Genomic DNA, 54,740 nt, shown 5'->3' on the forward strand with positions numbered 1-54,740 from the left:
GTCAGTCCAGCATCGGCAAGCGCTGCTTCGGCTGCCTTTGTGGCCATGTCGGATGTGGTCTCGCCCTCGGCTGCGAAATGGCGGCGTTCGATGCCGGACCGCGTCTTGATCCACTCATCGGACGTATCAAGCGACTTTTCGAACTCGGAATTCGGCACAATTCGCTCTGGCAAATAATGTCCGACACCTACAACAACTGAACGGCCTGCCATGTTGGGGTACTGCCTTTTTTGTTATTCGCCCGCCTTGGACGGAGCTTGGGCGGCATCTTGTGCAAGCTCGACTGTCGATGCAACCCGTGCCGCCAATTTTTCAGAGAACCCGGACTGTGCCAAGGTAAAGGCCAGTTTCACGGCGGCCGAAACTCCGGTGGCATCTGCGCCGCCATGAGATTTCACCACAGTCCCATTGAGGCCCAGGAAAACCCCGCCATTTACACGGCGTGGGTCGATACGTTTCTTCAACCGGTTTAGTGAGGTGATGGCCAGAACCGACGCCAGCCGAGACAGGGGCGAGTATTTGAACGCCTCACGCAGAAGGTCCCCGATCAGGCTGGCCGTGCCTTCGCCGGTCTTGATCGCGACATTGCCGGTAAACCCATCGGTTACAATGACATCTGCCTTGTCACCGGGGATATCACTGCCTTCGACAAAGCCCACGAAATCAAAGCTCGCCTGATCCGCAAAGTCCGTGATCATGGCATGCGCTTCTTTCAATTCAGCGCGCCCCTTGTGTTCTTCGGTGCCTACGTTCAGCAAGCCGATCCGGGGGCGTTCCAGCGCCATGCCGTTGCGCGCGTACGAGGCGCCCATCAGCGCGTATTGCAGCAGATCCTTCGCGTCGGCGCGTACATCGGCGCCCACATCCAACATCACGTTGAACCCCTGCGGGTTGCGCGATGGCCACAGAATCGCGATGGCCGGGCGGTTTACACCCGGCAATTTACGCAGCCGCATCATCGACAGCGCCATCAACGCGCCAGTATTGCCGCAGGACACCGCACCATGGGCTTCGCCCTGGCGCACCGATTCCAGTGTCGACCACATTGAGGTCTGCTTGCCGTGGCGTACAACCTGGCTGGGCTTGTCCTCCATCGTGACCACGTCGGTGCAATCACGAAAAACGACGCGCCCATTCAGGACACGCCGTTTCGCAACAAGTTTGCGCAACTCAGCCTCAGGCCCGTGCAGGATAAACGCGATGTCGGGGTTCTTGTCCGCCGATTTGGCGATCCCCGCCACAACTGCGGCGGGACCCGAATCTCCGCCCATAGCGTCAACCGAGATGGTGATCCGTCCGGTTTGCGTGGGCTGTTCCGTCATGCCTTGGCCTGCGCTTTGAAAGGCTTAGGCCGCGTCTTCGTCCAGGTCGATTTCGTCGGCCTGAGCGACGACTTCACGGTCATCATAGTGGCCGCAGGACGCACATACGTGGTGCGGGCGCTTCAGCTCGCCGCAGTTTGCGCATTCGTTCGGGTTTGCAGCAACCAGAGCGTCGTGTGCGCGGCGGTTGTTGCGACGCGACTTGGAAACTTTGTTCTGTTGGACGGCCATGGTCTCAACCTTTGTCTACTGAGGGTCCGCAGATTCGCTGCCGACCGGGTTTCATTCTTCGTTTTTTACGTGGTTTGACGCGCGTTTAGGGGACGAGCCCCGCAATGTCCAACCCAAATTCCGATGAGCGCGCGAAAATACTGCGATTCTCGACATGTTCAAGCGATTTTTCTGAGGGCGTGCTATGACAGGAAATCAGACCCGTGTCACTCGTCTTTTTTTAGTGCATCGCGCAGGCTGGCAAGTCCGGCAAAGGGTTTTGCATCTTCATCTGTCATCGCCTGTTTGCCCGGCTCTGTATAGTCGGCCTGTTCCAGTTCCGCACCATCTTTGCGCGGGTATTGGGGCAGGGACAGCGACAGCGCCTCGATCATTACAATGGCTGGGTCGATCTCGGACCCCAAGGGCTCCGACTCGTCGCCTTCTGGGATTTCGAACTCTTCCTCATCGGGGTCGGTCCAATCGGCCAGAAATACCCGCGTGACGGGCACGTCGATCCGGGTCGTCACCGGCTCTAGCGTGACGACGCAGGGCTGGATCACTGTTGCGCCCAGCTTACCTGCGAGTGCCCAGTCGCGTTTTCCTTGCGCGCGGACGTCTCCGACAAAGCTGAGCTTTCGCAGACCCAGCAGGCCCAGGTCATCGCGGATCGCCTCAAGCGCTTTGGTGTCGGGGCGCAGATCGAACGAGGTTGGCGCGTTTTGCGGCAGGTCGGCCACCCGCAGAGATGTCTGGTTGCTCATTCGTTACCCTTTCCTGTGTTGAACCGGGGCTGCGGTTTGATGTAAGCGGATAGGGTCCGCAAGGGACCAAGGCAAGAGGGTGTGCATGTTAAAGGTTGTGAACAGGTTGAAACCGGCGTCCAGAACGCTAGTGCTTGCAGCCTGTGTGGCAGGTATCAGCGCGTGCTCACCTGTGTTCGAGAATCACGGGTACATCCCGCCCCCCGAAGACCTGGCCGAGATTCAGGTGGGCGTGGACACACGCGAAAGCGTCCTCGACTCGGTCGGTGCGCCGTCCTCGTCCGGCGTAGTGCGGGATTCTGGGTTCTACTATGTGCGGTCTCGGGTGCGTCACTACGGTCCGAAACGACCCGAAGTGGTCGAGCGTGAGCTTGTCGCCATCAGCTTTGATCAGGGTGGTGTGGTGCGGAACATCGAACGGTTCGGCCTTGAAGACGGGATCGTGGTCCCTCTGGAGCGGCGGGTAACCGAATCGAGCATTCAGAACCGCGGATTCCTGCGCCAGCTGTTCGGCAATATCGGCAACTTCAACCCGGCCAATATTCCGGGCGCGACCAACTAATCAGCCTTCGCCTCTTGTCCGCGTCACAGGATGGTCACACATAATGTGATAGGCACCGAGACGGGATGAAACGGGTCGGTGATCGCCGAATAGAGGACGACCATGGCTGTACTGCTTGGCAAAGGCCGGTATCGCGCCCGGTTGGCATTGACTGGGGCGGACATCGTGGCGGCACAGAAGTTGCGCACTCTGGCCTTTGGAACAGATCAGACGGATCGGGATGATTTTGATCGCCTCTGTGCGCATGTTCTTGTCGAAGATATGCGTTCCAGTGGCGAACTCGTCTGCTGTTTCCGCATGTTGACGATGGAGCGTGGGGACGAAATCGGCCTCAGCTATTCAGCGCAATTTTACGATCTGTCCGCTTTGGAGGATTTTCAGGGGCGTATGGTCGAGATGGGGCGGTTCTGCATTCATCCCGACTGGACCGATCCTGACATACTGCGCGTCGCATGGGGCGCGATGACGGCTTATGTGGATCAGAACAACGTTGAGATGCTGTTTGGCTGTTCGTCCTTTGCCGGGACAGAAACGGCCGAGTATCTGGATGCTTTTGCAATGCTAAAACACCGTCATCTGGCGCCCAAGCGCTGGTTGCCACGGGTCAAGGCACCGGATGTCTTTCGTTTTGCCGCACGGTTGCGGCGTCGGCCCGACGTCAAAAAAGCGATGTTGCGGATGCCGCCCTTGCTGCGCACCTATCTGTTGATGGGCGGCTGGGTCAGTGATCATGCAGTGGTCGATCGGCATATGAACACGCTGCACGTGTTTACCGGGCTCGAGATCGGGGCGATTCCGCCAGCCCGGAAACGTCTGTTGCGGGTGGTGGCTGGGTAGATTCCGTATTTTTGACGAGAACAAGGGCTGGGCGTTGACGCGCCGACCCTGCCGGTTTAGCTGGCGGGCATGGCGAGAATTCCTTTGTTGCAGATGTCCGGCATTTCCCTGACCTTCGGGCGCGATCCGGTGTTTTCCGAGCTTGATCTGGTGGTTCAACCCGGCGACCGCGTGGCGCTGGTGGGGCGCAACGGGTCCGGCAAATCGACCCTGATGAAAGTGATGGCCGGACTGGTTGAGGCCGATCAGGGCGACATCGTGGTGCCTCCGGGCAAGTCGGTCGGTTATATGGAGCAAGACCCGGGCATGGAGGGCTTTGCCACACTGGGCGACTATGCCTCCAGCGGGCTAGAGCCGGGCGAACTGTACAAAGTCGAGCGCGCAGGCGAGGGGCTGAAGTTCGATCCAGCGCGCCTGGTCGAAACGGCCTCGGGCGGGGAGCGTCGCCGCGCGGCATTGGCAAAACTGATGGCCGAAGCGCCAGACCTGATGCTGCTGGACGAACCGACCAACCATCTGGACATCGAAGCGATTGCTTGGCTGGAACGTGAGCTGGGCTCGACCCGCGCGGCTTATGTCCTGATCTCGCACGACCGCGCTTTTCTGCGCGCTTTGACCCGTGCGACCCTTTGGATCGACCGGGGTGCGGTGCGGCGGCAGGAACAGGGGTTTGATGCGTTCGAGGCATGGCGCGACAAGATCTGGGAAGAAGAGGATCAGCAGCGCCACAAGCTGAACCGCCTGATCAAATCCGAGGCGAAATGGGCCGTTGAAGGCATCAGCGCTCGCCGCAAACGCAATCAGGGCCGAGTGCGCGCCTTGCAGGCGTTGCGGGCTGAGAAGGCAGCGCAGATCAAACGTCAGGGCTCGGCGGCCATGACGTTGGAGGCAGGGCCTAAATCGGGGCGCAAGGTGATCGAAGCCAAAGGGTTGGCCAAGGCTTTTGATTCAATACCCATCGTGCGGAATTTTGACCTGCTGGTGCAGCGCGGTGATCGTGTGGCCTTTGTTGGCCCCAACGGTGTGGGCAAGACGACGCTACTGAAAATGCTGCTAGGTCAGGAAACCCCGGATGAGGGCGCAGTCACGCTGGGCACCAATCTTGAGGTTGCGGTCTTCGACCAGACCCGTGCCCAGTTAGACCCCGAGATGACCCTGTGGGACAGCCTGACCGGCGATCCCGAAATGCGGGTTTCGGGCAAGGCCGATCAAGTCATGGTGGGCGGACAGCCCAAACATGTGGTCGGCTACCTCAAGGAATTCCTGTTCGATGAACGGCAGGCGCGGGCTGCGGTCAAATCCCTCTCGGGCGGTGAGAAAGCGCGGCTGTTGTTGGCCAAGTTGATGGCCAAGACGTCCAACTTGCTGGTGTTGGACGAACCGACCAATGATCTTGACGTGGAAACGCTAGACCTGCTGCAAGAGCTGTTGGACGATTATGACGGCACCGTCCTGCTGGTCAGCCACGACCGCGATTTTCTGGACCGTGTCGCTACTACGACCATCGCGATGGAAGGCAATGGCCGCGCCACTGTCTATGCGGGTGGTTGGTCGGATTACATAGCTCAGCGCGGCGATCTCCTGCCTAAGAAGGAAGAGAAATCAAAACCTTCCAAGCCGAAGGTCAAGCAAGAGGCGCAGCCGAAGGCGGGTCTGTCCTTCTCGGAAAAACATCGCCTTGAAAAACTGCCTGCCGAGATGGAACGGCTTGAGGCCGAGATCGGCAAGCTGGAAGAGCTGATGTCCGACCCCGAGCTGTTTACCCGCGAGCCGGTGAAATTCCAGAAAGCGACCGAGGCTTTGGTCGAGCGGCAGGAAAAACTCGCCGCTGCTGAAGAGGAATGGCTGATGCTGGAAGAAAAGGCCGAGGGCGCTTAGGCTGGCAGTACGCGGGCTGGGTTTCCAACCACGGTCTGCCCGGCGACGACATCCTTTGTGACTACGCTGCCCGCGCCGATGGTGGCATTGTCGCCGATGGTGATACCGGGCAACAGGATTGCTCCGCCACCGACCCAGACATGTTTGCCGATTGTGACAGGCAAACCAACCTCCAGCCCCTGCGCGCGATCTGCCGGATCTTTGGCATGTTGGGCGCAATAAATCTGAACATGGGGCCCGAACATCGTATCGTCGCCGATCCGGACCGGGGCCGTATCCAGAACGACGCAACCGGCGTTGAAATACACTCTGTCACCCAGATAAATGTTCATCCCATAGGCACAGTGAAACGGTGCTTCTAGCAAACAGTCTGCGCCCACATGACCCAAGAGGGCGCGGAGTTCCGGCGCCATGTCGGTGCGCCGGTCCGGCGGGCTGGTGTTATGGGCATGAACAGCGCGTCTGGCCTGATCGCGCAAGGCGTTCAGTTCCGGGTCCAGGCAGCAATACCACTGCCCGGCCTCCATTTTCTCGCGCTCTGTCATGGCGCAGGCCTACCGCATCCTGAGCGCACCGTCGATGCGGATGACCTCTCCGTTCAGATAGCCCATTTCCACGATGAACCCGGCCAGCCGCCCGTATTCGTGCGGGTCGCCAAGGCGGGCAGGGTTAGGCACGTCCGCGGCGAGTTGTTGTTGCACCTCTTCCGGCAGTCCGGCCAGCATCGGCGTCATGAAGATGCCCGGTGCAATCGCCATCACGCGGATACCGGTCGAGGCCAGGTCACGCGCCATGGGAAGGGTCATTCCCACGATCCCACCTTTTGAGGCCGCATAGGCCGTCTGCCCCTTTTGCCCGTCGAACGCCGCGATAGAGGCGGTGTTGATGATCACGCCGCGTGCTCCATCGGGGTCGGGGTCATTCTTGGCCATCTCAGCCGCTGCAAGGCGCGAGACGTTGAACGAGCCGACAAGATTGATGTCGATGGTCCGCTGAAACGCGTCCAGAGGGTGCGGGCCGTCGCGTCCAACGGTCTTGATGCCCAAGGCGATGCCTGCGCAATTCACAGCTACCGTGACACGCCCCATTTTACTTGTCGCAAATGCAACGGCTTCGGTCACCGATGCCTCGTTGGTCACATCGGTCTGGACAAAGTGACCACCGATTTCGTTGGCGACATTTGGGCCTCGGTCGGCATCGCGGTCCAGAATCGTGACCTGCGCACCCTGATCAGCGAAGTGGCGCGCGGTTGCCTCGCCCAGACCCGACGCTCCGCCGGTGATGAGTGCGGCTGTGTTGGACAGGTGCATTGCGGGCTCCTTTGCAAAATATGAACACCTGTTCAATAACGTGTCGCCACCCTGTCTGTCCAGTGACTGGTTGCAGGGAAGGGGCAGTGCCACGAGCAAATATAAAGGCGTCTTCATGTTTGGCTCATGTGGGGATCACGTCCAATCGCCACTTCGTGACCGAAGAAACTTTGCAATTCGCGTGTTTGGTGAATGGAGGTGCTGTGATGCGTAATGTTTTGAAAGGTGCGGCCGGAGGGCTTTTAGTTGTCCCCTTGGCGAGTGTGATGTTTGTGGGTGAAGCCTCGGCCGCGCCTGAAGTGTGCAATTGGAAAACCGCGCGCGATGTGACCAAAAGCGGGGACTACGCGGCCTTGTGCGACTGTGCGCAAGTGACGCCCAGCTTTTTGGAGCGGTTGCAAAAACAGAGTGATTTTCTGACCACTTTGCAGGTAACGGGCGAACAATGTCCGGGGCTTGCAGGTTTGCTAACAGATGTGCCGACTGCCTCGATCGGATCCAACGCTCCGCTTGGGGAAGATCGTGACAACGAGCAGTCGGCCGATGCAGGGCCGGGTGTCGGCGGTCCGGGCGGTGGCGGAAACCCTGGTGATGGGCCGGGTGACGGTGGCGGCGGCGATGGGCCCGGTGATGGTGGCCCCGGTGACGGGCCTGGTGACGGCGGAGATGGGCCGGGTGATGGTGGTGGCGGCGACGGACCAGGTGATGGTGGCGGTGGCCCCGGCAATGGTGGTGGACCCGGCAATGGCGGCGGTGGTAACGGCGGAAATAATGGCGGTGGCAACGGCGGCGGCAATGGCAACGGCGGAAATAATGGCGGTGCCAACGGTGGCGGAAACGGCAACGGTGGGAACAATGGCGGCCCCGGAAACGGGAACGGCAATGGTGGCAACCCTGGTAACGGCGGTGGCAACAATGGCGGCTCCGGTCCCGGCACCGGTAATGGCGGCGGCTCAGGCAACGGCGGCGGCGGCAACAATGGCGGTGGCAACGGCGGCGGCAATGGCAACGGTGGGAACAATGGCGGCCCCGGAAACGGTAACGGCAACAACGGCAACCCCGGTAACGGTGGCGGCAACACTGGCGGGTCCGGCCCAGGCACCGGTAATGGCGGCGGCAACAATGGTCAGGGCGGCGGCTCGGGCAACGGTGGCGGCGGAAACGGTAACGGCGGGAACAATGGCAACCGTGGGAACCGCTGAGACAGGCCAAACCTGAAACGACGACGGCCACCCATTTGGGTGGCCGTTTTTCTTAGCGTAGAACTGAGCTTAGCCCAGTTGCACCAGCGCGTGGCGCTTTTTACCCGCGCTCAGTTTGATAGGAGACGACAGCGCACCGGCGTCGATCATCAACCCTGCGTTAGTCAGCGGCGCGTCATCCAGTTTGGCTCCGTTTTCGGCGATCAGGCGCTTGGCCTCTTTGCCGGTTTTGGCCAGGCCTGATTTCACGATCAACTGCACGATCGAAGTAGGTAGATCATCTGCGCGCAGCGTCAGCGTTGGAAGATCATCGCCCACGCCGCCTTTTTCAAACACTTCGCGGGCGGTCGCCGCGGCGGTTGCGGCGGCATCGGCCCCGTGCAGCAGAGCAGTGACTTCGTTGGCGAGGCGGATTTTGGCCTCGTTGATCTCAGATCCTTGCAACGCGGCCAGACGGTCGCATTCATCCACCGGAAGTTCGGTGAAGATCTTCAGGAACCGGCCAACATCCGCATCGGTGGTGTTGCGCCAGAACTGCCAGAACTCATAGGCTGACAGCATGTCACCGTTCAGCCAAACCGCACCGCCCTGCGACTTGCCCATCTTGCGGCCGTCGCTGGTGGTCAGCAGCGGTGTGGTCAGGCCGTATATCTCGTGATCCAATACGCGGCGGGTTAGGTCGATACCGTTGACGATGTTGCCCCATTGGTCCGAACCGCCCATCTGCAGAACGCAGCTATAGCGGCGGTTCAGCTCAAGGAAGTCATAGGCCTGCAGGATCATGTAGTTGAATTCGAGAAAGCTCAGCGATTGTTCGCGGTCCAGCCGCGATTTTACGGACTCGAACGACAGCATCCGATTGACCGAGAAGTGCCGCCCGATATCGCGCAGGAAATCGAGGTAGTTCAGGCTGTCCAGCCATTCCGCATTGTTCAGCATCAGCGCGCCGGTCTCGCTGTCATCATACGACAGGTACTTGGCGAAGACCTTCTGCATCCCTGCGATGTTGGCGTCGATCTGTTCGGGCCCCAGCAGGGGGCGTTCATCCGACCGGAACGAGGGGTCGCCCACCTTGGTCGTACCGCCGCCCATCAGAGTGATCGGCTTGTGGCCGGTCTTTTGCAGCCAGCGTAGCACCATGATGTTCATCAGGTGGCCCACATGCAGCGACTGCGCGGTGGCGTCATAACCGATATAGGCTGTTTGCACCCCACTGATCAGCGCTTCGTCAAGGCCCTGATAATCGGTGCAGTCGGCGAGAAAGCCGCGCTCGATCATCGTGGCGATGAAATCCGATTTGGGGTGGTAGGTCATATCCGTGCCCTTTGGGTTTATGTTGCGGGGCAGTGTATAGGCGGTGGGGGTGGCAAGGAAAAGGCACCTTTTGCACGAAAAGCGCGGGCCGGGCCCGATGTGGCTTGCACTGTCTTCGCGTTACCGTGCAGGCTGAGGCCAAAGCGCCGGATCAACGGGCGTGACGAACACGAGGGCAAACATGGGTCGGGCGATCAGCAAAACAGGCGCAGTCAGGGCATTGGGCGCCATGTCGGGCACGTCTCTGGACGGTGTTGATACGGCTGTGGTCGAAACCGATGGTGTGCGCATTCTGGGCTTTGGTCCCAGCGGATACCGGGCCTATTCAGATGCCGAGCGCGCCGTTTTACGGGCCGCGCTGGGCCAGTGGCACGGGCCCGACGTCGATGCCGCTGCCGAGCTGGTGACGGTTGCCCATGCCGAGGCGCTGTCCGAGTTCGACGAGATCGACCTGATCGGCTTTCACGGTCAGACCCTGGCGCATGAGCCGCGCGGGCGTGGGACGTTGCAAGTGGGCGACGGCGACGGTCTGACCCAGGCGCTGGGTGTTCCGGTCGTGTGGGATTTCCGCAGTGACGACGTGGCGATGGGGGGAGAGGGTGCTCCGCTGGCGCCGTTCTTCCATTTTGCCTGCGCCAAGTGGATCGGCGCGACCGAACCTCTGTGCTTCCTGAACTTGGGCGGAGTGGGGAACCTGACCTATGTGGACCCCAGCTTTGACGGCCCCGAGGCTCCCGGTGCGTTGCTGGCCTTTGACACCGGCCCGGCCAATGCGCCCGTGGATGACCTGATGCAGGCGCGGCTGGGCCTGCCGATGGACCGGGACGGCGCGCTGGCCCGCCAAGGGTCGGTCGAGGCAGGCGCGCTGGAGCTGTTCCTGTCCGAGCCGTTCTTTCGCAAGATGCCCCCCAAATCGCTGGACCGGAACGACTTTGCCGAGATGATCCGTCTGGTGCAGGAACTATCGGACGCCGACGCCGTGGCGACCCTGACCGGCATGTGCGCCGCAGGCGTGATGCAGGGGATGGAGCATTGCCCCAAACCCCCCGCGCGCGTGCTGGTCACGGGTGGAGGCCGCCGCAACCCGGTGCTGATGGACATGCTGCGCGCGGGCCTCGATTGCGCAGTCGAGCCGGTCGAGGCCGTGGGTCTGGACGGGGACATGCTGGAAGCCCAAGCCTTCGCCTACCTCGCCGTCCGTGTGGCGCGGGGCCTGCCGACCTCATGCCCCGGAACCACAGGCGTCAGCGCGCTTGTGGGAGGAGGCGTAGTGAGTAGTGTCGAGCGTATTGAGGACTCGATTAAGCGTTTTTAGGTCACTCTATGTGTCACACCAATAACTATCATCTAGTGTGCTTTATGCAAACAAAGCCTAGATTTATTGGTCTATTGTTGTGAAATGAGTGCGCTAAATTCGCGTCAAGTCACATTTTAGTCATTTTCTTTTGTTTGGATTAGATCCTCGAAAATAAACTGGGTGGCGGTATTCGACTAGGCTCGAGGGAGAAGGGTATGCCATCTGAAAACAGTGGAAATTTCCTTGACTACGTGAAGTCATCAGGCGCGGGAGCTTCGCGTCTGCATGAATCCGAAAATAACAAACAATCCATCGGAACTTTGAGCGGTGATCTGCTGATGATCGATGAGTCAGCGGCCGCCAGGGGCAGCAAAGGGCCGCCAGCAGGCATAGGCGGCGGGGGTGAAACCGAAACAGAGGTTGTCACGGACACGTACATCACCGGTCAAGGCGACGGAATCGACGACAGCCTTCAATACAATATTGAAGTCCGGTTTGTAGGTGACTGGCCTGAAGATCTGAAGTCAGTGTTCATTGCGTCCGCAGACTATTTGGCTTCGCTTGTTGATGGCGATATCGAAGACGCTGTCGATGGAGAAGGGAACCTCTACGACGACCTCGTCATCATGGCGGATTTGGATGCAATAGACGGAGAAGGCGGCGTGCTGGGGCAGGCGGGTCCGACCGCAATACGCTCTGATACTGGTTTGCCAGCTTTGGGAGAAATGACGTTCGACGAAGCGGACGCTCTGGCGTATCATGATGCCGGGCAATTCGATGATATTGTTCTGCATGAAATGATGCATGTCATGGGTCTTGGTACGCTTTGGGACTACTACGGTCTGGTATCGACTGTGGTGGACGACAATGGCACCAGACGGCCGACTGATGACATAGTGACCAGCGTTTATACCGGTGATGCAGCGAACTCAGCTTATGTCGGCTACTTCACTGAAGACGATTTCTTGTTTGTAGAGACTGACGGTGGGTCGGGCACAGCAGGAGGACACTGGGACGAAGAAGAGTATCAGGATGAGCTGATGACCGGGTATATCGGGTATGTGGCAGATGATGGCTCGTATGATGCCACCAACTATTTGTCAGATTGGTCAGTCGCGTCCCTAGAGGATCTTGGTTATGTCCTTGCGGAAGGTGCGGCTGGCATCGAAAACGAAATCGCACTGGCCTAATATTCTGGTCACAAGCTGTTTGATGACGTCTGGTTGCTAGCCATCCAGAGCAACCGCCGGTGTTGTTAGCTCCTTACTTTGCGGATGTACGCGCTTGTAAAGTTAGAATACCCGTCTGACGTCGATTTCAAATGCGCTCTGGTCCATTCGTGCAACGCCGGAAGCTGATGGAAGGGGACATTCGGAAAAGCGTGGTGCTCGGCGTGGTAGGGCATGTTCCAGGCCAGAAAGCGGATCAGGCGGTTGGTGAAGGTGGTGCGGGAATTCTCGAGCATATTTGCGACCGGCGGGCAGAGTCCGTGTTCGGCCAGAAGGTACAGCCTTAGAAAGGGCTGGCCGACCAGAACGGGGAGCAGCCACAGCCACCACAGCACGGGTGATATAAACAGGCTGACAAGCGCTAGGGCGTAGAGGCCCAGTAGCACCCGCGCCTCCAGCCGCATGGCTTTGTGCTGACGCGCCGGTAGATAGGGCGCGTGGATCCGACCGCAGGCATTTTGCACCAGAACCTGCGCCATGGCACGCCAATAGGGCCAGCCGCTGAGGTAAATCAGCAGGCTGGACCAATTGTCGGGCTTGGGTTTGCCGCCCAGTTCGGGATCATTCTCGGGGTGGTTGGTCCATTTGTGATGGGCCAGGTGAAAATACCGAAACCAGACAAAGGGCAGGGCAATCGGAATCGCCACCAGATGGCCCACGACCTCATTCAGCCAAGGGGATTTGAACGGCGTCTTGTGCGTGCATTCATGGCTGAGGGTGAACAGGAACACCAGCAGGATACCCTGAGGCAGGATCAGCAAAGGCCATAAAGGCACCTGCGCAATGATGCCGATACTGGTGACAGACAACGCCAGTAGATACAGCGCCAGATGCCGCAGCCCGGCCGTGTTGGACCGCTCTTGCAGTTTGTCTTTCGCCTCGGGCGGGATCGACGCGATGAGGGCGCGGTGATCCATGGCTTAGCCCTTGGGGATGTCGAAACCGGGCGCGGCCAGCTCAAACCCGTCGAACTCGAATCCCGGGGAAACCGTGCAGCTGACTAGCGTATAGGCGCCGGTGCTGCGCGCGGCCTGCCAATGACTCTTGGGGACGATCAGTTGCGGCGCGCCTTGTGTCAGGTCGGGGGACAAGAGGTGCTCGGTCGCCGGGCCGTCATCCGAGGCGCTGAGCGACAGGATTAGCGGATCGCCCGCGTGGTACAGCCAGATCTCAGTCGCATCGACGCGGTGCCAGTGGCTGCGCTCCCCTTCGGCCAGAAGGAAGTAGATACAGGTGCCGGTGGCGCGTCCCGCATTGTCGGCGCGCCATGTCTCGCGGAACCAGCCGCCTTCGGGGTGGCGTTGCAGGTTTAGGTGGTCGATAATCTCTTGTGCGGTCATGGTGCCCTCGGGGTATTTGAGGCGATTATGCACGGGATTGCGTGATCCGCTATGGTATTCGCGTGGATGAGGAATATCTTTGTCGCATGACCCTGACGATCCCGTTTGACAACAGCTACGCCCGCCTGCCCAACAGTTTCTACGCCCGGCAGGCCCCAGTGCCTGTGCGTGCGCCACAACTGATCGCCTTTAACACCGATCTGGCGAAGGTCCTGCGGATCACGCCAGGCGAGGTGCAGGACATGGCCGAGGCTTTTGCCGGCAATACGCTGCCCGAGGGGGCCGAACCCATCGCGCAGCTTTATTCGGGGCATCAGTTCGGCAACTACAATCCCCAATTGGGGGACGGGCGTGCGGTTTTGCTGGGTGAGACCGTTGGAACAGACGGTCTGCGCCGGGACATTCAGCTGAAAGGGTCTGGCCCCACGCCCTTTAGCCGTCAAGGGGATGGGCGCGCTTGGTCGGGGCCTGTTTTGCGCGAATACGTGGTGTCCGAGGCGATGCACGCGCTGGGCATCCCCACGACGCGGGCCTTGGCTGCTGTCGAGACGGGCGAGGTTGTTTTCCGCGAAGAACCCATGCCGGGCGCGGTTCTGACGCGCGTCGCGCGTAGCCATTTGCGCGTGGGTACGTTTCAGGTCTTTGCCGCGCGGGGGCAGTTGGACAGCCTGCGCCGACTGACCGACTATGCCATCCAACGCCACTATTCGCAGGCAGAGGGGCCTTTGGGTCTGTTGCGCGCCGTGGCGCAGGCGCAATCTGAACTGATTGCCGGGTGGATGAGCGTGGGCTTCATCCATGGGGTGATGAACACCGACAATTGCTCGATTGCCGGTGAGACTATTGATTACGGCCCCTGCGCCTTCATGGACAGCTATCATCCGAATACGGTCTACAGCTCGATCGACCGGATGGGGCGCTATGCCTATTCGAACCAACCCGGCATCGCGGTGTGGAATTTGGCGCAACTGGCGACGGCCCTGATCCAGCAGATAGACGACAAAGAGGCCGCTGTGGAAGAAGCGACCGAGATCGTTCACGCCATGCCCGATCTGATGGAACAGCATTGGCTAACGCGGTTCCGGGCCAAGATCGGGCTTGTGACCGAGGAGGACGGGGATCGGCAACTGGTTTCGGACCTTTTGGCGCGAATGGCGCAGAACCAGGCCGACTTTACAAATACCTTCCGCGCGCTGGGCGGTGATACTGCGCGCGATCAGTTCACAGACCCGCAAGCCTTCGATCAATGGGCCGATGCTTGGCAGGCGCGGCTGCAGCGGGAAAACGATCCGCGTGCCACGATGATGTCGGCGAACCCGGTGTTCATCCCGCGCAATCACCGTGTCGAGCAGATGATACAAGCAGCCTTACGGGGCGATTATGCCCCGTTCCACCGTTTGAATGATGTGCTGTCGCGCCCCTATGAGGATCAGCCTGACGCGATCGACCTGACGCGCCCGCCCTCAGAAGGCGAAGTGGTTCACGCCACGTTTTGCGGCACCTGACGACGGCCTAGGATCTCGAATTCTAAACAGGCCTCGGAATGTTCGAGGGGCAATGTGGGAGAGATCAGGCCGCTATCCGCCAGCATGACAGTTTCACGCTTAAGCTGGATTTCCCGCCCGCCTTCGGATTTGACATAGGTGCCTGATGTGCTGCGATCCGACAGGATCAGCCTGCCGTCTTTCATGGTGATCACCATATGCAGACGGGACACCCAAGGCTGGCTGAGCACCACGTCGCATCCCGGCGATCGACCAACCGTCAGCTCGCCATTGTCGGGGTAGCTCCAGCTTTGGCCCTCGTGTCGCAACACCAGCGTCAGGTGCTCGGGCGCGGCAAGATTGTCTTCGGTGCGGCCATAGGATTGGGGCAGGCGGGTTTGGGTGAAGGAATTTGCCGTAGGGCTGATCAGCGAATGCGCCGCGAATTGTTCGGTCAAACCCTTGAGGTTGAGCTGACCCAGCGGGGTCAGCATCTGGCGCGCGCCGTTGTGCAGCAATGCGGCGGCCTCGTCACTGACGCAGGCCTCGCCGGGATTGGCCACAGAGGCAAGACGGGCGGTTACGTTCACGGCCTCGCCATAGACACCCTTTTCCGCAATGACGATCGGCCCACAGTGAACGCCGACATGGACCGACAGCGAGGTTTCGGGCGATCCTTCGATCAGGGTCAGAACGGCGTTGATTGCCGCATTCGCATCCTGAAAATAGCTAAGAACATCGTCCCCCTTCTGACCGACCTGCACCCCACCATGCTCAAACAGGACGCGCCGAAGGCGATCCAGTTCCAACTGGATCAGCCTTTGTGCCTCGGCATCGCCTACAGCCTTGTACAAAGGCGTGCTGCCGGAAATATCAGCAATGACCAGGGTCGCGAAGGTGGTGCTCACGTGGAGTCCTCGGTTTGGGCTGGCGGTGTTTGGACTGTTATGCCAAAGGGTATACAAGGCGAAAACCCTCTTGCACATCCGATCCTTACAACACGCGCGGAAATTTAATGTTGCGCTGGGCGCAGGGCGTGGCACTGTTGCGGGCAGATATTTGACCCGAGCGCTATGACATCCACGCCAACACTTCGCATTGCCAGCTACAACATCCAAAAATGCGTCGGGCTTGATTTCCGCCGCCAACCGCAGCGCATCATGCAGGTCATCGACAATATGAAGGCCGATATCGTGGTGTTGCAGGAGGCCGACAAACGCCTGCCACCGCGCCCCGCAGCCCTGCCGCATTTCATGCTGGACGAGGCCGGATGGCAGATTGTCGATCTGGGCGGGGCAGGCAGTCTGGGTTGGCATGGAAATGCGGTGATCTGGAAGGGTGACACGATCCAAGTGCGACAGACCGGACATCACGACCTTCCGGGGCTGGAGCCTCGGGGGGCGGTGCGGGTTGAATTCGACACTCCCATCGGGCCGCTGCGTGTGATGGGAATGCATCTGGGCCTACTGCCCGCATCGCGCCGTCAGCAGATCACCCATATCCGCCGCTGTGACGTTGTCCTGGCGCAGATGCCTACAGTCTGGGCCGGGGATTTCAACGAATGGTCACGTCAGCCGGTGCTGGACCATCTGGCGCCTGACATGCGGTTTCTGCCTCCGGTTCCCAGCTTTCCCGCAGCGCAGCCTTTGGGCGCGCTGGATCGCATCGCGTTGGGCGCGGGGCTTGAGGCAGTGGTGCATGGCGTTCACGATGCGCGACCTGCGCATATCGCCTCGGACCATTTGCCGATCTGGGCCGACCTGCGGCGCGTTGCCTAAGATACAATTCCCCTGTGGCGCAGAGTGCGCAGACGTATTAAGACAGAGAACCGAATACACCCCGAGGGTCACTCATGTCCGACACGATCATCGCCCGTTGCGAGGCCAAGGGCCTGCGCATGACAGGTCAGCGCCGCACCATCGCCCAGGTGCTGCAACAAAGCGAGGATCACCCGGATGTAGAAGAACTGTATGCCCGCGCTTCAAAGGTCGATGCAGGGATCTCCATCGCGACGGTCTATCGCACTGTGAAGCTGTTCGAAGAAGCCGGGATTCTCGAGCGTCTGGAATTCGGTGATGGTCGCGCGCGTTATGAGGATGCCGAACGGGACCATCACGACCATCTGATCGACATGCAATCGGGGCAGGTCATTGAATTCGTCGACCCCGAGATCGAGGCTTTGCAGGAAAAGATTGCGGCCAAGCTGGGCTATAAGCTGAAAGGCCACCGGCTGGAACTCTATGGTGTTCCGCTGGAACAGGACTGATTCATCACGAACCGCGAACGGTGACCGCACGCGAATTCATGTATTCCGTGCGGATAGGGCTTGCCTGACCAAGCGGCGTTCGATTTCTGTGATCGGGCGAACAGCACTCCTTTGACGGATCGGATCATGAACAACGTAAACGGCATCTTGATGGTCGTCGGCGCAATGGCGGCCTTTGCGCTTGAGGATATGTTCATCAAGCACCTGTCGGCCTCGGTGCCGACCGGTCAGATCATGATTTTGCTGGGTGCGGTGTGCGGCCTGATCTTTGCGGTGATGACCGTCGTAACGCGCAAGCGCATCTTTGATCGGGCTGCGTGGCGCCCCTTGCCACTTATCCGCGCAGGCAGTGAAGGGGTCGGTGCGATTGCCTTTGTGACTGCGCTGGCCTTGGTCGATCTGTCCACAGTCGCCGCCGTGTTCCAGGCATTACCGCTTGCCGTCACTGTCGGCGCGGCGCTGTTTCTGGGCGAACAAGTCGGCTGGCGCAGGTGGAGCGCGGTCTGCGTCGGGTTTCTGGGCGTTTTGATGATCATCCGCCCCGGTCTGGCCGGGTTCCAGCCCGAGACCCTGTTGGTGGTGATCAGCGTTGTCTGTATTGCTGCCCGCGATCTGATTACGCGGCGACTGGACGCTGATATCGCCTCGTCCGTGGTGGCGATGCAGGCCTATATCGCGGCGATCCTGGGTGGATTGGTGCTAATGGTGGTTCAAACACAATCGCTGGTGCCGATCGCAGGCCCGCAGATGGGGCCGTTGACTGGGGCCGTCCTGTTTAGTGTTTTGGGCTACTACGGCATCGTCACGGCGATGCGAGTGGGGGACGCCTCGGCGCTGACTCCGTTCCGCTATACACGGCTGGTGTTTTCGATCACGGCGGGCATGATCATGTTCGGCGAACGCCCGGATCTGATGACCATTGCTGGGGCCTCGTTGATCCTGGGATCGGGTCTTTACACTTTCCTGCGGGAACGTCGTTTGGCGCGGGTCATGGTGGCTGCGGCTTGACGGATCGTCGCAGGTTTGCGCAAACACCTGCTGCGCAATGTGTTAGCGTTAACATGAATGGTTTACTTTTTGCCCGGTGATGGTATGAGGCGTGCAACGGATTGCAGCCACAGGGACGGGCCTCATGAGCACGATTATCGACATCCACGCACGCGAAATTCTGGACAGCCGGGGCAACCCGACGGTCGAGGTGGACGTGATCCTGGAAGATGGCACCATGGGCCGCGCGGCTGTGCCCTCGGGCGCGTCTACCGGCGCCTATGAAGCGGTGGAAAAGCGTGACGGTGACAAGGCGCGCTACATGGGTAAGGGCGTGCTGGAAGCGGTCGCTGCCGTGAACGGCGAGATTGCCGAGGAGCTTGTGGGTTTTGACGCGACTGAACAGGTCGCCATCGACCAGGCGATGATCGAACTGGACGGGACCGAAAACAAAGGTCGTCTAGGCGCAAACGCTATTTTGGGTGTCTCTTTGGCGGCAGCCAAAGCGGCGGCGGATTTTACCACCCAGCCTCTGTACCGCTATGTGGGTGGCACCTCGGCCCGCGTTCTGCCAGTGCCGATGATGAACATCATCAATGGCGGCGAACATGCCGACAACCCAATCGACATTCAGGAATTCATGATCATGCCGACCTCGGCCGCGAATATCCGCGAGGCGGTGCGCATGGGGTCCGAAGTGTTCCACACACTGAAAAAAGAGCTGTCCTCGGCCGGTCTGGCCACCGGCGTCGGTGATGAGGGCGGCTTTGCCCCCAACATTGCCAGCACGCGCGAGGCGCTGGATTTCATCCTGAAATCCATCGAAAAGGCTGGCTACAAACCGGGTGAAGAAATCCACCTGGCGTTGGATTGCGCCGCGACCGAATACTACAAAGACGGCAAATACGTGCTGGCGGGAGAGGGCACAACACTGACGTCCGAGGAAAACGCGGCCTATCTGGCGGCGCTGGTCAATGATTATCCGATCATCTCGATCGAAGACGGCATGTCCGAAGATGACTGGGACGGCTGGAAAGCTCTGACCGACGCCATCGGCAACGAGGTGCAATTGGTGGGTGACGACCTGTTCGTGACCAACCCTGAACGTCTGGCCGAAGGCATCGATCGCGGCTGTGCGAACTCGATGCTGGTCAAAGTGAACCAGATCGGTTCGCTGACCGAGACGCTGCGCGCAGTCGATATGGCCCACCGCGCGCGGTACACCAACGTGATGTCGCACCGTTCGGGCGAGACCGAGGACGCCACCATTGCAGATCTGGCGGTTGCGACCAATTGCGGTCAGATCAAAACCGGCAGCCTCGCGCGGTCGGACCGGCTAGCCAAATACAACCAGCTGATCCGCATCGAGGAATCGCTAGGTGAGGTCGCAGAATATGCGGGGGCTTCGATCCTCAAACGCTGATCGTACCAAAAAACGCAAATAGGCCCGGTCTTCGCTGGAAGGCCGGGCTTTTTCGTCTCTCGCCCTGAACTCGTGGGGAATCGGTTATGCGGATTGTCCGATCCGCACCCTTTATGCGCGTTGAAAACCTCGTGCTGTCGCCTGAAAAGTGCGCGCAGGTTACGTTAGGTAAAGAATCTTCAATTTTTCGAAAAATTTTTGTCCAACGTTTGCAGGTAGTTGCCAACATTGTGGCAACATAAAGGCAATTTTGTGTGAACTTTTCCCTATTTGGGCGAGGCCGCCAAACCCTAACCTGAGGTCACTACTCGAAAGGAGAATACCATGACTGGTTCCAAATTCCTTCTTGCGGCAACAGTGATTAGTACTGTTTTTCTGGCGGCCTGCTCGGCACCAGGTGTTTACCCGGTTTCAGGGCAGTCAGTTTCGGCAACCGACCCCGTCAAAGACATGGATGCGCCGATCTATATGTATAGAGGCGAGTTGCGCTAACGTGCTGTCGCTGGGGGGCTGACAAAAGACTGCTATCAGAGCTTCTTGCTCATCAATACATAGCGATCGCGCGGTTTGAAGCCGGTGCGCAGATATAGGTTCTGCGCGGTTTCATTGGTGCGGTCGACCTCAAGGTGCAGGGCGGTCAGCCCGGCACTGGCAAGGGCTTTGGGCAGGTCCAGCAGCACCTCGGTGGCGATGCCGCGACCCCGCACGGCGGGGCGGATGTAAATCTCGTCGATAAAGGCGTCCATTCCGCCGAACTCGACAGACCACCCAAAGGTCAAAACCGCGTATCCAAGCGGTGCACGCGCCGGGCCGATCAAATATACGCAGCCATGGGGAATACCGTCCAGCAGCGGTGCCAGCGCGTTGCGCCGGTGATCAGCGTCCTGATCGATGCCCGCTTCGGCGTGAAAGGCGGCGACAAGGGTCATCAGACGGCCCAGATCCTCAGGCCGGGCGAGTTTAAGTGCAGCACTCATAGTCGAGCCAGCCGTTCGGTTAGCAGATCGAAGAACCCTTGTGCATCGACGCTGCCCATGAACATGGCGTTTGCCGGGCGATCTGTGACGCGCCACCAATCGGCAACGGTCATGCCCAGTGTCAGCTCGGACTGGGTCTCGATCTCGACATTTATGTGACGGCCCGAGAATAGCTCAGGCCGGATCAGATAGGCGGTCACGCAGGGATCGTGCAGGGGTGCGCCCTCCGATCCGTATTTTTCCTTGTCGAACCGTTCGAAGAAATCAGTCATCTCGGCCACTGCGTGTCCGACCTTGCTGTCCAGCGCGCGGAAGGCGTCGTTGCGGTGTGGCGTGACCAGCGCGTCATGGGTCACGTCCAGTGGCATGACAACGATGTGCGCGCCGGATTTGAACACGATATCAGCGGCTTCAGGGTCGACATAGATATTGAATTCCGCTGCCGGAGTGATGTTGCCGACCTCAAAGTACGCCCCACCCATCAGCACGATTTCCTGTACCCGGTCAACGATATCGGGGGCCTTGGTGAAAGCCGTCGCAATATTGGTGAGCGGCCCCAGTGGGCATAGAGTCACCGTGCCCGGCTCATGCGCGCGCAGGGTGTCGATGATGAAATCGACCGCGTGCCCTTGGGCCAACGGCATTTGCGGATCGGGCAGAACGGGACCGTCCAGTCCGGTTTTGCCGTGCACATGTTCTGCTGTAACCAAAGGGCGGTTCAGCGGCCGATCACAGCCTGCATAAACCGGCACGTCCGTGTGGCCGGCCAGTTCGCAGACGATGCGCGCGTTCTTGGCGGTTAGCTCCAGCGGCACGTTCCCTGCGACGGCTGTTACGCCCAGCAAGTCGATTTCATCCGGGCTGGCCAGCGCCAACAGGATGGCAACGGCGTCGTCCTGACCGGGGTCGGTGTCGATAATGATTTTGCGCGGCATGGGTGTCTCCGGGGGTCGTGAAGAGCGGACACTCGCAAGTGTCAAAGCACTTGTCCAGCGGTTTCAGACCCCCGTGGCGACATCCACCGGCGGGAGTTTGCCATTGTCGCGATGCTCCTCGGTTTTCACCTCGTCCCACAGGGCATCCATCTCGGCCAGATCGCTTTGGCTGGGTGTTTTACCGCGTTCGGCCAGGCGGGATTCGACCTGTTCAAAGCGGCGGGTGAACTTGGCGTTGGTGCGGCGCAGAGCGGCCTCAGGCTCGATTCCCAGATGACGGCCCAGATTGACGATCACGAACAGCAGATCGCCGAATTCATCTTCGAGCGCGTCGGCATCCATGCTGTCGCGGGCCTCTTCCAGTTCGGCGGCCTCTTCGGTGATCTTGGCCAACACATGGCTGGCGTCGGGCCAGTCGAACCCCACGCGCGCGGCGCGTTTTTGCAGCTTGTGCGCGCGCAGCAGGGCAGGCAGGTTCGCGGCCACACCGTCTAGCGCGCCTTTCTGTTCCTTACCTGCACGTTCCGCTGCCTTGATCGTTTCCCAATCCAGCGTCTGCTGTTCGGCAGACTTGTCGCGGGATTCGTCACCGAACACATGTGGGTGACGCGCAACCATCTTGTCGGACATGGTGCGGACCACGTCCTGAAAGGTGAAATGCCCAGCTTCTTCAGCCATTTGTGCGTGAAAGACCGATTGGAACAGCAGGTCGCCCAACTCTCCCTTCAGCTCGTCATAAGCCTCGCGTTCGATAGCATCAGCGACCTCATAAGCTTCTTCGATCGTGTAGGGAGCGATGGTGGCGAAATCCTGTTCGATGTCCCACGGGCAGCCGGATTGCGGGTCGCGCAGGCGGCGCATGATCTCCAGCAGACGTTCGATGCCTGCGTCTTTATCGTGGATCAGAGGATTTTCGGCCATTGCGAACCCTTTCGTTCCGGTGTCAGATGCATCCATTCCGCAGACCGCAACAGGAGTCCACCCCAGATGCCCGTCGTCAACCGAATTGCCGATTATACCGCCGATATGACCGCGTGGCGGCAGCACCTGCATACGATCCCTGAACTGAAATTCGAATGCCATGAAACGGCAGCTTTCGTGGCCGAGCGTCTGCGTGAATTCGGTGTGGACGAGATTCACGAGGGGATCGCCACCACCGGCATCGTCGCCATTATCAACGGGCAGGGCGAAGGGCCTACCATCGGTCTGCGCGCTGATATGGATGCGCTGCCGATCCCTGAGGAAACCGGGGTGGACTATGCCTCGACCAAGCCGGGGAATATGCACGCCTGCGGTCACGACGGACATACGACAATGCTGCTGGGCGCGGCGCGCTATCTGGCCGAGACGCGGAATTTTTCAGGCCGCGTGGCCCTGATCTTTCAACCCGCCGAAGAGGATGGCGGCGGCGCGGGCGTCATGGTCGAGGAAGGCATCATGGAGCGGTTCGACATCTCTCAGGTCTACGCCCTGCATAATGCGCCGGGCGTGCCCGAGGGGATGTTTCAGACCAATACCGGTCCGATCATGGCTGCGGTGGACACGTTTGAAGTTCATATTCAAGGTGTCGGCGGCCACGGGGCGATGCCGCATGAAACCCGCGATCCTGTGATGGCAGCCTGCGGGATTGCGCAGGCGATTCAGACCATTGTCAGTCGCAACAACTATGCGCTGGACGATCTGGTGGTCTCGGTCACTCAGATCCATACCGGTTCGGTGAACAACGTGATCCCTGATACTGCCTATATCAACGGTACCGTGCGCACCTTTGATCCGAGTGTACAGAAGATGGTGATGGATCGAATGGCGCAGATCGTGCAGGGTCAGGCGCAGTCTTACGGGGTCGAAGCTCGGCTGGATTATGAGGTCAATTACCCCGCCACGATCAACGATGCCGCCAAGGCTGAATTCGCTGCCGATGTGGCGCGCGATATCTCGGGGGATGAGCGCGTGCTGACCGAGGTTCCGCCGATGATGGGGGCCGAGGATTTCTCATTCATGCTACAATCGCGCCCCGGTGCCTATCTGTTTGTGGGGCAGGGTGATGGCGCCGGGCTGCACCATCCGAAATACAACTTCAACGATGAGATCGCGCCCATCGGGGCATCCTTCTTTGCGCGGATCGTCGAAAAGGCACAGCCACTGGGCTGATAAGGGAAAGACATGGGACTGGAAGACGCAAAAACTCAGGTGGATGAGGCATTCACCAACCCCGACCTCAAGGGGCTGTCGTTCGAGAATACCTTTGGTGGAGCGACGTCGTTTCTGCGGCGGCTATACACCAAGGACCTGAAAGGGGTGGACATCGCCGTGACCGGCGTTCCGTTCGATCAGGCGGTGACGAACCGCCCCGGCACCAGGCTGGGCCCGCGCGCAATCCGCGAGGCCAGCGCGCTGCAGTCGCCCGACGCGCCCTACGGCTGGCCCTTTGATGCACTCAGCGAGTTGGCCATCGTAGACTATGGCGACATGGCCTATGACTATGCCAATATCCCAGCCTTTCCCGACACGCTGACGGATCATATCCGCACCATTCTTGCCGCCGATGTGGCCTCGGTCACTTTGGGCGGGGATCACTATATCAGTTTCCCGATCCTGAAAGCCTATGCCGAGAAATACGGGCCCATGTCGCTGCTGCAATTCGATGCGCATACGGACACATGGGCCGATGACGATATGACCCGCGTGGATCACGGGACGATGTTTTACAAGGCGGTAAAGTCGGGGATCGTGGACCCTAAGCGATCCGTTCAGGTGGGTATCCGCACCACCAACGAGGACACGCTGGGCGTCAACATCATCGATGCGCGTGAGGTCTACGAATCCGGCCCCGCTGCCGTGGCGCAAAAGATCAAAGAGATCATGGGCGATAGCCCAGTTTACTTGAGCTTCGACATCGACGGATTGGATCCCGCATTTGCCCCCGGCACCGGTACACCCGTCTGGGGTGGTCTGAGTTCTATTCAGGCGCAGATCATCTTGCGTGACATTGCCGGGATCAACATCAAGGGCGGCGATGTAGTCGAGGTCTCTCCGCCTTTTGATACCTCGGGCGCGACGGCGATCGCCGGTGCCCATGTGGCAACGCAGATTATTTGTCTTTTGGGATGGAACAAACTGCAGCCTTAACCATTGGTTAGCCATCTTTCCGGTATCACCTTAGCCAAAAGGTCGGACGGGAGAGATACGGGCATGACACAGTTTAACCAACCCCTCAGCGGCAATGATCTGGCGCGGTTTTCGGGGCCGAACACGTTCATGCGCCTGCCGCAGGCGGAGTCTCTGGCGGGGCTGGATGTGGCCGTGCTGGGCATTCCGATGGATATCGGCACCTCGTGGCGGTCGGGCACGCGGTTCGGGCCAAAACAGATCCGCGCCGAAAGTGCGATGATACGGCCCTATAACATGGCCAGTTTTGCCGCGCCCTTTGACAGCCTTCAGATCGCCGATATTGGCGATCTTGCGATCAACACGTTTTCATTGGAAGAAAGCCTGAAGATCATCAAGGAAAGCTATGACGCCATTCTGGCGCAGGGGGTGACGCCAGTTGCGATGGGCGGCGATCATTCGATCACCCTGCCAATCCTGCGGGCGATCGCGGCCAAGCACGGGCCTGTGGCGCTGGTGCATGTGGATGCGCACGCCGACGTGAATGACGAGATGTTTGGCGAGCGTGAAACCCATGGCACCGTCTTCCGCCGCGCCTATGAAGAGGGCCTGATCGTCCCCGACAAGACCTTTCAGATCGGCATTCGCGGCTCGGGCTATGCGGCGTCAGATTTCACCCAGGCCAAGGGCTGGGGTTTCAAGCAATTCCCCGCGTGGGAGTTGTGGCAGCAGAACCTGACGGTAATCGGCGCGCAAATTCGCAATGAGATCGGAGAGCATCCGACCTATATCACCTATGATATCGACAGCCTTGATCCGGCCTTTGCGCCCGGCACCGGTACGCCTGAGATCGCCGGATTGACCACGCCGCAAGCTCTGCAATTGCTTCAAGCTTTGAGTGGGGTGAACGTGGTGGGCTGCGATCTGGTCGAGGTGTCTCCGCCCTATGACCCTGCGGGGACGACGGCGCTGACGGCGGCAAACCTGCTTTTCGAACTGCTATGCATCCTGCCTAGCGTGACGTCACGGTAAGGGGGCGCTTGGTGCCTTGCCGGGCGCTGAGAACCAAATAGGTTCTGCGGAAACACGAGGTTCAGGATGAAGAAGATGGTCGTTTGGGTGCTAGTCGGGGCTGTTGTGGCTCTGTGGGTTTATATCCGTCTCGCACCCTCTGACCCTGCCCAATGGCATATGCCGCTGACTGCAACGGCGGATACGGATATGCAAGGCGGTGTTGTTCGCATCGTCGAAACCGGGCCGGAAGGTCTTGCCCGACTGGACGACATCGCGCAGGCCACGCCGCGCACTACCGTGCTGGCCGGGTCGGTGGATGAGGGGATGATCACCTACATTACCCGCAGCAAAGTGATCGGCTTTCCCGACTACACCACGGTCCAGCAAGACGGCGATACCCTACGCATCCATGCACGCCTGCGCTTTGGGCGATCAGATTTTGGGGTAAACCGAGACCGAGTTGATGAGTGGCTTGCTGCGCTCCAACCCTGAGGACAAACACCCCTCGGACACCTCGCGCCACATTGGCACGTTCAGCGACATCTGACACTGTGCCATGAACATGCGGCCATCGACCTGCAAGCAGATCATCTCACCCAAATCCACGCGTGCACCTGATTTGTCTGTGCAATAGCAGTCGCGCACCTTGCCGTCCGGCCCGACGTAATCCGCCATGGCAGGCACCGCAAACAGCGATAAAACGAAAACCAACCCCTTCATGTCGGCTATCTTAGCACAAGCTCGGCCCTTGACCAAAGCGGCATATTAGGGGACACCGCCCAGATGATCCCCGAAGAACGCCTTGAGCAGATAACCCAGCGATTCCAATACCTCGAAGCGGCCATGTCCGATGGTGCCTCGGGTGGAGATATTGCGGCCTTGGCCAAGGAGTATTCGGATCTCAAGCCCGTGGTTGATCAGATCATGGCCTGGCGGCAGCTGCGGGCCGATTTGGCCGAGGCCGAGGCAATGCTGGCCGACCCCGACATGAAGGAACTGGCCGAAGAGGAAATTCCTGATCTTCAGGCCCGTATCCCGCAAGCAGAACATGCGCTGCAATTGGCGCTGTTGCCCCGAGACGAGGCCGACGTACGCCCAGCGATGCTGGAAATCCGACCGGGCACGGGTGGGGACGAGGCCGCATTGTTCGCAGGCGATCTGTTGCGCATGTATCAGCGTTACGCCGAGGCGCGCGGCTGGCGGTTTGAGATCATCGAAGAACAGGCCTCCGATCTGGGTGGCATCAAAGAGGTGGTGGCCCATATCAAGGGCGAGAACGTCTTTGCCCGGATGAAGTACGAATCCGGCGTGCACCGGGTGCAGCGCGTGCCCGAAACCGAAAGCGGGGGGCGGATTCATACCTCGGCAGCCACCGTGGCCGTTTTGCCCGAGGCTGAGGATGTGGACATTCAGGTCGACGCCAATGACATCCGTATCGACACCATGCGCAGCTCGGGCGCGGGGGGACAGCATGTGAACACTACCGACTCGGCGGTGCGCATTACCCACCTTCCGACCGGGCTGGTTGTGACCAGTTCCGAGAAATCCCAACACCGCAACCGCGAGATTGCTATGCAGGTGCTGAAAACGCGCCTCTATGACTTGGAGCGCCAGCGGATCGACAGTGAACGCTCAGCCGATCGGGCCAGTCAGGTGGGGTCCGGGGACCGCTCTGAGCGGATCAGAACCTATAACTTCCCGCAGGGCCGCATGACGGATCACCGCATCAACCTGACGCTTTATAAGTTGGATCAGGTGATGCAGGGCGACTTGGACGAAATCATCGACGCGCTCACCGCTGACGATCAGGCGCGTTTGCTGGCCGAGATGGCACAATGAACGGGCCGCAGACAGCGGCTATGGCGATGGTTGCCGCGACGGCGCGGCTGCGTGCGGCGGGGGTCGATGATCCGGCGCGCGATGCACGTGTTCTGCTTGCCCATGCCGCCCGGATCGAAGCCAGCCGTGTCACCCTGATCGCGCCCGAAGAATTGGCGCCGGAAATCGCCGAACGCTATGATCAGCTGATCGCGCTGCGGGCCATTCGTGTCCCGGTGTCGCATCTGCTGGGCGAGCGTGAATTCTATGGCCGTCGGTTCCGTGTCAGCCGCGATGTTCTGGACCCACGCCCCGAGACAGAGACCTTGATAGAAGCCGCCCTGAGCGAGCCGTTCGATCACGTTCTGGACCTGGGCACAGGTTCGGGCTGTATTCTGATCACTTTGCTGGCTGAACGCACCAGCGCGTCGGGCGTTGGCGTTGATCTGAGTGAATCGGCCTGCCTGCAAACCAGTGCGAATGCCGTGCATCACCAGGTACAAGACCGGGTGGAAGTTCTTCAATCTGATTGGTTTGGAAACATTGAGGATCAATACGACCTTATTGTCTCGAATCCCCCGTATATTTCGCTGTCCGAAATGGAGGCACTGTCCCCGGAAGTGCGCGAGCATGAACCGCGCATGGCTCTGACCGACGAAGGGGATGGGCTTGGGGCGTATAGACGCATCGCCGCCGGTGTGCCTGATTTTCTATTACCGGGCGGGCGGTTGCTGGTGGAAATTGGCCCGACGCAGGGCGCTGCCGTGGCGGCGCTTTTTGATGCGGCAGGTTTGTCTGAGACGCGCGTTATTCCTGATCTGGATGGGCGTGACCGCGTCGTTTTCGCCAGAATGCCGCAATGACGACACGTTCTGAGGCCGATTTCTGCCGATTGATGTAAAAAAGCAGCGAAAAATGGGACAAACCCCTTGTCTGAACCTGCCGGACATGTTTACTCAAGAATAGTCAGCGAGGTTGACGCCGTTACAGCGCGCCCCTGACGCCAAGCCCAAAAAGTCGACATCGCGTCACAGCTAAAGCCTTTGAGCAGTGTACGTCGCGAGGTGATCGACATCGTAAGACAAGGCTGACGAAAGTAGATGAGATCTTCCAAATCCCGCTCGCGGGCCAAGAATAACCGCAATCGTCCTTCTGGCGGCAACGTTGTAAACCGGGTCTTTGACAGCTCGGGGCCGGAAGGCAAAGTGCGCGGCACGCCCCAGCAGATCATTGACAAGTACAACCAGCTTGCCCGCGATGCGCAGCTGTCCAACGACCGTGTGGCCGCCGAGAATTTCCAGCAACATGCCGAGCACTACCTGCGCCTGCTGAGCGAAGCCCAACGCGAGATGGAAGCCCGCCGCGAAGAGCAAGAGCGTCAGAACCGCGAACGCCAGGCCGAACGTGACCGCGAGCGCGCCGAGCGTCAGGAACGTGAAGCCGCCCGTCAAGCCGACCCGGCAGAGGCTCCGCAGCCTGATGTGATGGGGTTCGCGCCCGAAGATGCGGCACCTGAATCCGGTCTGGTGGAGACACCCGAAAGCAAAGGCGGCGACGCCGCACCTGAGAAGAAAGAAAAACCGGCACGCAAGCCACGTGCGCGCAAGCCCAAGGCCGCGCCCGCAGCGGAAGAACCCGCTGCCGACAAGGGAGACGCCCCGGAGGCGGCTGAGTAATCGGTTTGAATAGCAAAGTTAGGCCTCGGGTTTCGACCCGAGGTTTTTTTGTTTCTTAGGGCTGCTTCACTGCACGAGCCAGAGCGCAGAAGGCTTCCAACGGGACCTGTTCGGCCCTTTCGGTGGGTTCTATGCCAGCAGCGCGCAACCTGTCTTCGATATCGGGGGCGACGCCTTTTAACGAGGCGCGCAGCATTTTGCGCCGCTGGTTGAAGGCTGCCGCGACGACGCGGGACAGGGTGGCTGCATCTGCCGGAAAACGAGGCTCGGGCAGGGCGGCCAGGTGGACCACCGCGCTGGAAACTTTTGGGGGTGGCGTAAAGGCACCCGGCGGCAGGGACATGGCGATCCTTGCCTCGGCCCGCCATTGCGCAAGGATGGCAAGGCGGCCATATGCTTTGCTGCCGGGTTGGGCGACGATCCGCTCGGCCACTTCGCGTTGGAACATAAGGGTGAGGCTTTGCCAGAACGGGGGCCACTCCGGCGGGGTCAGCCAGCGCACCAGCAATTCAGTGCCCACATTGTAGGGCAGGTTCGCGGCAATGCGAATGGGGGGCGCCAGGTGGGCGAGCGGATTGATTTCCAGCGCATCGCCGTTAATGATCTCAAGCCGGCCCGGATAGGCGGTTGCGATCTCGTTGAGAGCGGCGATGCAGCGGGTGTCTTTTTCGACGGCGACGACTTTACGGGCGCCTTCGGACAGAAGCCCACGGGTCAGGCCGCCGGGACCGGGGCCGATTTCCAGCACGTCACATGTAGTCAGATCACCGGCCTGACGGGCGATCTTGGCAGTTAGGTTCAGATCCAGCAGAAAATTCTGACCCAGAGATTTGCGGGCCGAAAGCTGGTGTGCAGCGATGACTTCGCGCAGTGGGGGAAGGGTGTCGATGGCGCTCATGATCCGGTTACCGTGGCGCGGGTTGAGGCGGTGCGCCAGTTTTTTTGCCTCCGGCGGGGATATTTTCAGCCAGGTGAAGGGTCAAGTGCTTTGCGCCATGCGTTGAGCGAGCTTCAGGGCCTCGATCAGGCTGGAGGGGTTGGCGATGCCTTGCCCGGCGATGTCCATGGCGGTGCCGTGGTCGGGTGAGGTGCGGATGAAGGGTAGTCCCAGTGTCACGTTCACGCCGCGGTCGAAGTCCAGCGTCTTGATCGGGATCAGCGCTTGGTCGTGATACATCGCGATAGCTGCGTCATAGCGGGTGCGGGCGGCGGCGTGAAACATGGTGTCGGCCGGGTGGGGGCCGGTGACCGTGTAGTCATAGGTAGGCAGCCTTTCGATCAGGGGGCCGATCCAGTCCAGTTCCTCATGTCCCATTTTGCCGCCTTCGCCTGCGTGAGGGTTGAGGCCCGCGATGGCGATGCGAGGGTTCGGGATACCGAATTGGGTGCGTAGGCCATGCGCGGTGATCTCGATCGTGTCTTGCAGGAGGTCAGGGGTCAGTTCCGCCGGGACGCGGGACAGCGGAATGTGGATCGTTGCGGGCACCACACGAAGCTGGTCGCTGGCCAGCATCATCACCACCCGTTTGCAACCAGAAAGCGCCGCCAGAAACTCGGTATGGCCGGGATAGGCGAAACCGGCGCCGTCGATCAGTGCCTTTTTGTGGATCGGTGCCGTACACAGCGCGGAGGCCGCACCGGATTGGACCAGGGATACGCCAAACTCGATTGCATCAATGACCCCTGGCGCGTTGGCGGAGGCAGGGCGGCCGGGAAGAGCGGATTCGGGAAAGTCGAGCTGTAGGACGGGCAGGGCCGTGGCGCTAAGTTTCATTGCCTCGGCCGGATCCGAAATTTTTGCGGTCGGGGTCCCGCCCGGCAAATGCGCTGCGTCTCCGATGAAGAAGAACGGGCAGGTGTCGCGCAGCTCGGCCCAAGCTTTTGCTGCGATTTCCGGGCCGATACCGGCCGGGTCACCGCAGCTTAGCGCGATAGGGGCTATCATTGCTCGACGATCGTGGCGTCGGCGCGCAGCTGCTCCAGAAGGCTTTCGGAAAAGGCTTGCAGGCGCTGCTGCGTCAGGGCGTTGGCGACGTCTGCCCGCGATGTTTCTTCTCCACGGTCCAGTGTGCGCGTGCACAGCATCAGGAAGCGCAGTGTCTGACCATTGTTGCTGGTCAGGGTGGTGGATACCTCGTTGAGGTCCAGCTTGGCCAGTTCCAGCGCTATATCGCGCGGAATCTCGGCTGGTGCGGCCTCAATCCGTTCCAGAACTTCTGGGGGCTGATCCTGTGCGATACCGTAGAGATCGTCGCAGGTATCGACCTCTTCACGCAATTCGGCTGCGCGCGCGAGGGTTGCCGGGCTGCGTCCGCCTGGCAGATTGTAGATTGCGTAATCGATCTTGGAGTACTGTGGCGCGGCTGTTGCGCTTTCCCGGATTCCCCGCATCTGAAACAGTGCGACGGCGTTGGACAGGGATATGGGTTGGGTGATGTCACCGGTCTTCAACCCAAGAATAACCGGCTGCAATGCAGGCGGAAGCTCGGTCAGGTTCAACCAGTCCAATTGACCGCCATTGGTGCGGGTGCCGGCGGCCGAATATTGCGTTGCCGCCGCTGAAAAGGCATCGAACCCTTCAACCAGAGCGATTTCGTCGGCCAACAATTGCACTTGCGGCAGAGTCTGCGGTGTCACGGGGATGATGATTTCGGAGAGTAAAACCTGAAGGCCGCCGCTGCCCGATTGGCCCAGGGCACGGTTAATCTCATCCTCGGTCGGGCGCGCTTGCGAGATAAACCGGGCGCTGATGAAATCACGCCACGAGAGTTGGTCGGCGATAAAATCACGTACGGTTTCACGTGATACCCCGGCATCAGCAAGGAGTTGCAGGAATTCATCGCTGGAAAGCTGGCCGCGTGCTGCGAACTCGTCAATACCCAGTTGAACGGCCTCGGGGTTGGCCGAGATTCCGGCCTGACGCATGACCTGTCGGCGTAGACGGTCATCAATAAGGGCCTGGCGGACTTCTTCGTCTGATGCGCCCGGCGCGCCCAGAACGGTCAGGAATTGCTGGCGCTGATCCAGTTCGTACCAGGTTACGATATCCTGATTGACCTTGATTGCAGGCGAGAACAGGCTTTGGGCCTGCGTTTGCGGAGCGACGAAAGCAAGGACAAGCGCGGTCAAAACCGGAGCAACCGGTTTAAGCCAACCGGAACGAAGGAAACTTGAGAAACCTGGAATCAACTGCATCTTCTCTTGAACTGTTGGCCACTGCCTTCAACGGAATATCCCGTCAAAGCTACGGTAAAGCCGAATTCTGTCGAAGGCTCAATACTTGATGACGAAGTAAAGCGCCTGCTGACACTCATGTTAACTTGTACGCATTCGTTGCGGTAGGTGACGCCAAGCCCGTATCGGATCGGCTCGGATTCACTAATATCATATCGGGCGAGGGCCTGGGTCAGCCAGTTTTGGTCGATTGTATAGCGCCCGTCCAAACGTATTTCCGATATCTCGTCGTCGATATTTTCATCCGGGTCGGGTTCTTGCCAGACGTAACTTCCTACGATCCCAACGGTTTCCCTTTGCCAGGCCGCGCGCATCTCGGCCTTGGCGAAGCTGAAATCGCCGTTCAACAGACCGCGCCCCGCGAGGGACCAACCATTGGCGGTTTGCAACTGCCCGGCCAGCAACAGATCGGACGAGGTTCCCTGCAAGCCCGAGGTCAGGTTGAACTCGGGGTCTGCATCTGCGCGATAGACCTGCCCGACTGTAACCAACGCACGGCGACCATTGCCCGCATATCGGGACCAGTTGAGCCCGAATACGCCCGTGACCCCATCCTCGCGCCTGTCGGGTGCGGGAAAGCGCGATAGGGACAAAAGGTTCCCTTGGTCGAATTCCTGAAAGGTGCTTTCATCCAGCGGCACATCATTGGTCGAAACCTGGGTCCAACCGACCTGCGCAATCGGCTCCAGCACCTGTGTTGCCCCGCTTTGTTCGCGGCGTGCCATCGGATAGCGCAGGGTCAGCGCGGCGCGCGGCGTGGTGCGCGTCACCTGATCGGGAAAATTGCTGTCATGGCGAATGTTGAATGTGTCCACAGACGCACCCAGTTGCGCGTCGGCACGCAGCCCGGATGCAAAAGTCCAGCTGCGAAGCCATTCCGCATCGAATGTCGCCCGTGCGACGTCGCGGCCCAGCACGTCTTCGTCGCTGGTGCGCTCATGCGCGTGGGTCTCGACGCCTAGCCGTACTTCGCCTCCGACCGATTTGGGAAACAGGCGTTTCTCGTAGAACAGATCGAAGATGCGCGATGGGATTTCATCCTGATCTTCACTGTCGCGCAGGGTTTTGAAGTGGATAAAGCTGGTGCGGAATGCGGTATCGCGCTCGTACCGTTCCAATGCAATTTCACTGCGCAGGCGGTCGAATTCGGGCAGGCCATAATCGGCCAGATACGCGTCGTCCGACGTGGTTTGCAGGTTGAAACTGAGCAGATATCCGTCGTTAAGCCCAAAATATCCGTTTGCAAATAAGAACCCGCGATCCTCACCGGGTTCCAGATCGTCACGTGTATACGCGCCATCTATTTCGATCCGCCCCCGCTTGAACGCCTGCCGATAACGATAGCCCAGCGTTTTGGTTTCGGGCGAGATATAAGGCGTTAGCGTCAGATCCCGGTGATCACCCAGCTTGAAGAAATAGGGAACCTGAACCCCGGTCCCAAGCTGCGACGTCGTGCGGATCGACGGCACCAGAAACCCCGTGGCGCGGTCCAGCGTCGGATCGGGAAGGCGCAGATAAGGAAAGTAGAAGACAGGCAGGTCCAGAATCCTGAACTGTGCGCCTTCGAAATATAGTTGCCGCTCCAACTGGTCATGCGTGACTTTCCGCGCCCGGATCTGCCAAAGAGGCGGCCTGCCGTCCGAACAGATATGACAGGATGTGGCCGAGACCTTGTCGAACTGCGTATACCGTCCGCCCGCGCGTTTGGCCTGAACGGATGCAATCTGCACCTGCTGTTCGAACACCATCCGCGCACCTATCAGCAGGCCGTTTTGGATGCCGCTGTCCAACGTGGCCGAATCCGCCAGAATCGTGGTTGTCCCGGCCTGATCAATGCGCACGGGGCCTTCCAGATTCAGCTCGCCGGTGTCGCGGTTATACGTGATCCGGTTGGCGGTGACTTTGGCGTCGCCCTGAAACGCCTCGACATTGCCCTCAGCCACCAGAACGCGGTCGGGGGTGATAAAGATCTTGTCGGCCACCAGCAACGCCGGTTCATCCTGTTGGTCCTGATCCTGCACTGGGGCGGCTGTGGGCTGTGCTTGCGCTGTCGCAGCTACGGGCAGTGTGAGCGCGACGGCACCAGACAACAATAAACGCGCGAAAAGACGCATCAGCCGTCCTCCGCGTGTAAAAGGAGGCCGAGCGACAAAAGAATGGCTGCAAATGGCGGAGCCCAGGCCGCGACGAAGATAGGCAATTGTCCGTTTTCTCCCAGAATTTGGGCAAAGTTTCTTACGAAGTAGATGGCGAACCCCAGCAAAACCGCCGACAGTACGGCGATCCCGGTGCCTCCGAACCTTACATGGCGCATTGTGAAGGCGGCCCCGATCAGGACCATTGCCACTAGAAAGAAGGGCCGGGCAAGCTGAACTTGCAGCCAGACCTCATATTGTTTGGTCGAAAACCCCGCTTCACCCAAATCGCGGATCAGTTCTGGCAGGTCATAGACCGACACGGATCCCTGATCGCCCAATGTATCCAGAATACGCTGACGGGTGAGCGAGGTCGGAATCTCCAGCCTTTCATGCTCTGTCGCGTTGGTTTCAGGATTGACGCCTTGGATCAACGGCCAAACCTTTGCGTTGCTGAGGATCCAATTCCCGTCCTTAAGCTCAGCCGCGTCTGCCTGGATCTGCTGGTTCGGTGTCCCGTCAGGTGAAAAGGTGATGATCGTCACCTCGTTCAGGACCAAAGTGTTCCCATTCGCGGTGCCCCGCGCGTGGATCACAGACTGTCCATTGCGCGAGCCCTGACGCAGCCACAAGCCCTCGCTGCTGATCGAAAAGGCCGAACTTCCGTTATTGCGATAGCTATCGGACAGGCGTTGATACTCCTCAGACGTGGCAGCTGCGATGGGGTTCAAAAGGGCGACCGCTCCGGCGCCGATGATCAGTGCCAGCGTCGCCGGGGCCAGTAGCGCCCGAATGCCTGATCGGCCCGTGGCACGGGTTACCACCAGTTCCGAACTGCGGGCCAGACCGACAAACAACGCGATGGTCGACAGGATCATCAAAAGGGGCAGCATCTCGCTGATAGCAGCGGGGGTATTCAGAAGGGTCAGATGCAGCAAACGCCCGAAGGACAGGTCTTCGTCGTCAAAGCGGCGCACCTGTTCGATCAGGTCGATCAGAATCAGCAGGGTTAGGAAAATCGCGCCGATGACTAAAAAACTCTGCATGAAGCGGCGGGCGAAGTAGCGGTCGAGGATCATAGCACCCATCCTGCCGGACCAATATTTGTGGGAGGCAACGGGTCGGACTCACCGCGGGCCGCGCTTATATGCGACGGCATATGCCTGCCCCGTCTTACCACTGCACTCTCCCACCAACCTGCCGGAATTTTTTCGCGACTGTACTGCAAATGCCTGTCGGGGAAAACTGCTATCTGGTCAAGCCGGGCAGCCCGGGCTAGGTCTTGGGAAACAGATTTTCAGGAGTTCGCTATGAGCAGTCTTATCCCGATCCAGTTTCAGTCTTTCGACATCGACGCAATGGCGCAGGCCGAAGGGCGCGTGGCGATCATCATCACGGACGATGGAAAGATGGGCCCGGCGGCACGACGCGCCAATCGTCTGACCCGTGGCGCGGTCGCACGACTGGTGGAAAGCGAACGCTTCGGCAAGGTGAAAAGCGGTGACGTGATCACGCTGGCTTGGCCCGGAGGAATGGTGGCCGAGGCACTGGACATCCTGATTCTGCCCCGCCGCCCTGATCCGGCCGAGGCCCGCAAGGGCGGTGTTGCGCTGGCCAAACTGGCGGGCGGCAAAGCGCTATTGGTCATGGCGGCGAACCAGATTAGGACCGAGGAACTGGCCCTTGGTATCGCCCTTCGCAGCTATGATTTCGATGCGCACAAGACAAAAGATGCCGACGCGGCCGCTCCGGTCACGATCGCGCATCAAAAACCCGATGAGGTCGAGGTGGCATTTGCGCCGCTCTACGCCATTGCCGACGGCGTGCGGATGACGCGCGACTTGACCAATGAGCCTGCAAACGTTCTGACAACCACCGAATTCGCCGATCGCTTGGTCGAAATGCAGGAACTGGGCCTTGAGGTCGAGGTTCTGGAAGAGGACAAGCTCGAAGAGCTGGGGATGCGCACATTGCTGAGCGTCGGCCAGGGTTCGGTCAGCCCGTCGAAGGTTGTGGTGATGCAGTGGAACGGTGGCGACAAAGGCGATGCCCCGCTGGCGCTGGTGGGCAAAGGCGTTGTGTTCGATACCGGCGGGATTTCGTTGAAACCTGCGGGTGGCATGGAAGACATGACCATGGATATGGGCGGCGCAGGAGTTGTCGCGGGCACCATGCGGGCGCTGGCCAAGCGCAAGGCCAAGGCCAATGTGGTCGGCCTTGTCGGGCTGGTCGAGAACATGCCCTCGGGCAATGCCACACGTCCCGGCGATGTGGTCAAGTCCATGAAGGGCGACACGGTCGAGATCATCAACACCGATGCCGAGGGCCGTTTGGTTCTGTGCGACGTGATGTGGTACGCGCAAGAGCGGTTTAGCCCCGTGGGCATGGTCGATCTGGCGACCTTGACCGGTGCGATCATCATCGGTCTGGGGCATGAGAATGCGGGGGTCTTCTCGAACAATGACACGTTCTGCGATGCCTTCCTGAAATCCGCCAAGGCCGAGGATGAGGGCGCGTGGCGGATGCCGCTTGGCCCGAAATATGACGAGATGCTGAAGTCGCGCATCGCGGATATGAAGAACGTGGGCGGACGGCCTGCGGGTTCGATCACGGCGGCGCAGTTCCTGCAGCGTTTCGTGAAAGAAGAAACGCCGTGGATTCACTTGGATATCGCCGGTGTGGCCTCGGTCGCGTCCGAGACGTCCTATGCGCCCAAAGGGGCAACAGGATGGGGCGTGCGGGCGCTCAGCCGGTTTGTGCAGGACAATTTCGAGTAATCGGATGGGGGCTGTCTATTTCTACCACCTGACCCAACGCCCGCTGGAGCACACTTTGCCGGCGTTGCTGGACAAGGCGCGTCAGGCCGGGTGGCGGATTGCCGTGCGGGGCACTGATCCCGCACGGATGGACTGGCTGGATGAAAAACTGTGGCTGGGGCCCGAGGATGGGTTCCTGCCGCATGGTCTTGCGGGAGGTCCGCATGACGCGGATCAGCCCATCTTGCTAACCATCGGCCCGCAGGCTGGCAACGATCCAGCTTGTGTGATGGCCGTTGACGGTGCTTCTGTTGCCCCGGACGAAGTGAACGAGTTGGAGCGGGTATGCATCCTGTTCGACGGCAATGATGAACAGGCGGTGCAGCACGCGCGGGGGCAGTGGAAAGCACTGACTGACGCAGGTTGTTCGGCGCAATACTGGTCCGAGGCTTCGGGTCGATGGGAGAAGAAGGCCGAGGCTTAGGCCCTGCCGTACAGATTTCAGGAGAGTGATAAATGGAAATGAAGCCTTTGGGCCGCACCGGCATCATGGTGACCGATCTATGTCTTGGGACCATGACATTCGGAACCCAGACATCCGAGGCGGACGCCCACATTCAGATGGATATGGCGTTGGAGGCCGGGATCAATTTCGTCGACGCAGCCGAGATGTATCCGGTTAACCCGATCTCGGCCGAAACGGTGGGGCGCACCGAAGAGATCTTGGGGAACTGGAACGCGGCAAACCCGTCGCGCCGCAGTGACTATGTGCTGGCGACCAAACATTCAGGAGCAGGGTTTACGCATGCGCGGAACGGGGCTCCAATCTCTGCCCAAACCATTCCAGAGGCGGTCGAGGGATCCCTGCGGCGGTTGAAGACGGACTGCATCGACCTTTACCAATTTCACTGGCCAAACCGGGGCAGCTACATGTTCCGCCAGAATTGGACCTTTGCGCCGGCAGGTGACAACACCGACGAAGTGCTGGCCAACATGCAGGAGTGTCTGGAGGCGCTGCAGGTGCAGGTGAACAAGGGCAATATCCGCGCCTTTGGCCTGTCCAACGAAAGCGCTTGGGGCACCGCGCAATGGTTGCGCTTGGCTGAGGCAGGGGCGGGGCCACGGGTGGCTTCGGTTCAGAATGAGTATTCACTGCTTTGTCGGCATTTCGATACCGATATGGCCGAGTTGAGCGTGCATGAGGATGTGGGATTGATGGCGTTCTCACCTTTGGCTGCGGGGTTCCTGACTGGTAAGTATCAGGGCGGTGCGGTGCCCGACGGATCGCGCATGTCGATCAATGCCGAGATGGGTGGGCGCAAGTCAGATCGTGTGTTTGACGCGGTTGCGGCCTATCTTGATATTGCAGATCGGCATGGGCTGGACCCGGTCCAGATGTCGCTAGCATGGTGCCAGACACGGAAGTTCATGTTGTCGGCAATATTCGGGGCCACGACGGTCAAGCAACTGGAACGTATCCTTGCGGGTAAGGATCTTGAGTTGTCCTCGGAAGTTTTGAGCGAGATCACCGCGGCCCATCGCGCCTTTCCGATGCCGTACTAGGTTTCGCGGTGGGTCGGGGGCTCTGCCCCCGCCGCCCTTTACGGGGGTCTCCCCCGGGATATTTTTGGCCAGATGAAAGCGGATCCGGTCAGTGATGGGTGGGGTGCGCGCGTTCTTGTCTTAGGTCACGGGCCGACAGGCCGTGGGCCGTGCGGAAGGCGCGGGCGAAGCTTGATTGCGAGGCAAAGCCTGTGGCCAGTGCTACGTCCATCAGCGGCATGTCAGTATCTGTGACCAGACGGCGGGCCTCGGCCAGGCGCAGTTGCAGGTAGTGGTCTTGCGGCGTGGTGTTCAGGCGCAGGCGGAATTGCTGTTGCAGGGTGCGGGGGCTGGTACCCAGTGTCTCGGCTATGTTGGTAAGCGGCAGGGGGTCATCCAGCGCGGATTGCATCAGGCTGTTGGCTTTGGCCGTCAGCGCTGTGTGGCGGTGTGGGGCGCCGGTGCGGCTTTGCGGTTTGCTGGGGTCGGGCGCGCCGTCATAGAGGAATAGGCCCGAGACGCGTGCGGCGAAGCCTGCGCCGTGGCGGGCGGCGATGATATGCAGCATCATTTCGACCGCTGGGATTGCGCCGCCTGAGGTGAGGCGGTTTTGTGAGACAGCGAACCGGTCGGGGCGGACGTCGACTTCGGGGAAACGGGCTGCGAAATTATCCAGATCTTCCCAATGGGTTGTTGCGGCGTGGCCGTCCAGCAGGCCTGCTTCGGCCAGTAGCCAGGGGCCTCCGTCGATGCCTGCCATTGTGGCGCCGGTGTTTGCGATCCGGCGTAGTCCAGCCAACAGACTGGGGGTTGCGTGGCGCGCCAGTTGGAAGCCTGCGACCACGATCATCAGGTCGCAGCTTTGCAGGCGCGCCAGCGGGATACCCGGTACGGTCAGTGCGCTGGTCAGCATCGCGGGCTCAGGCGTGGCAGTGACATAATCCCAGTCAAAGGCGGGGCGATCGGCCAGACGGTTGGCTGCGCGCATGGGGTCTACAGCGGATGCAAAACTAAGCGTGTTGCAGTCGTCCAGCACCAGCACAGCCGTTTTCAGGGCGCGATGTTCGGGTTGGAGGATGTTTTTTGCGGATTTCATCAAGTTCGATTCGCATTCTGGCAAGTGTTTCCACAAGGCTGCGTCAGAGTCGCAGGCAACGCAAATCGATTGCCGGGGAGAAGTCTGGGGAAAACTCAGGGCAAAACCGGGTATAAGCTGGGGAGAACGCCATGCCTTTGGAAATGAACCGCGAAGTATTTGTCACCTGTGCCGTGACCGGCTCGGGCGGAACGCAGGATCGCAGCCCGCATGTACCGCGCTCGCCGCAGCAGATTGCCGACAGCGCGATTGCGGCGGCCAAAGCAGGGGCGGCGGTGGTGCATTGCCATGTGCGCGACCCCGAGACCGGCGCACCCAGCCGACGGCTGGACCTGTATCGCGAGGTGACAGACCGGATTCGCGACGCGGATGTCGATGTGGTGCTGAACCTGACGGCCGGGATGGGTGGGGATATCGTGTTCGGCGGCGTCGAGAGCCCGTTTCCGGTGGCTGAGGGCACCGACATGATCGGCGCCTCCGAGCGCGTCGCACATATCGCGGAATGTCTGCCTGAGATTTGCACGCTGGACTGCGGCACCATGAACTTTGCCGAGGCGGATTACGTCATGACCAACACCCCAGGCGCGCTGCGGGCGATGGGGCAGATGATGACGGATATGGGTGTGAAGCCCGAGATTGAGGCTTTTGACACCGGTCATCTGTGGTTCGCCAAACAGTTGGTGAAAGAGGGAATTCTGGAGCCGAACGCTCTGGTTCAGCTGTGTATGGGCGTGCCGTGGGGCGCGCCGGATGATCTGAATACGTTCATGGCCATGGTGAACAATGTGCCCGACGACTGGACGTTCAGTGCGTTTTCGTTGGGGCGGAACCAGATGGCTTATGTGGCGGCCTCGGTGCTGGCAGGCGGCAACGTGCGGGTTGGGTTGGAGGACAATCTGTGGCTGGACAAGGGTGTTCTGGCCGAGAACTGGCAGTTGGTCGAGCGTGCGGGGACCATTATCGAGAATATGGGCGCGAAGGTCATTGGGCCTGCTGAGGTGCGCGAGAAGCTGGGTTTGACCAAGCGTGCGCCGGCGGCGAAATAAGCGCGGATTGGGGGCCTGCCCCCAAACCCCCGGGATATTTTTAGCCAGATGAAGAGGCGGATCGACGTGAAAACAGCGGCAATCATTGGTGGTGGTGTGATCGGCGGCGGTTGGGCCGCGCGGTTTTTGCTGAACGGGTGGGATGTTCGGGTTTTTGACCCTGATCCTGAAGCTGAGCGCAAGATTGGGGAGGTTCTGGACAATGCGCGGCGTTCGCTGCCGGGGCTGAGTGATGTTCCGTTGCCACCCGAGGGTTCTCTGAGTTTTCATGAAGATATGGTTGAGGCCGTGCAGGGCGCGGAGTGGATTCAGGAAAGTGTGCCCGAGCGGTTGGATCTTAAGTTGAAGGTTTACAAGGGGTTGCAGGAGGCGTGTGATCCGGGCGCGATCATTGGCTCGTCGACCAGCGGGTTCAAACCTTCGGAATTGCAGGAGGGTGCGTTACGGCCCGAACAGATCGTTGTGACGCATCCGTTCAACCCGGTGTACTTGCTGCCACTGATCGAACTTGTACCGACGGACAAGAACCCGTCCGAAATGGTCGAACGCGCGCAGGGCCTGCTGAAAGCCGTGGGGTTCTTCCCTCTGCACATCAAGAAAGAAATCGACGCGCATATTGCTGACCGTTTCCTTGAGGCGGTCTGGCGCGAGGCGCTGTGGCTGGTCAAGGACGGCATCGCCACCACCGAAGAGGTGGACGAGGCGATCCGTATGGGGTTCGGCATCCGCTGGGCGCAGATGGGTCTGTTCGAGACCTATCGCGTGGCGGGGGGCGAGGCCGGGATGCGGCACTTTATGGCTCAGTTTGGGCCAGCGCTGAAATGGCCCTGGACCAAGCTGATGGATGTGCCCGAGTTCACCGATGAACTGGTCGATATGATCGCCGATCAGTCGGATGCGCAATCGGGGATGCATACGATCCGCGAACTGGAGCGCATCCGCGACAATAACCTCGTGGGCATGATGCGCGCGCTCAAGGCGCAAAACTATGGCGCGGGGGCGGTGCTGAACCAGCATGATGCGATGCTGAAACCCGGTGCGTTGCCTACGATCGATCAGGCTGATCTCAGCCAACCGATCCTGACCTTGTCGCGCGCTGTGCCGCTGGATTGGACGGACTATAACGGCCACATGAACGAGGCGCGTTATCTAGAGGCCTTTGCCGCTGCTACCGACCGGTTCATGGAGGTTATTGGCTGCGACGCGGACTATATCGCCTCGGGCGGCAGCTACTTCACCGCTGAAAACCACATCCGCTATGTGGATGAGGTTCATGCAGGCGCAAAGATACAGGTGCGCACGCAGATGCTGTTGGGGCAGGGCAAAAAACTGCACGTTTTCCACAGTATGTATGAGGGCGACAAACTGCTGGCCACGGGTGAAAGCTTTCTGCTGCATGTCAGTCTGGACACCCGCCGTCCAAGTGCTCCGTCGCCACAGATCGAGGCGGCCATGGCCCGCATTGCCGAGGCGCAGGCCGGGTTGCCTTATCCCGAAGGCGCGGGGGCGGCGATCCGTAAACCTGCATGAGCGGGCGGGTTCTGATCACGGCCGGGGCCTCGGGCGTCGGCCGGGCCATGGCCGAGGCGTTCGACGCCGTTGGGGCGCAGGTCTGGGTCGCCGATCTGGATGCGGAGGCGTTAAGCGCGTGCCCAGAGCATTGGAAACGGTCGCAGGTGGATGTGGCGGATGAGCCCTCGGTTGCCGCCCTGTTCGCCGAGATTGCGGCGCAATGGGGTGGGCTGGATACGCTCTGCGCCAATGCCGGGATCGCCGGACCGACGGCGTTGGTCGAGGATGTGGCGCTTGACGAATGGCGTGCCTGTCTGGCGGTCAACCTAGAGGGGGCGTTTTTATGCGCGAAATACGCGGCACCGATCCTCAAGCGTCAGGGCAGTGGGGCGATCATCATCACTTCGTCTACGGCCGGGCAATACGGATATCCCAATCGCGCGCCCTATGCAGCGGCGAAATGGGGTGTCATCGGACTGGCCAAAACGCTGGCGATGGAACTTGGCCCTCACGGCGTGCGTTGCAATACGATCTGCCCCGGCGCGGTCGAAGGCCCCCGGATGGAGGGCGTTCTGGCCCGCGAGGCCAATGCCAAAGGCATGACCCGCGATCAGGTGTATAACGGCTATGCCGCAGGCACCTCGATGGGGCGGTTTGTCGAGGGGCGCGACATTGCCGATATGGCCGTGTTTCTGGCGTCAGACGCGGCGCGGCTGGTTTCTGGGCAAGTGATCGCGGTGGACGGGCATACCGTCAACCCCGACCCCAAGATTTAGCCCTGATTGGGACCACGAATCTGGCGGATGGTCTGGCGGACCGCCTGCCAATCCTGTGCCTGTTTCATATTCCCGGCGGCCTCGCATTCACGCATCTTCTGCGCGGCTTCAGCCTCGGCTCTGTCTCCGTGGGCGGAATATAAGGCCCGTGCGTATTGGGCGGTTTGCATTGCGTCCATTCCTGTGCTCCTCCGTTCATAATCGGAATGCGAAAGGGTTCGCGCCCAGTGACGTTAGCACAGGATTGAGTTCAACGCATACTGTCGCGTAGCGCGCGCAGATGGCCGGGAAAATCCCGCGCGGTGACGTCGGCCTCGCGGACCAGAGTGTCAAAATGGCGGGTGAACGTTTCGATCCGATCACGGTCGCGGAACGCCATATAGTGGCTGCCCGCATAGAACACGCAGAGCAAGGGGCCAAAGATCGTGACTGGTGCCGAATAAAGCCTTTTTGCATCAAACAGATAGATGCGCAGGCGCGGGTAGAGTTGGTCGCACAGAGCAAGTAGATGGTCGATCTGATCCTGACGTGTTTGCAGATCCAGCCCTCGGTAGTACCCGGATGCGCTTGCGAAGCTTTCGATTTCAAACAAAGGCATGGCAATTTCGTAGTCCGACTGCGCTCGGCGCATCCAGGTCAACCGGTCCTCAGATGCGCCGATGGCCTGATCTGCCGTCCGCCCCAGATGCGGTGCATACTCCCATTCCAGCACGGCGCGGGTCTTTAACATGTCCGGCAAAGTCGCTGGAACGTAACGGATTTTGTATCCGGCGGCCTCTTGATGCCATTCGAATATCCGCTCATCCACCAACGCGCGGGCGGCCTCAGTCACAGTTAGCGCACCCGCCAAAAGTTCAGCCGCGCTTTCGGGTCGGTCCGAGAGCGACAGGAGCCAATCCGCCGAAACTCCCAGCGCTGACGCGCAGCCGCCAACGACATGCGCATTCGGCAAACGAGCGCCATCGCCGGTCAGAAGTTGCGACACGGTCGAGCGATCTACGCCGATGTTTCGCGCCAGAGCACTTTGGCTCACGTGCCGCTCCTCCATCGCGCGGGCAAGGCGGAGGCGGAACTGTGCGGCACGGTCTCGTTTGTCGATATTTTCGGACATGTGTTTGGTTTTATCACAGATGATGAATTTTGTTAATCACATTCAGAATGTTCACCATCTGCGTGATCCGTAATTCTTAAGCCATAACAAAAATATGGGTGACGGAATGGAGACACGACGCAGATCAGTCGTGAAGGCCGTATTGTGGAATGCGGTGGGCCTTGTGGTGATGACCGTTGTGGGGTTGGCCGCAACCGGCTCAGCCGCGATCGGGGGCGGTTTGGCTTTGGTCAACACGGCCATCGGCCTGACGCTCTACGTGATTTACGAACGTATATGGGCAGGTATCTCATGGGGCCGCAATGTCTGAGCGTGCAGGGCCTGAATGGGGCACCCTTGCCCTGATCCTTGGGTGCTATGGGGCGTGGTTAGCGATGCTGTTTTATTTGCCGGTTTGGGCCGCTGTGCCATTGGTGGGCGTCGTGGCGGCACTGCATTCTTCGCTGACGCATGAAGCGATCCACGGCCACCCCTTTCGGCAAAAGGCGTTGAATGAGGCGTTGATGGCGTTGCCGTTGACGCTGTTCATTCCGTACCGCCGGTTCCGCGACCAGCATCTGGCACATCATCGGGATGCGACGCTGACCGACCCCTATGACGACCCCGAATCTAACTATCTGGATCCACAGGTCTGGGCAGCTCTGCGCGGTTGGCAGAAACGCTTGCTGGCAGTGAACAATACGTTGCTAGGGCGCATCGTGTTGGGTCCGGCCATTGGTCAATTTGTGTTCATGCGAAGTGAGTTACGCTGCGTTTTTGAGTCTGAAATCCTGCGTGCCTGGGTATTCCATCTATGCGGTGTTTTGGTGGTGCTGTGGATTGTGTCGCTGTCGCCCATGCCAATCTGGGCCTATGTTCTGGCTGCATATCTGGGGCTAGGCTTGGTGAAGATCCGAACCTTTCTTGAACACCGCGCTCATGATCGGGCTTCGGCTCGTACGGTGATCATCGAAGATCGGGGGCCCTTGGCATTTCTCTTTCTTCACAACAACCTGCACGTGGTTCATCACATGAATCCAGCGGCGCCGTGGTACCGGTTGCCCGCCTTGTATCGCGCAGGGCAAGACACGTACTTGGCACGGAACGAGGCCTATGTTTATCGCTCCTACGCGCAGGTGTTTCGGGCCCATTTCCTAAAGGCCAAGGATCCGGTGCCGCATCCGCTCTGGCCAAAGGGGTAAATTGCGGCCACAAGGGGCGGTATGAGCCTCTGGATACCTGTCACCATCGCCGCCGCCTCGTTTCAGACCGTGCGGTTCATGCTGCAAAAATCACTGAGCAGCGTGAAATTGTCCGCCGCAGGTGCGACCTTTGCCAGATTTGCCTATTCGATGCCGTTGGCCGTTCTGGCGTTGGGTGTTGCGTTGAAGCTCAGCGAATTGTCTTTGCCTTCGATGCCACCGCTGTTCTGGCTGTTCGCGATCATTGGTGGCACAACGCAGATCTTGGCAACCATCTGTGTGGTCGCCTTGTTCAAGCAGCGCAACTTCGCGGTCGGAATCACGTTCAAGAAAACCGAGGTGATCCAGACCGCTATCGTCGGTTTCCTCGTTCTGGGCGACCAGGTTTCGGCTGGAGCGTTGGTCGCCATTCTGATGGGCCTGACCGCAGTTCTGTTGCTGTCGAAAAACCCCGGAGGGGACGGTGCGTGGTGGAAACACCTGACCAATCGCGCGTCACGGCTGGGGCTGGGGTCGGGGATTCTGTTCGCCTTTTCCTCAGTCAGCTACCGGGGCGCATCACTACAGCTTGGCGAGATCGACGCATGGTTCCGCGCGCTGGTGACGCTGGCCGTTGTTGTGACATTCCAATTCGTCAGCATGGGGCTGTGGCTGCTGTGGCGAGACCGCGCCGAACTGCGCGCGGTGTGGGAGACGCGGCGCACCGGTGTCTTCGTAGGCCTCACCAGCCTGAGCGGGTCGTTTTGCTGGTTTTTCGCCTTCACATTGCAGAATGCGGCTTATGTGAAGGCGCTGGGGCAGGTCGAACTGATCCTCAGCCTGTTTGCTTCGATCCTGTTCTTCCGCGAAACCATCACCCGGCGCGAGATCGCCGGGATGGCGTTGCTGGGGGCCTCTATCCTGGCGCTTGTGTTGACGATTTAGGAGGCGTCCGCCTCGGCCAGCGCCGTTACGCCTGCGCGACGTTCGTCAAAGCTCAGCGCGATGAAGCTGGGCAGGTGATCACCCATGCCAACAACCGCCGGACCTGAATCGTTTCGGCGACCACGGCCACGCGGTTCCTTGTCCTTTCGGCGGTCCGAGTCCTTCTTGCGCTCGGGCTTTTTGTCGACCTTTGCCTCGTCGACCGGCTTAATCTTTTTCTCGCGCTTGGGCTTTTCGTCCTTAGGCTCTTCCTTGACCGGATTGTCGAGCCGGGGAATGTCCTTCTGGATCAGCTTCTCAATTGCGTCCAGAGCCTTTTCATCACGGCCCGAGCAGATCGTGATCGCCTTTCCCTCGCGCCCCGCTCGACCGGTGCGACCGATGCGGTGAACGTAATCCTCGGCATGGCCGGGGACGTCAAAGTTGAACACATGGCTGACCGAGGGGATATCCAACCCCCGTGCGGCCACGTCCGAGGCCACCAGCAGGCGCAGTGAGCCCTCGCGGAATCCGTCCAGGGTTTTCATGCGCTGCGACTGATCCAGATCGCCGTGAATGGCGGCGGCGTTATAGCCGTATTTCTTCAGCGATTTCGCGCAGATATCCACATCCGTCTTGCGGTTACAGAAAATGATCGCGTTGGTGCAGCCTTCACCCTCGGCGTCGATCAGCGCGCGCAGAACCTTGCGCTTGGCGCTGGCCTCGCGGTCGCGACGGCCACCTTTGAACATGACCACGCCCTGTTCGATCGTCTCGGACGCGGTGGCCTGACGGGCAACCTCGATCCGGGCAGGGGCAGACAGGAATGTGTCGGTAATCCGCTCAATCTCGGACGCCATGGTGGCTGAGAAGAACAACGTCTGGCGGGTGAACGGCGTCAGCGAGAAGATGCGCTCGATATCGGGGATGAACCCCATATCCAGCATCCGGTCGGCCTCATCCACCACCATGATCTGAACACCGGTCAGCAGCAGCTTTCCACGTTCGAAATGATCCAGCAGACGACCCGGCGTGGCGATCAGCACGTCGACGCCTCGGTCGATCAGAGCTTCTTGTTCCTTGAAGCTGACGCCGCCGATCAACAGCGCTTTGGTCAGTTTCAGGTGCTTGGTGTAGGTGTCGAAGTTCTCAGCCACCTGCGCGGCCAGTTCCCGCGTCGGGCACAGCACCAGCGAGCGCGGCATCCGCGCGCGTGCGCGGCCACGGGCCAGCAGGGTGATCATCGGCAGTGTGAAGCTGGCGGTTTTGCCGGTGCCGGTCTGGGCGATGCCCAGCACATCCTTGCCTTCAAGCGCAGGTGGAATCGCTCCGGCTTGAATCGGGGTGGGGGTTTCGTATCCGGCTTCCTCAATGGCTTTGAGGACCTTTGGGTTCAGGTTCAGTTCGTTAAACTTTGTCATGTATGTCCGGTTTTTGCGGACACTCGACCTGGCCCGCGCGTATGAAGGTGTGCCGGGCCCGGATGGCCATGCGCATCCCGCGCATTTCGGCTGAGGCGGGACATAACAAAAACGTTGGGCAGGGTCAAATGAAGAGGGTTTCAGACCCCTGTGCTCCGATACTGTGCAGATTTAATGCAACAATTCAGATGCTTCCGGGGAAATGTTTCGCAAGCTTCCGGTCCAGATCCAGTGGCCGATGCCGGATCAACCCGTGTTGTTCAAGCCGTGCCCGCACCTCGGGGTGCGCGCCGCTGATCTCATCGAAAAACGCGCTCAAGCCGTCGACACCGTCCTCGCTTTCGATCCAGCTGAGCAGTTCGTTCATGTTCATCCCGCCCTCATCCCGCGGGACATTTGGCGTCATTCGGGGTTTGTATGACCCACGCTCAAGTCGGAACCGGTAATGCGCCAACCAGTGATCCCAATCCGGGGCGTGCCGGTGGCAGAGCGCAGCCTCGGCAAGTTCCGCTTTGCAGATCAGGCGTTCCCCATGCTGGAACAACCCGTGAATGCGGAAGTTGATGCCTGGCAAACCGGTGCGAGCAAACACCTTGCCTTGCAGGTGACTGAGAAACCCACCCTTCACGAAAGCCCCATAGTTGGGATAGAGCGCCTGCACCGTTGCGGCACGATCAGGCCCGGACGGGATATAGGCTTTGTACAGGTCCTTGGCGTCGGCCACTGCCTCTTCCGGGCGTACGCGGATAAAAGGGGTATCCTGCGCGACCTCGGCCAGCAGATCGGCTACCGGGCGGTCGGGCCACAGAAACTCGTCCAGATCAATATGCAGCAACCAGTCTTCGCTGGCCTTTCGGTAAGTGAATGAGGCGTTGGCTGTCTGGCGCACCTGATGCTTGTCGGGGCGCTCCCGCTTACGATTGGCCCAGAACCCGTCGTCGCAATTGCGGACCTCAACCTTTGGATGCCGGTTCAGGGCGTTGAAGGCCTTGGGGCAGGGTTCGTCCAGATAGACATGCATCCGATCCACCCCAAGGTCGAGGTGATAGGCCACGAAACGCAGGATGTCCGGGGCCGTCCCCCGTACCGTCGAGACAGTTCCCCAGGTCGGTTTAGCGCCCATGCGCGGCCCTTTGGCCGGTCACGTCATCATTTCCTTGGTCGCAGTCAGGGTCAGGTCAGGATAGTCCCGCACCACCCGGTCGATATCCCATTGCAGACGTGTCAGGTAGACGATGTCGCCGTCATGATCATGCGCGATGTGCTGCTTGTTGGCGTTGACGAACTTGTCCACCGCCACCTTGTCACCACTGACCCAGCGGGCGGATGTGAACTGAGACGCCTCAAACCGCACGGGCAGGCCGTATTCCATCTCGATCCGGCTGGCGAGCACTTCGAATTGCAGCGCGCCGACGACACCCACGATAAAGCCCGACCCAATCGAGGGTTTGAACACCTTGGCTGCGCCTTCCTCGGCAAATTGCATGAGTGCCTTTTCCAGGTGCTTGGCCTTCATCGGGTCGCCCGCACGCACGCCTTGCAGCAATTCCGGCGCGAAGGACGGGATGCCGGTCACGCGCAGCGCCTCACCTTCGGTCAGCGTGTCGCCGATGCGCAGCTGGCCATGGTTGGGGATGCCGATGATGTCACCGGCCCAGGCTTCTTCGGCCAGTTCCCTGTCGGATGCCAGAAACAGCACTGGGTTTGAGATTGCCATGGGCTTCTTGGACCGCACATGGGTCAGCTTCATGCCGCGTTTGAAATGGCCCGACGCCATCCGTACAAAGGCCACCCGGTCGCGGTGCTTGGGGTCCATATTGGCCTGAACCTTGAAGACAAAGCCTGCGACCTTCTTTTCATCCGGCGCGATCTGACGTGGTTCGGCCGATTGCACTTGCGGCTGCGGGCCGTAAGCGCCGATGCCCTCCATCAGTTCTTTGACACCGAACGAGTTGATCGCCGAACCGAACCAGATGGGGGTCATATGCCCCTCAAGAACCGCCTGCGGGTCCAGCGCGGGCAGCAATTCACGCGCCATCTCGACCTCTTCCAGCAGTTTCTCAAGCAAGTGCTCGGGAACATGTTCGGCTAGTTTCGGGTCATCCAGACCGTCGATCTGAATGCTCTCGGCTACCTTGTTGCGGTCGGCGCGGTCCATCAGTTCCAGCCGGTCGCGCAGCATGTCATAGCAGCCGATGAAATCGCGACCCACGCCAATCGGCCACGCGGCGGGCGTGACGTCGATGGCCAGCATTTCCTGAATCTCGTCAATGATCTCGAACGTATCGCGGCTTTCACGGTCCATCTTGTTACAGAAGGTCAGGATCGGCAGATCGCGCAGGCGGCAAACCTCGAACAGTTTCTGCGTCTGGCTTTCCACACCTTTCGCGCCGTCGATTACCATGACGGCGGCGTCCACGGCAGTCAGAGTGCGATAGGTATCTTCCGAGAAATCGCTGTGGCCGGGCGTGTCCACCAGATTGAACCGGAAGTTCCCATAATCAAACGACATGGCCGAGGCGGAAACCGAGATACCACGATCCTTCTCCATCTGCATGAAATCCGAGCGCGTGCGCCGCGCCTCACCCTTAGCGCGCACCTGACCGGCCATCTGGATCGCGCCGCCATAAAGCAGGAACTTTTCCGTCAGCGTCGTTTTGCCCGCATCAGGGTGCGAGATGATCGCGAAGGTCCGGCGACGGGCGATCTCGGGCGGCAGGGTGGGTTGGTTCGAGGTATCAAGCATAATCGCGCGTATAGGCGGGGAATCTTGCCGAGGCAAGACAAAGGGGGTGGTTCGAATCATACACCTATGGCAATAGGAACATATAGTGAACAAATAGTGGAGAGAGACAATGAATTTGAAAGAGATTGCCGACGAGCTGGTCGCAGGTTGCCGCGAGGACCGCGCCAAGGAAAATCTTGAGAAGCTCTATGCTGAGGATGCCGTCTCGGTCGAAGCGCAGGATTTCATGGATATGGGCCGCGAAACCCACGGTCGCGACGCGATCCGGGGCAAACATGAATGGTGGGAAGGCGCGCATGAGGTTTCCGGTGCCTCGGTCAGCGACCCGATGCCCCATGGTGAAGACCGTTTTGCCGTGATCTTCGAGGTCAAGGGTAAGGTAAAAGAGACCGGTGAAGCCTTTGATATGAAAGAAGTTGGTGTCTATCACGTCGCAAATGGCAAGATCGTTCGGGAAGAGTTCTTTTACTGATATTGCTTGAAATCTGGTCTTCTCAGTCTGGCCGGTGCTAGACATGGCAACAATAACAGATGGGGAGGATCAGATGGATCTAGGTATCAAAGGAAAACGCGCGCTGGTCTGTGCCAGCAGCAAGGGTTTGGGTCTGGGCTGTGCCGAAGCTTTGGCCGAGGCCGGTGTCAATCTGGTGATGAACGCCCGCGGAGCCGAGGCGCTTGAGGCCGAAGCCGCGCGCTTGCGGGACACCTATGGCATTGATGTTCAGATGGTGGCCTGTGATGTGACCTCGACCGAGGGGCAGACGCAGGTGATCGAAGCCGCACAGGGTGTTGATATCCTTGTGACAAATGCGGGCGGTCCGCCTCCGGGTATGTGGTCGGATTGGGAGCGTGAAGACTTCATCAAGGCGCTGGATGCCAACATGCTGACACCGATTGCTTTCATGAAGGCGCTGTTGCCGGGGATGATGGACAAGGGCTGGGGGCGTGTGGTGAATATCACCTCGCAATCGGTGCGCGCGCCCATCGCCGTTCTGGGCCTGTCGAACGCGGCGCGGACTGGGTTGACCGGCTACGTCGCGGGAACCGCGCGGCAGGTTGCCCCGCAAGGGGTGACAATCAACAATCTGCTGCCGGGTATCCACGCCACTGACCGCGCGGAGTCCCTAGATAGTGCGGTTTCGCTGCAAAAGAACATCTCGATGGAAGACGCCCGTGCAGAGCGCGCCGCCACGATCCCTGCGCGCCGCTATGGCACACGGCAGGAATTTGGGGCCGCCTGCGCCTTTCTGTGTTCGCAGCACGCGGGCTTTATTGTGGGCCAGAACATCCTCTTGGACGGCGGTGGAACCAACCTGACGATGTAAACGATGGCGCAGAATTTTTCATTAAAAGACCACCTGTTTAACGAAGAAAAGACCCGCTATTTGGCGGGGCTTTTTACAGCGGCGGATGCTGACTTCGATGCAGAGACGTTCGAGGCGCAGGTCATGTCCCGCCTGCTGGATCTGGAATTGAAAGAGCGCATGGCGTGGATCGCCGAATGCCTGCAACAGGCCATCCCCGGCGCGCTGCCGGACATTGCGCCTAGGCTGTTAAGTGCGCTGCCACCGCCGCTGGACCCGTCAAAGACAGATGATGATTTCGGTGATTTCATCTTTGCGCCTTTGGGTGATTGGGTTGTGGCCGTTGGCCTCGACCATCCGGATCTGGCGCTGGACGTGCTTGATGAACTGACGCAGAGATTCTCGATGGAATGGGCCATTCGCCCGTTCCTGAACGCCCATCAGGACAAGGTGCTGGACAGGATGCAGGCGTGGTGCGCGCATGACAGCTATCATGTTCGGCGCTTGGTCAGCGAAGGCACTCGCCCGCGTTTGCCATGGGGGCAGGCGGTGGGCCTGGAACTGACCGACCCGTTGCCTTTGCTGGATCGCCTGCACAGCGATCCGACGCGATACGTGACGCGGTCGGTGGCGAACCATCTGAACGATATCACCAAGAAAGACCCCGATCTGGTGCTGGACCGTTTACTGCAATGGCGCGAGGGGGGTCAGGATGCGGATGAGTTGCGCTGGATGACTAGCCACACCCTACGCGGACTAGTGAAATCTGGCCATCCCGATGCGATGAAGATGCTTGGGTTTGATCCTGATGCGGCGATCTCGGCCGACATTCAGGTCAACGATGAGGCCAGAATCGGAGGAGCGTTGACCTTCGATGTATCCCTTGGCGGGACCGGAGATCAGCCTGTATTGATTGATTATATCATTCACTTTCAACGCCCTGGCGGTAAAACCTCGGCCAAGGTGCATAAGTTGAAACAGACCGCGCTGCGCGATGGCGCTCTGACGCTTAGCAAGACCCACAAGCTGAAGGGCAATGCCACCACGTTCAAACTGGTGCCGGGTCCGCACCGGCTTGAGGTTCAGGTGAACGGACATGTGCGTGCGGGCGTGGACTTCCAACTGCTAGAGTAACGCTTTTGTAAAATCGCACATGTGCGGATTGCGCGAGGGCGCTTGCTGCATTAGCTGATCCTTAACCAAACACAGGGGATAGGTTCGATGAAGCATGAATCGGTGCAGAATTATTACGGCGATGTCCTTCAAAGCAGCGCGGATTTGCAGACCAATGCCTGTTGTACACCCGATGACATGCCGGATCATGTAAAGAAAATTCTCTCAAAAATTCATGATGATGTGCTGACGCGCTATTATGGCTGCGGTCTGATCGCACCGCTGGATCTGGAAGGGATGAGCATCCTTGATCTGGGCTGCGGTGCCGGGCGCGACGTCTATGCTCTGTCCGCGATGGTCGGCGAAAATGGCCGTGTGGTCGGCGTGGATATGACGCCGGAGCAGCTTGATGTAGCCCGCGCCCATCAGGATTATCACGCGCAAGCCTTCGGTCATGGCGCGTCGAATGTGGAATTCCACCACGGCTATATCGAAAAGCTGGACGAGTTGGACCTTGAGCCCGGATCCTTCGACATCATCGTCTCGAACTGCGTAATCAACCTGGCCACCGATAAAGAGGCCGTTCTGCGCGGCGCGCAGCGTCTGCTGAAAGAGGGCGGCGAGATGTATTTCTCGGACGTCTATGCCGACCGCCGCATCCCCGCCGCCATGGCCGAGGATGAGGTTCTGTATGGGGAGTGCCTGTCGGGCGCGCTTTATTGGAATGACTTCTTGTCGATCTCGCGCAAGGCCGGGTTTGCCGACCCGCGCCGGGTGACGCATCGCCCGCTGACCATCGAAAACCCGGTGCTGGAAGAGCGCGTTGCGCCCTTGAGCTTCTTGTCGGCCACGTATCGTCTGTTCAAACTGACCGAACTGGAACCGGCCTGCGAGGATTACGGCCAAGCGGTGATCTACAAGGGCACGATCCCCCACGCGCCGCATCTGTTCGAACTGGATGACCACCATGCGATCGAAGCAGGCAAGGTCTTTCCGGTCTGCGGCAACACCTGGATGATGCTGAAAGACACGCGATTTGCGCGCCATTTCGAGTTTATCGGCGATTTCTCGACCCATTATGGCATCTTCGAAGGTTGTGGAGGGGAAAGCCCATTTGAAGCCACTGGTGTCAGCACCGGTGAGGCCGCCTCGGGCGGGTGCTGCTGACCGCTTGCGCCTGACGGGCGGGGTTGCTATCCCCGCCTAAGCCCGATGAAATTGATCGGGAAAGGCAACGGGGTCCTTCGGTGACAGTGAATTCAACTCCTCCACGTCTGGAAATCCGCAATCTGGTCGCCCGGTATGAAGGGCGCGTTGTGGTGGATGACGTCTCGCTGAGTGTTCAGGCGGGGCAGGTGACGTGTTTGCTAGGCCCGTCGGGCTGCGGCAAGTCGACCACCTTGCGGATGATCGCCGGGGTTGAGATGCAGGAGTCCGGCCAGATCTATGTGGATGGCAAGCTGATTTGTGACACGGTGTTTCGTGTCCCGCCCGAGCGGCGCGAGATTGGGCTAATGTTTCAGGACTTTGCGCTGTTTCCCCATCTAAGCGTGGCCGACAACGTGGCTTTTGGTCTGAAGGGCCACAAGGACGAAAAACGCGCGCGGGTCGAAGAACTGCTGACCAAGGTCGATCTGATGCGTTTCATCGACAGCTATCCGCATCATCTGTCAGGCGGCGAACAACAGCGGGTCGCACTGGCGCGGGCTTTGGCGCCGCGTCCCCGGATCATGTTGATGGACGAGCCGTTCTCGGGGCTGGACAATCGTCTGCGCGACGGTATCCGGGATGAAACGCTGGCAATCCTCAAAGAAGAAGACGCCGCTGTGGTTTTGGTGACGCATGAGCCGGAAGAGGCGATGCGCATGGCCGATGAGATTGCCCTGATGCGGCGTGGTAAGATCGTGCAGC

Annotated in this window: 58 protein-coding genes (2 of these 58 cut by a window edge); 33 read left to right on the forward strand and 25 right to left on the reverse strand. The window is 59.8% G+C overall.

Annotation, left to right across the window (positions count from 1 at the left end):
- From ACR0CA_RS01135 to ACR0CA_RS01150, 4 genes are all read right to left on the reverse strand, one after another.
- On the reverse strand, positions 1-212 hold the beginning of the coding sequence (locus ACR0CA_RS01135; RefSeq protein WP_170774494.1) for a beta-ketoacyl-ACP synthase III. Its footprint begins 760 nt before the window's first position; the window shows 212 of its 972 coding nt (coding positions 1-212); it begins with the start codon at positions 210-212; the stop codon falls past the left edge of the window.
- A 21-nt stretch (positions 213-233) separates the two neighbouring features.
- Positions 234-1,322: a phosphate acyltransferase PlsX gene (plsX, locus tag ACR0CA_RS01140; RefSeq protein WP_170774492.1), complete on the reverse strand. Its 1,089-nt coding sequence runs from the start codon at positions 1,320-1,322 to the stop codon at positions 234-236.
- A 24-nt stretch (positions 1,323-1,346) separates the two neighbouring features.
- Positions 1,347-1,553 (reverse strand): 50S ribosomal protein L32, encoded by a 207-nt coding sequence (gene rpmF, locus ACR0CA_RS01145; protein WP_037316137.1) that lies wholly within the window; start codon positions 1,551-1,553, stop codon positions 1,347-1,349.
- A gap of 206 nt (positions 1,554-1,759) precedes the next feature.
- Complete coding sequence (locus tag ACR0CA_RS01150) at positions 1,760-2,296, reverse strand: YceD family protein (RefSeq protein WP_170788735.1); 537 nt, start codon at positions 2,294-2,296, stop codon at positions 1,760-1,762.
- An 85-nt stretch (positions 2,297-2,381) separates the two neighbouring features.
- On the opposite strand from ACR0CA_RS01150, the gene ACR0CA_RS01155 reads away from it, so the two are divergent.
- The 3 genes from ACR0CA_RS01155 to ACR0CA_RS01165 all read left to right on the forward strand — a co-directional run bounded on the left by ACR0CA_RS01155 (position 2,382) and on the right by ACR0CA_RS01165 (position 5,573).
- Positions 2,382-2,858 carry an outer membrane protein assembly factor BamE gene (locus ACR0CA_RS01155; RefSeq protein WP_170774488.1) on the forward strand — a complete coding sequence of 159 codons (477 nt, stop codon included), beginning with the start codon at positions 2,382-2,384 and terminating at the stop codon, positions 2,856-2,858.
- Positions 2,859-2,960: 102 nt separating this feature from the next.
- Complete coding sequence (locus ACR0CA_RS01160) at positions 2,961-3,695, forward strand: GNAT family N-acetyltransferase (protein ID WP_480897212.1); 735 nt, start codon at positions 2,961-2,963, stop codon at positions 3,693-3,695.
- Between the two features lie 69 nt (positions 3,696-3,764).
- Positions 3,765-5,573, forward strand: coding sequence for an ABC-F family ATP-binding cassette domain-containing protein (locus tag ACR0CA_RS01165; RefSeq protein WP_480897213.1), 1,809 nt, complete (start codon positions 3,765-3,767; stop codon positions 5,571-5,573).
- Here the strand turns inward: ACR0CA_RS01165 and ACR0CA_RS01170 are convergent.
- Positions 5,570-6,118, reverse strand: coding sequence for a sugar O-acetyltransferase (locus ACR0CA_RS01170; RefSeq protein ID WP_480897214.1), 549 nt, complete (start codon positions 6,116-6,118; stop codon positions 5,570-5,572). The two genes, ACR0CA_RS01165 and ACR0CA_RS01170, sit on opposite strands and share 4 nt — an antisense overlap.
- A 9-nt stretch (positions 6,119-6,127) precedes the next feature.
- Complete coding sequence (locus ACR0CA_RS01175) at positions 6,128-6,883, reverse strand: 3-hydroxyacyl-CoA dehydrogenase (RefSeq protein WP_480897215.1); 756 nt, start codon at positions 6,881-6,883, stop codon at positions 6,128-6,130.
- A 206-nt stretch (positions 6,884-7,089) separates the two neighbouring features.
- On the opposite strand from ACR0CA_RS01175, the gene ACR0CA_RS01180 reads away from it, so the two are divergent.
- On the forward strand, positions 7,090-8,085 hold the full coding sequence (locus ACR0CA_RS01180; protein ID WP_480897216.1) for a hypothetical protein: 996 nt from the start codon (positions 7,090-7,092) through the stop codon (positions 8,083-8,085).
- 69 nt (positions 8,086-8,154) lie between these two features.
- Here the strand turns inward: ACR0CA_RS01180 and tyrS are convergent, their stop codons facing one another.
- Complete coding sequence (tyrS, locus tag ACR0CA_RS01185; protein WP_480897217.1) at positions 8,155-9,399, reverse strand: tyrosine--tRNA ligase; 1,245 nt, start codon at positions 9,397-9,399, stop codon at positions 8,155-8,157.
- 181 nt (positions 9,400-9,580) lie between these two features.
- Here tyrS and ACR0CA_RS01190 point away from each other — a divergent pair, with 181 nt between their 5' ends.
- A complete protein-coding gene (locus ACR0CA_RS01190; RefSeq protein ID WP_480549080.1) occupies positions 9,581-10,714 on the forward strand; it encodes an anhydro-N-acetylmuramic acid kinase in 1,134 nt (377 codons plus the stop codon).
- A 197-nt stretch (positions 10,715-10,911) separates the two neighbouring features.
- The gene (locus ACR0CA_RS01195; RefSeq protein WP_170752718.1) at positions 10,912-11,886 is read left to right on the forward strand and encodes a leishmanolysin-related zinc metalloendopeptidase; all 975 of its coding nucleotides are present in this window, start codon (positions 10,912-10,914) and stop codon (positions 11,884-11,886) included.
- A 65-nt stretch (positions 11,887-11,951) separates the two neighbouring features.
- Here the strand turns inward: ACR0CA_RS01195 and ACR0CA_RS01200 are convergent, their stop codons facing one another.
- Entirely contained in the window at positions 11,952-12,842 is an 891-nt protein-coding gene (locus ACR0CA_RS01200) for a fatty acid desaturase (RefSeq protein WP_480548246.1), read from the reverse strand.
- 3 nt (positions 12,843-12,845) lie between these two features.
- The gene (locus ACR0CA_RS01205) at positions 12,846-13,265 is read right to left on the reverse strand and encodes a cupin domain-containing protein (RefSeq protein WP_480897366.1); all 420 of its coding nucleotides are present in this window, start codon (positions 13,263-13,265) and stop codon (positions 12,846-12,848) included.
- Between the two features lie 86 nt (positions 13,266-13,351).
- Between ACR0CA_RS01205 and ACR0CA_RS01210 the strand changes: the two genes are divergently transcribed.
- The gene (locus ACR0CA_RS01210) at positions 13,352-14,770 is read left to right on the forward strand and encodes a protein adenylyltransferase SelO (protein WP_480897219.1); all 1,419 of its coding nucleotides are present in this window, start codon (positions 13,352-13,354) and stop codon (positions 14,768-14,770) included.
- On the opposite strand, the gene ACR0CA_RS01215 is transcribed toward ACR0CA_RS01210, so the two are convergent.
- On the reverse strand, positions 14,746-15,657 hold the full coding sequence (locus tag ACR0CA_RS01215) for an adenylate/guanylate cyclase domain-containing protein (RefSeq protein ID WP_480897220.1): 912 nt from the start codon (positions 15,655-15,657) through the stop codon (positions 14,746-14,748). The two genes, ACR0CA_RS01210 and ACR0CA_RS01215, sit on opposite strands and share 25 nt — an antisense overlap.
- A gap of 165 nt (positions 15,658-15,822) precedes the next feature.
- On the opposite strand from ACR0CA_RS01215, the gene ACR0CA_RS01220 reads away from it, so the two are divergent.
- The 5 genes from ACR0CA_RS01220 (at position 15,823) to ACR0CA_RS01240 (ending at position 19,917) form a co-directional block, all read left to right on the forward strand.
- Positions 15,823-16,527, forward strand: coding sequence for an endonuclease/exonuclease/phosphatase family protein (locus tag ACR0CA_RS01220; RefSeq protein WP_480897221.1), 705 nt, complete (start codon positions 15,823-15,825; stop codon positions 16,525-16,527).
- A 74-nt stretch (positions 16,528-16,601) separates the two neighbouring features.
- On the forward strand, positions 16,602-17,015 hold the full coding sequence (locus ACR0CA_RS01225; protein ID WP_480502502.1) for a Fur family transcriptional regulator: 414 nt from the start codon (positions 16,602-16,604) through the stop codon (positions 17,013-17,015).
- 126 nt (positions 17,016-17,141) lie between these two features.
- Positions 17,142-18,023: a DMT family transporter gene (locus tag ACR0CA_RS01230; protein WP_480897222.1), complete on the forward strand. Its 882-nt coding sequence runs from the start codon at positions 17,142-17,144 to the stop codon at positions 18,021-18,023.
- A gap of 124 nt (positions 18,024-18,147) precedes the next feature.
- A complete protein-coding gene (eno, locus tag ACR0CA_RS01235; protein ID WP_170774461.1) occupies positions 18,148-19,425 on the forward strand; it encodes a phosphopyruvate hydratase in 1,278 nt (425 codons plus the stop codon).
- Between the two features lie 324 nt (positions 19,426-19,749).
- Positions 19,750-19,917: a hypothetical protein gene (locus tag ACR0CA_RS01240; RefSeq protein WP_170782542.1), complete on the forward strand. Its 168-nt coding sequence runs from the start codon at positions 19,750-19,752 to the stop codon at positions 19,915-19,917.
- A gap of 35 nt (positions 19,918-19,952) precedes the next feature.
- Here ACR0CA_RS01240 and ACR0CA_RS01245 read toward each other — a convergent pair whose 3' ends face one another.
- The 3 genes from ACR0CA_RS01245 to mazG form a co-directional block, all read right to left on the reverse strand.
- The gene (locus ACR0CA_RS01245) at positions 19,953-20,402 is read right to left on the reverse strand and encodes a GNAT family N-acetyltransferase (protein ID WP_170782541.1); all 450 of its coding nucleotides are present in this window, start codon (positions 20,400-20,402) and stop codon (positions 19,953-19,955) included.
- Positions 20,399-21,337 carry a nucleoside hydrolase gene (locus tag ACR0CA_RS01250; protein WP_170774454.1) on the reverse strand — a complete coding sequence of 313 codons (939 nt, stop codon included), beginning with the start codon at positions 21,335-21,337 and terminating at the stop codon, positions 20,399-20,401. Before ACR0CA_RS01250 ends, ACR0CA_RS01245 begins: the two co-directional genes overlap by 4 nt.
- A 63-nt stretch (positions 21,338-21,400) precedes the next feature.
- The gene (gene mazG, locus ACR0CA_RS01255) at positions 21,401-22,258 is read right to left on the reverse strand and encodes a nucleoside triphosphate pyrophosphohydrolase (protein WP_480897224.1); all 858 of its coding nucleotides are present in this window, start codon (positions 22,256-22,258) and stop codon (positions 21,401-21,403) included.
- A 66-nt stretch (positions 22,259-22,324) separates the two neighbouring features.
- Between mazG and ACR0CA_RS01260 the strand changes: the two genes are divergently transcribed.
- The 4 genes from ACR0CA_RS01260 to ACR0CA_RS01275 all read left to right on the forward strand — a co-directional run bounded on the left by ACR0CA_RS01260 (position 22,325) and on the right by ACR0CA_RS01275 (position 25,951).
- Positions 22,325-23,488 carry a M20 aminoacylase family protein gene (locus ACR0CA_RS01260; RefSeq protein WP_480857335.1) on the forward strand — a complete coding sequence of 388 codons (1,164 nt, stop codon included), beginning with the start codon at positions 22,325-22,327 and terminating at the stop codon, positions 23,486-23,488.
- Positions 23,489-23,500: 12 nt separating this feature from the next.
- Positions 23,501-24,466, forward strand: coding sequence for an agmatinase (speB, locus tag ACR0CA_RS01265; RefSeq protein WP_170774449.1), 966 nt, complete (start codon positions 23,501-23,503; stop codon positions 24,464-24,466).
- 63 nt (positions 24,467-24,529) lie between these two features.
- Positions 24,530-25,477 (forward strand): agmatinase, encoded by a 948-nt coding sequence (gene speB / locus ACR0CA_RS01270; RefSeq protein ID WP_480897225.1) that lies wholly within the window; start codon positions 24,530-24,532, stop codon positions 25,475-25,477.
- Positions 25,478-25,543: 66 nt separating this feature from the next.
- Positions 25,544-25,951 (forward strand): DUF1499 domain-containing protein, encoded by a 408-nt coding sequence (locus tag ACR0CA_RS01275; protein WP_480897226.1) that lies wholly within the window; start codon positions 25,544-25,546, stop codon positions 25,949-25,951.
- On the opposite strand, the gene ACR0CA_RS01280 is transcribed toward ACR0CA_RS01275, so the two are convergent.
- Positions 25,892-26,179 (reverse strand): hypothetical protein, encoded by a 288-nt coding sequence (locus ACR0CA_RS01280; protein ID WP_170774443.1) that lies wholly within the window; start codon positions 26,177-26,179, stop codon positions 25,892-25,894. The genes ACR0CA_RS01275 and ACR0CA_RS01280 overlap by 60 nt on opposite strands.
- A gap of 63 nt (positions 26,180-26,242) precedes the next feature.
- On the opposite strand from ACR0CA_RS01280, the gene prfA reads away from it, so the two are divergent.
- The 3 genes from prfA (at position 26,243) to ACR0CA_RS01295 (ending at position 28,953) form a co-directional block, all read left to right on the forward strand.
- Positions 26,243-27,298 carry a peptide chain release factor 1 gene (prfA, locus tag ACR0CA_RS01285; RefSeq protein WP_480857331.1) on the forward strand — a complete coding sequence of 352 codons (1,056 nt, stop codon included), beginning with the start codon at positions 26,243-26,245 and terminating at the stop codon, positions 27,296-27,298.
- Entirely contained in the window at positions 27,295-28,140 is an 846-nt protein-coding gene (gene prmC / locus ACR0CA_RS01290; protein WP_480897228.1) for a peptide chain release factor N(5)-glutamine methyltransferase, read from the forward strand. Before prfA ends, prmC begins: the two co-directional genes overlap by 4 nt.
- A gap of 237 nt (positions 28,141-28,377) precedes the next feature.
- Positions 28,378-28,953: a DUF4167 domain-containing protein gene (locus tag ACR0CA_RS01295; protein WP_170774436.1), complete on the forward strand. Its 576-nt coding sequence runs from the start codon at positions 28,378-28,380 to the stop codon at positions 28,951-28,953.
- Between the two features lie 55 nt (positions 28,954-29,008).
- Here ACR0CA_RS01295 and rsmA read toward each other — a convergent pair whose 3' ends face one another.
- The 5 genes from rsmA to lptG all read right to left on the reverse strand — a co-directional run bounded on the left by rsmA (position 29,009) and on the right by lptG (position 35,401).
- Positions 29,009-29,851: a 16S rRNA (adenine(1518)-N(6)/adenine(1519)-N(6))-dimethyltransferase RsmA gene (gene rsmA / locus ACR0CA_RS01300; protein ID WP_480897229.1), complete on the reverse strand. Its 843-nt coding sequence runs from the start codon at positions 29,849-29,851 to the stop codon at positions 29,009-29,011.
- A gap of 81 nt (positions 29,852-29,932) precedes the next feature.
- Positions 29,933-30,898: a 4-hydroxythreonine-4-phosphate dehydrogenase PdxA gene (gene pdxA / locus ACR0CA_RS01305; RefSeq protein WP_170774433.1), complete on the reverse strand. Its 966-nt coding sequence runs from the start codon at positions 30,896-30,898 to the stop codon at positions 29,933-29,935.
- Positions 30,895-32,148 (reverse strand): peptidylprolyl isomerase, encoded by a 1,254-nt coding sequence (locus tag ACR0CA_RS01310; protein ID WP_480897230.1) that lies wholly within the window; start codon positions 32,146-32,148, stop codon positions 30,895-30,897. The genes pdxA and ACR0CA_RS01310 overlap by 4 nt, the downstream gene beginning before the upstream one ends.
- Entirely contained in the window at positions 32,139-34,301 is a 2,163-nt protein-coding gene (locus ACR0CA_RS01315) for an LPS-assembly protein LptD (RefSeq protein ID WP_480897231.1), read from the reverse strand. The genes ACR0CA_RS01310 and ACR0CA_RS01315 overlap by 10 nt, the downstream gene beginning before the upstream one ends.
- Positions 34,301-35,401 (reverse strand): LPS export ABC transporter permease LptG, encoded by a 1,101-nt coding sequence (gene lptG / locus ACR0CA_RS01320; RefSeq protein ID WP_480897232.1) that lies wholly within the window; start codon positions 35,399-35,401, stop codon positions 34,301-34,303. The genes ACR0CA_RS01315 and lptG overlap by 1 nt, the downstream gene beginning before the upstream one ends.
- A gap of 231 nt (positions 35,402-35,632) precedes the next feature.
- On the opposite strand from lptG, the gene ACR0CA_RS01325 reads away from it, so the two are divergent.
- The 3 genes from ACR0CA_RS01325 to ACR0CA_RS01335 are packed head-to-tail and all read left to right on the forward strand — an operon-like array spanning position 35,633 to position 38,641.
- Positions 35,633-37,099, forward strand: coding sequence for a leucyl aminopeptidase (locus ACR0CA_RS01325; RefSeq protein WP_480897233.1), 1,467 nt, complete (start codon positions 35,633-35,635; stop codon positions 37,097-37,099).
- A gap of 4 nt (positions 37,100-37,103) precedes the next feature.
- Positions 37,104-37,562, forward strand: coding sequence for a DNA polymerase III subunit chi (locus ACR0CA_RS01330; RefSeq protein ID WP_480897234.1), 459 nt, complete (start codon positions 37,104-37,106; stop codon positions 37,560-37,562).
- 32 nt (positions 37,563-37,594) lie between these two features.
- The gene (locus tag ACR0CA_RS01335) at positions 37,595-38,641 is read left to right on the forward strand and encodes an aldo/keto reductase (RefSeq protein ID WP_480897235.1); all 1,047 of its coding nucleotides are present in this window, start codon (positions 37,595-37,597) and stop codon (positions 38,639-38,641) included.
- A gap of 88 nt (positions 38,642-38,729) precedes the next feature.
- Here the strand turns inward: ACR0CA_RS01335 and ACR0CA_RS01340 are convergent, their stop codons facing one another.
- Positions 38,730-39,716: a GlxA family transcriptional regulator gene (locus ACR0CA_RS01340; protein ID WP_170788710.1), complete on the reverse strand. Its 987-nt coding sequence runs from the start codon at positions 39,714-39,716 to the stop codon at positions 38,730-38,732.
- Between the two features lie 131 nt (positions 39,717-39,847).
- On the opposite strand from ACR0CA_RS01340, the gene bcoG reads away from it, so the two are divergent.
- Genes bcoG through ACR0CA_RS01355 form a run of 3 tightly spaced genes read left to right on the forward strand, consistent with a single transcriptional unit; the run spans position 39,848 to position 43,050 of the window.
- Positions 39,848-40,762, forward strand: coding sequence for a 3-dehydrocarnitine:acetyl-CoA trimethylamine transferase BcoG (bcoG, locus tag ACR0CA_RS01345; protein ID WP_480874148.1), 915 nt, complete (start codon positions 39,848-39,850; stop codon positions 40,760-40,762).
- A 48-nt stretch (positions 40,763-40,810) separates the two neighbouring features.
- On the forward strand, positions 40,811-42,292 hold the full coding sequence (locus ACR0CA_RS01350; RefSeq protein ID WP_480897236.1) for a carnitine 3-dehydrogenase: 1,482 nt from the start codon (positions 40,811-40,813) through the stop codon (positions 42,290-42,292).
- Positions 42,289-43,050, forward strand: coding sequence for an SDR family oxidoreductase (locus ACR0CA_RS01355; RefSeq protein ID WP_170774412.1), 762 nt, complete (start codon positions 42,289-42,291; stop codon positions 43,048-43,050). Before ACR0CA_RS01350 ends, ACR0CA_RS01355 begins: the two co-directional genes overlap by 4 nt.
- Here ACR0CA_RS01355 and ACR0CA_RS01360 read toward each other — a convergent pair.
- Positions 43,047-43,229: a hypothetical protein gene (locus ACR0CA_RS01360; protein WP_480897237.1), complete on the reverse strand. Its 183-nt coding sequence runs from the start codon at positions 43,227-43,229 to the stop codon at positions 43,047-43,049. The genes ACR0CA_RS01355 and ACR0CA_RS01360 overlap by 4 nt on opposite strands.
- A 71-nt stretch (positions 43,230-43,300) precedes the next feature.
- A complete protein-coding gene (locus ACR0CA_RS01365) occupies positions 43,301-44,161 on the reverse strand; it encodes a helix-turn-helix domain-containing protein (RefSeq protein ID WP_480865691.1) in 861 nt (286 codons plus the stop codon).
- 106 nt (positions 44,162-44,267) lie between these two features.
- Here ACR0CA_RS01365 and ACR0CA_RS01370 point away from each other — a divergent pair, with 106 nt between their 5' ends.
- The 3 genes from ACR0CA_RS01370 to ACR0CA_RS01380 are packed head-to-tail and all read left to right on the forward strand — an operon-like array spanning position 44,268 to position 46,266.
- Positions 44,268-44,471, forward strand: coding sequence for a DUF2061 domain-containing protein (locus ACR0CA_RS01370; protein WP_480897238.1), 204 nt, complete (start codon positions 44,268-44,270; stop codon positions 44,469-44,471).
- A complete protein-coding gene (locus tag ACR0CA_RS01375; protein WP_480897239.1) occupies positions 44,464-45,342 on the forward strand; it encodes a fatty acid desaturase in 879 nt (292 codons plus the stop codon). The genes ACR0CA_RS01370 and ACR0CA_RS01375 overlap by 8 nt, the downstream gene beginning before the upstream one ends.
- Positions 45,343-45,363: 21 nt before the next feature.
- Positions 45,364-46,266 carry an EamA family transporter gene (locus ACR0CA_RS01380; RefSeq protein ID WP_480897240.1) on the forward strand — a complete coding sequence of 301 codons (903 nt, stop codon included), beginning with the start codon at positions 45,364-45,366 and terminating at the stop codon, positions 46,264-46,266.
- Here ACR0CA_RS01380 and ACR0CA_RS01385 read toward each other — a convergent pair.
- The 3 genes from ACR0CA_RS01385 to ACR0CA_RS01395 form a co-directional block, all read right to left on the reverse strand.
- Positions 46,263-47,666, reverse strand: a complete 1,404-nt coding sequence (locus ACR0CA_RS01385; RefSeq protein ID WP_480897241.1) for a DEAD/DEAH box helicase — start codon at positions 47,664-47,666, stop codon at positions 46,263-46,265. The two genes, ACR0CA_RS01380 and ACR0CA_RS01385, sit on opposite strands and share 4 nt — an antisense overlap.
- Before the next feature lie 184 nt (positions 47,667-47,850).
- Positions 47,851-48,789, reverse strand: a complete 939-nt coding sequence (locus ACR0CA_RS01390; RefSeq protein WP_480897242.1) for a glycosyltransferase family 2 protein — start codon at positions 48,787-48,789, stop codon at positions 47,851-47,853.
- Positions 48,790-48,807: 18 nt separating this feature from the next.
- Positions 48,808-50,412: a peptide chain release factor 3 gene (locus ACR0CA_RS01395; RefSeq protein WP_480897243.1), complete on the reverse strand. Its 1,605-nt coding sequence runs from the start codon at positions 50,410-50,412 to the stop codon at positions 48,808-48,810.
- A gap of 109 nt (positions 50,413-50,521) precedes the next feature.
- On the opposite strand from ACR0CA_RS01395, the gene ACR0CA_RS01400 reads away from it, so the two are divergent.
- The 5 genes from ACR0CA_RS01400 to ACR0CA_RS01420 form a co-directional block, all read left to right on the forward strand.
- Positions 50,522-50,884 (forward strand): SnoaL-like domain-containing protein, encoded by a 363-nt coding sequence (locus ACR0CA_RS01400; protein ID WP_480897244.1) that lies wholly within the window; start codon positions 50,522-50,524, stop codon positions 50,882-50,884.
- Positions 50,885-50,957: 73 nt separating this feature from the next.
- Positions 50,958-51,737, forward strand: coding sequence for an SDR family oxidoreductase (locus ACR0CA_RS01405; RefSeq protein ID WP_480897367.1), 780 nt, complete (start codon positions 50,958-50,960; stop codon positions 51,735-51,737).
- Between the two features lie 3 nt (positions 51,738-51,740).
- Positions 51,741-52,850 (forward strand): hypothetical protein, encoded by a 1,110-nt coding sequence (locus ACR0CA_RS01410; protein WP_480897245.1) that lies wholly within the window; start codon positions 51,741-51,743, stop codon positions 52,848-52,850.
- A gap of 87 nt (positions 52,851-52,937) precedes the next feature.
- A complete protein-coding gene (locus ACR0CA_RS01415) occupies positions 52,938-53,996 on the forward strand; it encodes a methyltransferase domain-containing protein (protein WP_480897246.1) in 1,059 nt (352 codons plus the stop codon).
- An 80-nt stretch (positions 53,997-54,076) separates the two neighbouring features.
- Positions 54,077-54,740: the 5' portion of an ABC transporter ATP-binding protein gene (locus tag ACR0CA_RS01420; protein ID WP_170774388.1), read on the forward strand. It continues 422 nt past the right edge of the window; 664 of the gene's 1,086 nt are visible here — the first part of the coding sequence; the start codon lies at positions 54,077-54,079; its stop codon lies beyond the right edge, outside the window.

Source organism: Ruegeria sp. F12, assembly GCF_056533885.1.

Bases quoted from the DNA above. Each gene is read 5' to 3' on its own strand.
- plsX (WP_170774492.1), bottom strand. From the start codon at position 1,322: ATGACGGAACAGCCCACGCAAACCGGACGGATCACCATCTCGGTTGAC.
- rpmF (WP_037316137.1), bottom strand. From the start codon at position 1,553: ATGGCCGTCCAACAGAACAAAGTTTCCAAGTCGCGTCGCAACAACCGC.
- ACR0CA_RS01150 (WP_170788735.1), bottom strand. From the start codon at position 2,296: ATGAGCAACCAGACATCTCTGCGGGTGGCCGACCTGCCGCAAAACGCG.
- ACR0CA_RS01155 (WP_170774488.1), top strand. From the start codon at position 2,382: ATGTTAAAGGTTGTGAACAGGTTGAAACCGGCGTCCAGAACGCTAGTG.
- ACR0CA_RS01160 (WP_480897212.1), top strand. From the start codon at position 2,961: ATGGCTGTACTGCTTGGCAAAGGCCGGTATCGCGCCCGGTTGGCATTG.
- ACR0CA_RS01165 (WP_480897213.1), top strand. From the start codon at position 3,765: ATGGCGAGAATTCCTTTGTTGCAGATGTCCGGCATTTCCCTGACCTTC.
- ACR0CA_RS01170 (WP_480897214.1), bottom strand. From the start codon at position 6,118: ATGACAGAGCGCGAGAAAATGGAGGCCGGGCAGTGGTATTGCTGCCTG.
- ACR0CA_RS01175 (WP_480897215.1), bottom strand. From the start codon at position 6,883: ATGCACCTGTCCAACACAGCCGCACTCATCACCGGCGGAGCGTCGGGT.
- ACR0CA_RS01180 (WP_480897216.1), top strand. From the start codon at position 7,090: ATGCGTAATGTTTTGAAAGGTGCGGCCGGAGGGCTTTTAGTTGTCCCC.
- tyrS (WP_480897217.1), bottom strand. From the start codon at position 9,399: ATGACCTACCACCCCAAATCGGATTTCATCGCCACGATGATCGAGCGC.
- ACR0CA_RS01190 (WP_480549080.1), top strand. From the start codon at position 9,581: ATGGGTCGGGCGATCAGCAAAACAGGCGCAGTCAGGGCATTGGGCGCC.
- ACR0CA_RS01195 (WP_170752718.1), top strand. From the start codon at position 10,912: ATGCCATCTGAAAACAGTGGAAATTTCCTTGACTACGTGAAGTCATCA.
- ACR0CA_RS01200 (WP_480548246.1), bottom strand. From the start codon at position 12,842: ATGGATCACCGCGCCCTCATCGCGTCGATCCCGCCCGAGGCGAAAGAC.
- ACR0CA_RS01205 (WP_480897366.1), bottom strand. From the start codon at position 13,265: ATGACCGCACAAGAGATTATCGACCACCTAAACCTGCAACGCCACCCC.
- ACR0CA_RS01210 (WP_480897219.1), top strand. From the start codon at position 13,352: ATGACCCTGACGATCCCGTTTGACAACAGCTACGCCCGCCTGCCCAAC.
- ACR0CA_RS01220 (WP_480897221.1), top strand. From the start codon at position 15,823: ATGACATCCACGCCAACACTTCGCATTGCCAGCTACAACATCCAAAAA.
- ACR0CA_RS01225 (WP_480502502.1), top strand. From the start codon at position 16,602: ATGTCCGACACGATCATCGCCCGTTGCGAGGCCAAGGGCCTGCGCATG.
- ACR0CA_RS01230 (WP_480897222.1), top strand. From the start codon at position 17,142: ATGAACAACGTAAACGGCATCTTGATGGTCGTCGGCGCAATGGCGGCC.
- eno (WP_170774461.1), top strand. From the start codon at position 18,148: ATGAGCACGATTATCGACATCCACGCACGCGAAATTCTGGACAGCCGG.
- ACR0CA_RS01240 (WP_170782542.1), top strand. From the start codon at position 19,750: ATGACTGGTTCCAAATTCCTTCTTGCGGCAACAGTGATTAGTACTGTT.
- ACR0CA_RS01245 (WP_170782541.1), bottom strand. From the start codon at position 20,402: ATGAGTGCTGCACTTAAACTCGCCCGGCCTGAGGATCTGGGCCGTCTG.
- ACR0CA_RS01250 (WP_170774454.1), bottom strand. From the start codon at position 21,337: ATGCCGCGCAAAATCATTATCGACACCGACCCCGGTCAGGACGACGCC.
- mazG (WP_480897224.1), bottom strand. From the start codon at position 22,258: ATGGCCGAAAATCCTCTGATCCACGATAAAGACGCAGGCATCGAACGT.
- ACR0CA_RS01260 (WP_480857335.1), top strand. From the start codon at position 22,325: ATGCCCGTCGTCAACCGAATTGCCGATTATACCGCCGATATGACCGCG.
- speB (WP_170774449.1), top strand. From the start codon at position 23,501: ATGGGACTGGAAGACGCAAAAACTCAGGTGGATGAGGCATTCACCAAC.
- speB (WP_480897225.1), top strand. From the start codon at position 24,530: ATGACACAGTTTAACCAACCCCTCAGCGGCAATGATCTGGCGCGGTTT.
- ACR0CA_RS01275 (WP_480897226.1), top strand. From the start codon at position 25,544: ATGAAGAAGATGGTCGTTTGGGTGCTAGTCGGGGCTGTTGTGGCTCTG.
- ACR0CA_RS01280 (WP_170774443.1), bottom strand. From the start codon at position 26,179: ATGAAGGGGTTGGTTTTCGTTTTATCGCTGTTTGCGGTGCCTGCCATG.
- prfA (WP_480857331.1), top strand. From the start codon at position 26,243: ATGATCCCCGAAGAACGCCTTGAGCAGATAACCCAGCGATTCCAATAC.
- prmC (WP_480897228.1), top strand. From the start codon at position 27,295: ATGAACGGGCCGCAGACAGCGGCTATGGCGATGGTTGCCGCGACGGCG.
- ACR0CA_RS01295 (WP_170774436.1), top strand. From the start codon at position 28,378: ATGAGATCTTCCAAATCCCGCTCGCGGGCCAAGAATAACCGCAATCGT.
- rsmA (WP_480897229.1), bottom strand. From the start codon at position 29,851: ATGAGCGCCATCGACACCCTTCCCCCACTGCGCGAAGTCATCGCTGCA.
- pdxA (WP_170774433.1), bottom strand. From the start codon at position 30,898: ATGATAGCCCCTATCGCGCTAAGCTGCGGTGACCCGGCCGGTATCGGC.
- ACR0CA_RS01310 (WP_480897230.1), bottom strand. From the start codon at position 32,148: ATGCAGTTGATTCCAGGTTTCTCAAGTTTCCTTCGTTCCGGTTGGCTT.
- ACR0CA_RS01315 (WP_480897231.1), bottom strand. From the start codon at position 34,301: ATGCGTCTTTTCGCGCGTTTATTGTTGTCTGGTGCCGTCGCGCTCACA.
- lptG (WP_480897232.1), bottom strand. From the start codon at position 35,401: ATGATCCTCGACCGCTACTTCGCCCGCCGCTTCATGCAGAGTTTTTTA.
- ACR0CA_RS01325 (WP_480897233.1), top strand. From the start codon at position 35,633: ATGAGCAGTCTTATCCCGATCCAGTTTCAGTCTTTCGACATCGACGCA.
- ACR0CA_RS01330 (WP_480897234.1), top strand. From the start codon at position 37,104: ATGGGGGCTGTCTATTTCTACCACCTGACCCAACGCCCGCTGGAGCAC.
- ACR0CA_RS01335 (WP_480897235.1), top strand. From the start codon at position 37,595: ATGGAAATGAAGCCTTTGGGCCGCACCGGCATCATGGTGACCGATCTA.
- ACR0CA_RS01340 (WP_170788710.1), bottom strand. From the start codon at position 39,716: ATGAAATCCGCAAAAAACATCCTCCAACCCGAACATCGCGCCCTGAAA.
- bcoG (WP_480874148.1), top strand. From the start codon at position 39,848: ATGCCTTTGGAAATGAACCGCGAAGTATTTGTCACCTGTGCCGTGACC.
- ACR0CA_RS01350 (WP_480897236.1), top strand. From the start codon at position 40,811: ATGAAGAGGCGGATCGACGTGAAAACAGCGGCAATCATTGGTGGTGGT.
- ACR0CA_RS01355 (WP_170774412.1), top strand. From the start codon at position 42,289: ATGAGCGGGCGGGTTCTGATCACGGCCGGGGCCTCGGGCGTCGGCCGG.
- ACR0CA_RS01360 (WP_480897237.1), bottom strand. From the start codon at position 43,229: ATGGACGCAATGCAAACCGCCCAATACGCACGGGCCTTATATTCCGCC.
- ACR0CA_RS01365 (WP_480865691.1), bottom strand. From the start codon at position 44,161: ATGTCCGAAAATATCGACAAACGAGACCGTGCCGCACAGTTCCGCCTC.
- ACR0CA_RS01370 (WP_480897238.1), top strand. From the start codon at position 44,268: ATGGAGACACGACGCAGATCAGTCGTGAAGGCCGTATTGTGGAATGCG.
- ACR0CA_RS01375 (WP_480897239.1), top strand. From the start codon at position 44,464: ATGTCTGAGCGTGCAGGGCCTGAATGGGGCACCCTTGCCCTGATCCTT.
- ACR0CA_RS01380 (WP_480897240.1), top strand. From the start codon at position 45,364: ATGAGCCTCTGGATACCTGTCACCATCGCCGCCGCCTCGTTTCAGACC.
- ACR0CA_RS01385 (WP_480897241.1), bottom strand. From the start codon at position 47,666: ATGACAAAGTTTAACGAACTGAACCTGAACCCAAAGGTCCTCAAAGCC.
- ACR0CA_RS01390 (WP_480897242.1), bottom strand. From the start codon at position 48,789: ATGGGCGCTAAACCGACCTGGGGAACTGTCTCGACGGTACGGGGGACG.
- ACR0CA_RS01395 (WP_480897243.1), bottom strand. From the start codon at position 50,412: ATGCTTGATACCTCGAACCAACCCACCCTGCCGCCCGAGATCGCCCGT.
- ACR0CA_RS01400 (WP_480897244.1), top strand. From the start codon at position 50,522: ATGAATTTGAAAGAGATTGCCGACGAGCTGGTCGCAGGTTGCCGCGAG.
- ACR0CA_RS01405 (WP_480897367.1), top strand. From the start codon at position 50,958: ATGGATCTAGGTATCAAAGGAAAACGCGCGCTGGTCTGTGCCAGCAGC.
- ACR0CA_RS01410 (WP_480897245.1), top strand. From the start codon at position 51,741: ATGGCGCAGAATTTTTCATTAAAAGACCACCTGTTTAACGAAGAAAAG.
- ACR0CA_RS01415 (WP_480897246.1), top strand. From the start codon at position 52,938: ATGAAGCATGAATCGGTGCAGAATTATTACGGCGATGTCCTTCAAAGC.